At 35.5% G+C, this 57,671-nt stretch carries 52 protein-coding genes, 1 other RNA gene and 1 pseudogene (2 of these 54 cut by a window edge); 14 read left to right on the top strand and 40 right to left on the bottom strand.

Going from position 1 to position 57,671, the window contains the following annotated elements; genetic code table 11:
* From C7437_RS08085 to C7437_RS08075, 3 genes are all read right to left on the bottom strand, one after another.
* Window positions 1-793 carry the 5' portion of a SpoVR family protein gene (locus C7437_RS08085; RefSeq protein ID WP_146249618.1) on the bottom strand. It extends 605 nt beyond the left edge of the window, so 793 of the gene's 1,398 nt are visible here — the first part of the coding sequence; the start codon lies at window positions 791-793; its stop codon lies beyond the left edge, outside the window.
* A gap of 76 nt (window positions 794-869) precedes the next feature.
* The gene (gene yhbH, locus C7437_RS08080) at window positions 870-2,033 is read right to left on the bottom strand and encodes a sporulation protein YhbH (RefSeq protein WP_111439171.1); all 1,164 of its coding nucleotides are present in this window, start codon (window positions 2,031-2,033) and stop codon (window positions 870-872) included.
* Window positions 2,034-2,151: 118 nt separating this feature from the next.
* Complete coding sequence (locus C7437_RS08075; protein WP_111439170.1) at window positions 2,152-4,047, bottom strand: PrkA family serine protein kinase; 1,896 nt, start codon at window positions 4,045-4,047, stop codon at window positions 2,152-2,154.
* Between the two features lie 165 nt (window positions 4,048-4,212).
* Between C7437_RS08075 and C7437_RS08070 the strand changes: the two genes are divergently transcribed.
* Window positions 4,213-5,820: an ABC1 kinase family protein gene (locus C7437_RS08070; RefSeq protein ID WP_111439169.1), complete on the top strand. Its 1,608-nt coding sequence runs from the start codon at window positions 4,213-4,215 to the stop codon at window positions 5,818-5,820.
* Window positions 5,821-5,975: 155 nt separating this feature from the next.
* Here C7437_RS08070 and C7437_RS08065 read toward each other — a convergent pair whose 3' ends face one another.
* From C7437_RS08065 to C7437_RS08055, 3 genes are all read right to left on the bottom strand, one after another.
* Entirely contained in the window at window positions 5,976-6,902 is a 927-nt protein-coding gene (locus tag C7437_RS08065) for a dipeptidase (RefSeq protein ID WP_111439168.1), read from the bottom strand.
* Window positions 6,903-7,042: 140 nt separating this feature from the next.
* Entirely contained in the window at window positions 7,043-7,246 is a 204-nt protein-coding gene (locus tag C7437_RS08060) for an alpha/beta-type small acid-soluble spore protein (RefSeq protein ID WP_111439167.1), read from the bottom strand.
* A gap of 86 nt (window positions 7,247-7,332) precedes the next feature.
* Window positions 7,333-8,127: a VLRF1 family aeRF1-type release factor gene (locus C7437_RS08055; RefSeq protein WP_111439166.1), complete on the bottom strand. Its 795-nt coding sequence runs from the start codon at window positions 8,125-8,127 to the stop codon at window positions 7,333-7,335.
* A gap of 187 nt (window positions 8,128-8,314) precedes the next feature.
* Here C7437_RS08055 and C7437_RS08050 point away from each other — a divergent pair, with 187 nt between their 5' ends.
* Together C7437_RS08050 and C7437_RS08045 are read left to right on the top strand one after the other, a co-directional pair.
* A complete protein-coding gene (locus tag C7437_RS08050) occupies window positions 8,315-8,755 on the top strand; it encodes a hypothetical protein (protein WP_111439165.1) in 441 nt (146 codons plus the stop codon).
* Window positions 8,743-9,033 carry a DUF2653 family protein gene (locus C7437_RS08045; protein ID WP_111439164.1) on the top strand — a complete coding sequence of 97 codons (291 nt, stop codon included), beginning with the start codon at window positions 8,743-8,745 and terminating at the stop codon, window positions 9,031-9,033. Before C7437_RS08050 ends, C7437_RS08045 begins: the two co-directional genes overlap by 13 nt.
* 1,179 nt (window positions 9,034-10,212) lie before the next feature.
* Here the strand turns inward: C7437_RS08045 and C7437_RS08030 are convergent.
* The 3 genes from C7437_RS08030 to C7437_RS08020 all read right to left on the bottom strand — a co-directional run bounded on the left by C7437_RS08030 (window position 10,213) and on the right by C7437_RS08020 (window position 13,584).
* On the bottom strand, window positions 10,213-10,614 hold the full coding sequence (locus C7437_RS08030; RefSeq protein WP_170122343.1) for a nuclease-related domain-containing protein: 402 nt from the start codon (window positions 10,612-10,614) through the stop codon (window positions 10,213-10,215).
* 139 nt (window positions 10,615-10,753) lie between these two features.
* Window positions 10,754-11,131, bottom strand: a complete 378-nt coding sequence (locus C7437_RS08025; RefSeq protein WP_111439160.1) for a PH domain-containing protein — start codon at window positions 11,129-11,131, stop codon at window positions 10,754-10,756.
* Window positions 11,132-11,553: 422 nt separating this feature from the next.
* A complete protein-coding gene (locus C7437_RS08020) occupies window positions 11,554-13,584 on the bottom strand; it encodes a Na+/H+ antiporter (protein WP_111439159.1) in 2,031 nt (676 codons plus the stop codon).
* A gap of 264 nt (window positions 13,585-13,848) precedes the next feature.
* On the opposite strand from C7437_RS08020, the gene C7437_RS08015 reads away from it, so the two are divergent.
* Window positions 13,849-15,225, top strand: a complete 1,377-nt coding sequence (locus tag C7437_RS08015; RefSeq protein ID WP_111439158.1) for a C40 family peptidase — start codon at window positions 13,849-13,851, stop codon at window positions 15,223-15,225.
* A gap of 203 nt (window positions 15,226-15,428) precedes the next feature.
* On the opposite strand, the gene C7437_RS08010 is transcribed toward C7437_RS08015, so the two are convergent.
* From C7437_RS08010 to C7437_RS07995, 4 genes are all read right to left on the bottom strand, one after another.
* Entirely contained in the window at window positions 15,429-16,820 is a 1,392-nt protein-coding gene (locus tag C7437_RS08010; RefSeq protein WP_111439157.1) for a UDP-N-acetylmuramoyl-tripeptide--D-alanyl-D-alanine ligase, read from the bottom strand.
* Between the two features lie 85 nt (window positions 16,821-16,905).
* Window positions 16,906-18,195, bottom strand: a complete 1,290-nt coding sequence (locus tag C7437_RS08005; RefSeq protein WP_111439156.1) for a YheC/YheD family protein — start codon at window positions 18,193-18,195, stop codon at window positions 16,906-16,908.
* A gap of 69 nt (window positions 18,196-18,264) precedes the next feature.
* Window positions 18,265-18,705, bottom strand: a complete 441-nt coding sequence (locus C7437_RS08000) for a hypothetical protein (RefSeq protein ID WP_111439155.1) — start codon at window positions 18,703-18,705, stop codon at window positions 18,265-18,267.
* A 106-nt stretch (window positions 18,706-18,811) separates the two neighbouring features.
* Window positions 18,812-20,194, bottom strand: a complete 1,383-nt coding sequence (locus C7437_RS07995; RefSeq protein ID WP_111439154.1) for a Mur ligase family protein — start codon at window positions 20,192-20,194, stop codon at window positions 18,812-18,814.
* A 214-nt stretch (window positions 20,195-20,408) separates the two neighbouring features.
* On the opposite strand from C7437_RS07995, the gene C7437_RS07990 reads away from it, so the two are divergent.
* Window positions 20,409-21,629 carry an ATP-grasp domain-containing protein gene (locus tag C7437_RS07990; protein WP_111439153.1) on the top strand — a complete coding sequence of 407 codons (1,221 nt, stop codon included), beginning with the start codon at window positions 20,409-20,411 and terminating at the stop codon, window positions 21,627-21,629.
* 130 nt (window positions 21,630-21,759) lie between these two features.
* Here the strand turns inward: C7437_RS07990 and C7437_RS07985 are convergent, their stop codons facing one another.
* The 3 genes from C7437_RS07985 to C7437_RS07975 form a co-directional block, all read right to left on the bottom strand.
* Window positions 21,760-23,928 (bottom strand): YheC/YheD family protein, encoded by a 2,169-nt coding sequence (locus C7437_RS07985; RefSeq protein WP_111439152.1) that lies wholly within the window; start codon window positions 23,926-23,928, stop codon window positions 21,760-21,762.
* A 129-nt stretch (window positions 23,929-24,057) separates the two neighbouring features.
* The gene (locus C7437_RS17180; protein WP_245909246.1) at window positions 24,058-24,318 is read right to left on the bottom strand and encodes a hypothetical protein; all 261 of its coding nucleotides are present in this window, start codon (window positions 24,316-24,318) and stop codon (window positions 24,058-24,060) included.
* 188 nt (window positions 24,319-24,506) lie between these two features.
* Complete coding sequence (locus C7437_RS07975) at window positions 24,507-25,718, bottom strand: ATP-grasp domain-containing protein (RefSeq protein ID WP_170122342.1); 1,212 nt, start codon at window positions 25,716-25,718, stop codon at window positions 24,507-24,509.
* A gap of 437 nt (window positions 25,719-26,155) precedes the next feature.
* Here C7437_RS07975 and sda point away from each other — a divergent pair, with 437 nt between their 5' ends.
* From sda to C7437_RS07955, 4 genes are all read left to right on the top strand, one after another.
* On the top strand, window positions 26,156-26,284 hold the full coding sequence (gene sda, locus C7437_RS07970; RefSeq protein WP_111439149.1) for a sporulation histidine kinase inhibitor Sda: 129 nt from the start codon (window positions 26,156-26,158) through the stop codon (window positions 26,282-26,284).
* Window positions 26,285-26,814: 530 nt separating this feature from the next.
* On the top strand, window positions 26,815-27,477 hold the full coding sequence (locus C7437_RS07965; protein ID WP_111439148.1) for a hypothetical protein: 663 nt from the start codon (window positions 26,815-26,817) through the stop codon (window positions 27,475-27,477).
* Window positions 27,478-27,555: 78 nt separating this feature from the next.
* Window positions 27,556-27,858: a YunC family protein gene (locus C7437_RS07960; RefSeq protein WP_111439147.1), complete on the top strand. Its 303-nt coding sequence runs from the start codon at window positions 27,556-27,558 to the stop codon at window positions 27,856-27,858.
* Between the two features lie 126 nt (window positions 27,859-27,984).
* Window positions 27,985-28,791, top strand: coding sequence for a S1C family serine protease (locus C7437_RS07955; RefSeq protein ID WP_111439146.1), 807 nt, complete (start codon window positions 27,985-27,987; stop codon window positions 28,789-28,791).
* Between the two features lie 159 nt (window positions 28,792-28,950).
* Here the strand turns inward: C7437_RS07955 and C7437_RS07950 are convergent, their stop codons facing one another.
* The 8 genes from C7437_RS07950 to C7437_RS07915 form a co-directional block, all read right to left on the bottom strand.
* Window positions 28,951-29,532 carry a YitT family protein gene (locus tag C7437_RS07950; protein ID WP_111439145.1) on the bottom strand — a complete coding sequence of 194 codons (582 nt, stop codon included), beginning with the start codon at window positions 29,530-29,532 and terminating at the stop codon, window positions 28,951-28,953.
* A gap of 111 nt (window positions 29,533-29,643) precedes the next feature.
* Window positions 29,644-30,825, bottom strand: coding sequence for an amidohydrolase (locus C7437_RS07945; protein ID WP_111439144.1), 1,182 nt, complete (start codon window positions 30,823-30,825; stop codon window positions 29,644-29,646).
* A gap of 31 nt (window positions 30,826-30,856) precedes the next feature.
* A complete protein-coding gene (locus C7437_RS07940) occupies window positions 30,857-32,260 on the bottom strand; it encodes an MFS transporter (protein WP_111439143.1) in 1,404 nt (467 codons plus the stop codon).
* 18 nt (window positions 32,261-32,278) lie between these two features.
* On the bottom strand, window positions 32,279-33,466 hold the full coding sequence (locus C7437_RS07935) for a M20 family metallopeptidase (protein WP_111439142.1): 1,188 nt from the start codon (window positions 33,464-33,466) through the stop codon (window positions 32,279-32,281).
* 25 nt (window positions 33,467-33,491) lie between these two features.
* Window positions 33,492-34,874 carry an MFS transporter gene (locus C7437_RS07930; protein WP_111439141.1) on the bottom strand — a complete coding sequence of 461 codons (1,383 nt, stop codon included), beginning with the start codon at window positions 34,872-34,874 and terminating at the stop codon, window positions 33,492-33,494.
* A gap of 498 nt (window positions 34,875-35,372) precedes the next feature.
* Window positions 35,373-36,248 (bottom strand): DMT family transporter, encoded by an 876-nt coding sequence (locus C7437_RS07925; RefSeq protein ID WP_111439140.1) that lies wholly within the window; start codon window positions 36,246-36,248, stop codon window positions 35,373-35,375.
* Window positions 36,249-36,434: 186 nt separating this feature from the next.
* Window positions 36,435-37,190: a hypothetical protein gene (locus C7437_RS07920; RefSeq protein WP_111439139.1), complete on the bottom strand. Its 756-nt coding sequence runs from the start codon at window positions 37,188-37,190 to the stop codon at window positions 36,435-36,437.
* A 26-nt stretch (window positions 37,191-37,216) separates the two neighbouring features.
* Complete coding sequence (locus tag C7437_RS07915) at window positions 37,217-41,047, bottom strand: AAA domain-containing protein (protein ID WP_111439138.1); 3,831 nt, start codon at window positions 41,045-41,047, stop codon at window positions 37,217-37,219.
* Between the two features lie 201 nt (window positions 41,048-41,248).
* Here C7437_RS07915 and C7437_RS07910 point away from each other — a divergent pair, with 201 nt between their 5' ends.
* Window positions 41,249-41,617 carry a hypothetical protein gene (locus C7437_RS07910; RefSeq protein ID WP_111439137.1) on the top strand — a complete coding sequence of 123 codons (369 nt, stop codon included), beginning with the start codon at window positions 41,249-41,251 and terminating at the stop codon, window positions 41,615-41,617.
* Between the two features lie 12 nt (window positions 41,618-41,629).
* Here C7437_RS07910 and C7437_RS07905 read toward each other — a convergent pair whose 3' ends face one another.
* Genes C7437_RS07905 through C7437_RS07895 form a run of 3 tightly spaced genes read right to left on the bottom strand, consistent with a single transcriptional unit; the run spans window position 41,630 to window position 43,852 of the window.
* On the bottom strand, window positions 41,630-42,619 hold the full coding sequence (locus C7437_RS07905) for an LLM class flavin-dependent oxidoreductase (protein WP_111439136.1): 990 nt from the start codon (window positions 42,617-42,619) through the stop codon (window positions 41,630-41,632).
* Between the two features lies 1 nt (window position 42,620).
* Complete coding sequence (locus C7437_RS07900) at window positions 42,621-42,905, bottom strand: DUF3219 family protein (protein WP_111439135.1); 285 nt, start codon at window positions 42,903-42,905, stop codon at window positions 42,621-42,623.
* A gap of 5 nt (window positions 42,906-42,910) precedes the next feature.
* Window positions 42,911-43,852 carry an MBL fold metallo-hydrolase gene (locus C7437_RS07895; RefSeq protein ID WP_111439134.1) on the bottom strand — a complete coding sequence of 314 codons (942 nt, stop codon included), beginning with the start codon at window positions 43,850-43,852 and terminating at the stop codon, window positions 42,911-42,913.
* Window positions 43,853-44,175: 323 nt separating this feature from the next.
* Here C7437_RS07895 and C7437_RS17175 point away from each other — a divergent pair.
* Window positions 44,176-44,355, top strand: a pseudogene (locus C7437_RS17175) (sodium:solute symporter family transporter); the annotation flags it as partial.
* Window positions 44,356-44,526: 171 nt separating this feature from the next.
* Here the strand turns inward: C7437_RS17175 and C7437_RS07885 are convergent.
* Complete coding sequence (locus C7437_RS07885) at window positions 44,527-45,705, bottom strand: acetyl-CoA C-acetyltransferase (RefSeq protein WP_111439132.1); 1,179 nt, start codon at window positions 45,703-45,705, stop codon at window positions 44,527-44,529.
* 241 nt (window positions 45,706-45,946) lie between these two features.
* On the opposite strand from C7437_RS07885, the gene C7437_RS07880 reads away from it, so the two are divergent.
* The 3 genes from C7437_RS07880 (at window position 45,947) to C7437_RS07870 (ending at window position 47,868) form a co-directional block, all read left to right on the top strand.
* Window positions 45,947-46,552: a TetR/AcrR family transcriptional regulator gene (locus C7437_RS07880; protein ID WP_111439131.1), complete on the top strand. Its 606-nt coding sequence runs from the start codon at window positions 45,947-45,949 to the stop codon at window positions 46,550-46,552.
* Between the two features lie 201 nt (window positions 46,553-46,753).
* Window positions 46,754-47,317: a TetR/AcrR family transcriptional regulator gene (locus C7437_RS07875; RefSeq protein WP_111439404.1), complete on the top strand. Its 564-nt coding sequence runs from the start codon at window positions 46,754-46,756 to the stop codon at window positions 47,315-47,317.
* Window positions 47,318-47,364: 47 nt separating this feature from the next.
* The gene (locus tag C7437_RS07870; RefSeq protein WP_211309991.1) at window positions 47,365-47,868 is read left to right on the top strand and encodes a DUF2798 domain-containing protein; all 504 of its coding nucleotides are present in this window, start codon (window positions 47,365-47,367) and stop codon (window positions 47,866-47,868) included.
* A 132-nt stretch (window positions 47,869-48,000) separates the two neighbouring features.
* Here C7437_RS07870 and phoU read toward each other — a convergent pair whose 3' ends face one another.
* The 12 genes from phoU to C7437_RS07810 form a co-directional block, all read right to left on the bottom strand.
* Window positions 48,001-48,660, bottom strand: coding sequence for a phosphate signaling complex protein PhoU (phoU, locus tag C7437_RS07865; RefSeq protein WP_111439130.1), 660 nt, complete (start codon window positions 48,658-48,660; stop codon window positions 48,001-48,003).
* Between the two features lie 14 nt (window positions 48,661-48,674).
* Window positions 48,675-49,442, bottom strand: a complete 768-nt coding sequence (pstB, locus tag C7437_RS07860) for a phosphate ABC transporter ATP-binding protein PstB (protein ID WP_111439129.1) — start codon at window positions 49,440-49,442, stop codon at window positions 48,675-48,677.
* A 79-nt stretch (window positions 49,443-49,521) separates the two neighbouring features.
* On the bottom strand, window positions 49,522-50,349 hold the full coding sequence (pstA, locus tag C7437_RS07855) for a phosphate ABC transporter permease PstA (RefSeq protein ID WP_111439128.1): 828 nt from the start codon (window positions 50,347-50,349) through the stop codon (window positions 49,522-49,524).
* A gap of 1 nt (window position 50,350) precedes the next feature.
* On the bottom strand, window positions 50,351-51,265 hold the full coding sequence (gene pstC / locus C7437_RS07850; RefSeq protein WP_245909245.1) for a phosphate ABC transporter permease subunit PstC: 915 nt from the start codon (window positions 51,263-51,265) through the stop codon (window positions 50,351-50,353).
* A 59-nt stretch (window positions 51,266-51,324) separates the two neighbouring features.
* Window positions 51,325-52,164 carry a phosphate ABC transporter substrate-binding protein gene (locus C7437_RS07845; protein WP_111439127.1) on the bottom strand — a complete coding sequence of 280 codons (840 nt, stop codon included), beginning with the start codon at window positions 52,162-52,164 and terminating at the stop codon, window positions 51,325-51,327.
* Between the two features lie 329 nt (window positions 52,165-52,493).
* Window positions 52,494-52,687: non-coding RNA, 6S RNA (gene ssrS / locus C7437_RS07840), on the bottom strand.
* A 110-nt stretch (window positions 52,688-52,797) separates the two neighbouring features.
* On the bottom strand, window positions 52,798-53,310 hold the full coding sequence (locus C7437_RS07835; protein ID WP_111439126.1) for a YhcN/YlaJ family sporulation lipoprotein: 513 nt from the start codon (window positions 53,308-53,310) through the stop codon (window positions 52,798-52,800).
* A 144-nt stretch (window positions 53,311-53,454) separates the two neighbouring features.
* Complete coding sequence (locus tag C7437_RS17170; protein ID WP_245909244.1) at window positions 53,455-54,918, bottom strand: hypothetical protein; 1,464 nt, start codon at window positions 54,916-54,918, stop codon at window positions 53,455-53,457.
* 341 nt (window positions 54,919-55,259) lie between these two features.
* Window positions 55,260-56,429 carry a redoxin domain-containing protein gene (locus C7437_RS07825; RefSeq protein WP_170122341.1) on the bottom strand — a complete coding sequence of 390 codons (1,170 nt, stop codon included), beginning with the start codon at window positions 56,427-56,429 and terminating at the stop codon, window positions 55,260-55,262.
* A 77-nt stretch (window positions 56,430-56,506) separates the two neighbouring features.
* Window positions 56,507-57,283 (bottom strand): sulfite exporter TauE/SafE family protein, encoded by a 777-nt coding sequence (locus C7437_RS07820; protein WP_111439124.1) that lies wholly within the window; start codon window positions 57,281-57,283, stop codon window positions 56,507-56,509.
* A 110-nt stretch (window positions 57,284-57,393) separates the two neighbouring features.
* Window positions 57,394-57,621, bottom strand: a complete 228-nt coding sequence (locus C7437_RS07815; RefSeq protein ID WP_111439123.1) for a sulfurtransferase TusA family protein — start codon at window positions 57,619-57,621, stop codon at window positions 57,394-57,396.
* 28 nt (window positions 57,622-57,649) lie between these two features.
* Window positions 57,650-57,671, bottom strand: partial view of an MBL fold metallo-hydrolase gene (locus C7437_RS07810; protein WP_111439122.1) — the end only. 1,106 nt of this gene lie beyond the right edge of the window; 22 of the gene's 1,128 nt are visible here — the last part of the coding sequence; its start codon lies beyond the right edge, outside the window — the gene reads right to left on this strand; its stop codon occupies window positions 57,650-57,652.

Here is a 57,671-nt window from a genome sequence, read left to right as displayed (position 1 = left end):
GCTGATGCCAATAAGTTGCCCATCCTTCATTCATAATTTTCGTTTCTAGCTGTGGCCAAAAATAAAGCATTTCTTCACGCATCATTGTTAAAATGTCTCGCTGCCAATCTTCTAGATCTCTACTATATTCTTCAATAAATAGTAAAAGATCTTTTTCTGGACGTGGCGGAAATTTCTTTCTACTTGAAATGATTACTTTTTTCTCTTCAATTGGCTTATCTAAATGCCATAAATCATCGTATACTGTTTTTCTTACAATTTCTTCTTCCTCTTCTTCCAGTTCATAGTTAGGAAGCTTTGGTCTCACAATGGATGGGTCGATATGTTCTTGAATAGCCAAAACAGCGTCTAAAAAGCTTTCTACTTCATCTTTTCCATGAATTGTTTCATAAAAAGCTATACGTTCCGCTGTTGCAGTCATGCTTTCTACCATGTCCTGTCTAGTATTCGAAAAACGAACATTGTTTTTAAAGAAATCACAGTGAGCAAGCACATGAGCAATAATAAGTTTGTTTTGCGTTAAACTGTTGGTGTCTAGTAAAAATGCATAACAAGGATTGGAATTGATGACTAACTCGTAGATTTGACTCAATCCAAAATCATATTGCATTTTCATTTTTTGAAACTGTTTCCCAAAACTCCAGTGAGTAAAACGTGTTGGCATACCGTATGCACCAAACGTATAAATAATATCTGCCGGACAAATTTCATATCGCATGGGATAGAAATCAAGTCCAAATCCAGAAGCTATTTCCGTAATTTCTGCAATTGCACGATGAAGCTCTTTCTCCATCAATTGTCCTCCTTTCCTGATCAAATTCGCCTTGGCTTGTTTGATTCTGCTTCTCTTTGTTCAGCCTGCGCAGAAGTTAAACTTTCTCTCCATCTTTTAGGAAAATACTCTTCAACGCATCATACACATGTCGATTTTCTCTCAATACATAGTGCCGAAACTTTGGATTATCAATGGTTTTATACGTGTTCATTAAAGTGGAATATCTACTATGAGCATTTACTTCCCCATATCCAAACATACTGGAAACATCCATCAATTCGTTTACAAGCTTAATACACTTCTGATTATCACTCGTCATATTTTCACCGTCTGAAAAGTGAACCGGATAAATATTAAAGCGAGTCGGGTTATACTTTTGATCTATAAGCTCTAGCCCTTTTTGATAAGCGGATGAGCAAATCGTTCCTCCACTTTCTCCTTTTGAAAAAAATGCTTCTTCAGTTACAATTTTTGCTTCAGTATGATGGGCGATGAATTCTATTTCAACCGTTTCATACTTAGAGCGCAAAAATCTAGTCATCCAAAAGAAGAAGCTTCTTGCACAATACTTTTCAAATGCTCCCATCGATCCACTCGTATCCATCATTGCAAGCACTACCGCTTTTGATTCTGGTTTCACGACTTCATCCCATGTTTTAAAGCGCAAATCATCTTGATGAAAAGGTATGATAGAAGCTTCACCTTTCATAGCATTTCGTTTAATAGCAGTAATAATTGTTCGCTTTTTATCAATATTTCCCATTAATCCTTTTTTTCGAACGTCATTGAATTCAATATGATCGGTTATAATGTCTGCTTGTTCTTTTCGTTGTAGGTTTGGTAACTCCATTTCTTTAAAAAGTGCACTTTCAATTTCTGCTATCGTTACTTCTGCTTCATAAAAATCTTGCCCCGCTTGGTCTCCAGCTTGTTTCCCTTGCCCTGCTCCATCTTTTTCATCCCCTGAACCCTTAGCAACAACGTCGCCTACTTGACTATCTCCTTTTCCTTGACCTACATGCTTAGAAGTGTCGTAGTTGTAACGAATTTTATACTCATCGAGCGAACGAATGGGTATTTTAATCACATCTCGTCCATTTGACATAATAATATTTTCTTCACTAATTAAATCTGGTAAATTGTTTTTAATCGCTTCTTTTACTTTGTCCATATGGCGTTGCTGATCTTGATGCCCTTTTCGATGCAACGACCAATTTTCTTGTGAAATAACAAATTGTTTTTCTGGTTTATCATCCATTTCTATCAACACCTACCTATTGTTTATCATATGCTAGTGCCACAAAGTTATTGCAGAGTATATGAAAAAACAAGACTAATGAAAAATAATCAGTCTTGTTTTTCTAGCTATCTGATCTTTATCTGTTAAGGAGGCTACCAACATAACGTAATAGTTCATTTGCAGAATTTGAATTATACCCATGTTCATCGATCAACCTAGCAACAACTTCATTTATCTTTTTCAGATGTGCTTCATCTGGAGTTTTTGAAGAAGTTGTAATTTTAACTACATCTTTTAAATCTGCAAATAATTTCTTTTGAATAGCTTCTCGTAAACGTTCATGTGAATTGTATTCAAAACGTTTTCCTTTTCTTGCGTATGCAGATAATCGAATAAGAATTTCTTCTCGGAAGCCTTTTTTCGCATTTTCAGAAATGCCAATTTGTTCTTCAATAGAACGCATAAGCTTTTCGTCAGGGTTCATCTCTTCTCCGGTAAGCTGATCTCTCATTTTGTTTTTATTACAAAATGCTTCTACATTATCCAAATAATTATTCATAAGCGTAATTGCAGACTCTTCATACGAATAAACGAATGCTTTTTGAACTTCTTTCTTCGCAATTTCATCGTATTCTCTTCTAGCAATGGCAATATAGTTCATGTATTTATCACGATCTTCTTGTGAAATAGAAGCGTGCTGATCCAACCCTTCCTTCAGTGCTCGTAACACGTCCAATGCATTTATCGAAGGAATTTCCTTTCGAATAATCGCAGAAGAAATACGATTTATGACATAACGCGGGTCAATTCCATTCATACCTTCATTTTGAGATTCTTTTTGAAGTTCCTCTACATCTAACTGATTAAAACCTTCAACACTTTCCCCGTCATACAGTCGCATTTTTTTCACAATATCAATGCCTTGTTTTTTAGGAACATCTAGCCTTGTTAAGATAGAAAAAATAGCGGCTGCTCTTAATGCATGTGGAGCAATATGAACATGTGTCATATCACTATCCTTGATCATCTTTTGGTAAATACGTTCTTCCTGACTTACTTTAAGATTGTACGGAATCGGCATTACGATAATACGTGAGTGAAGTGCCTCATTCTTTTTATTGGATATAAAGGTGCGATACTCTGTTTCATTCGTATGAGCGACGATTAACTCGTCGGCACTGATTAAAGCAAATCGTCCTGCTTTAAAATTACCTTCTTGTGTTAGTGATAATAAATGCCATAGAAACTTTTCATCTAACTTAAGCATTTCTTGAAACTCCATCATTCCACGATTTGCTTTGTTCAACTCACCGTCAAAACGGTAAGCACGTGGATCGGATTCTGAACCAAATTCTGCGATAGTAGAAAAATCAATACTACCGGTTAAATCAGCAATATCCTGTGACTTAGGATCAGAAGGAGTAAATGTTCCAATTCCAACTCTTTTGTCCTCTGAGAAGAAAATACGTTCCACCAGTACATTTTCTAAACGACCATCGTATTCTGTTTCTAGTCGCATAGTGTTGAGTGGAGACAAACTCCCTTCAATTCGGATGCCGTACTCTTCAAAAAAATCTGCTCGCAAATGCTGTGGAATTAAATGAAGTGGGTCTTCGTGCATCGGACATCCTTTTATTGCGTAGACCGCGCCTTCATCTGTTTTTGAATACTTTTCAAAACCTCGTTTCAACAATGTGACAATAGTTGACTTCCCTCCACTGACTGGCCCCATTAACAATAAAATTCTTTTTCGAACATCTAGTCTTTTCGCAGCAGGATGAAAATACTCTTCTACAAGTCGTTCTAGAGCTGTTTCAAGACCAAATATTTCTTCACCAAAAAATTCATACAGTTTCTGACTGTCTCGCTCAGTAACTCCAGCGCCCTTGATCATACTATATACACGTGCATGCGCTGTTTGGGCAACAGATGGTCTTTCCTTCACAATACTCAAAAATTCTTCAAATGTGCCTTCCCACTTCAGCTTGTTTTCTTCTTCTCGATAACTTCTGACCTTGTTTAAGATATCCATGTTTCCCTCCATTCAGGGCTTAATTCTATATTGTATGAAACGAAAGGGACGATGATACATAAAAGTAGTTAGTAAGTTTAGGATTATTCCAAAGAAATGCACATTAGCTATTATTAGGAGGTTCCTTGACTCAACATTTATAATAGAGACAAGGAGGCGAATCACATGAAAAACTTTGCGATTTACCGCATATATCGAATCGTCTGGATGTCCATTAAATTTTTTGTGCAAGTGATGTTTTTTCAACGCAGATATAAAGGTCGCTTCACCCCTATCGTGAATTTAAAATGGGAGAAATTAGTTACTAAACAAGCGAAGGAGTATAAAAAGACGGCACTTCAATTGGGTGGGCTAATGATCAAAGTTGGGCAATTTCTATCTACACGTGCAGACATAATGCCTCCCTCATTTATCGAAGAGTTAGAAGGATTAACGGACCGAGTACCATCCGTTCCAAAAGAACAAGCAATGGATGTATTAAAAGAAGAGTGGAATGCCGAGTTAGATGATTTTGTAAGTAACTTATCTGAACAACCAGTAGCCTCTGCATCTATCGGGGAAGTATATAAAGGAACTTTGAAAAATGGAGAAACTGTTGCAATAAAAATTCAACGTCCGGGTATCGAACGTATTATTCGAATAGATTTTCGGGCGATGAAAATTGTTATTTGGCTAGTGAGACATTTTACAAAGTTCTCTAAACAACTAGATTTTAATTTATTATACAAAGAAATGGTCAATACAATTGCTCCTGAATTAAATTTTTTACAAGAACTACAAAATGGAAGAAACTTCTCAAATAGATATGGACACCTAAAAGGAATTCGTTTCCCAGTGTACTATGACGAGTTTTCCACTCGGCGTGTACTTGTAATGGAATGGATTGAAGGATCTCGTATTTCAGATATTGCATATTTAGAAACACATCAATTAGACAGATCGAGTATTACAAAACGACTTTTTTTACTATTTCTAGAACAAGTATTAGAAGGCGGCGAATTTCACGCAGATCCACATGCAGGTAATATTTTAATTCAAGCTGATGGCACAATAGTTCTAATTGATTTTGGAATGGTTGGATCTATTACGAAAGAACAATCTCAATCTATTGTGAAAGTGGTAGAAGGTATTATTTTCAGTCAATACGATCAAGTGCTTGATGGATTAGAAGAATTACAATTTTTATTGCCCGAAGCAAATCGGACTCTTCTAGCAGATGCCATCGCTCGATTAGTTTCTGCTTATGAATCGAATGAACTAAAAGAAATGGATAACTTTGTCGTGGAACGATTGTTAACTGACTTGAAAGAGATTGTTCGAACACAACCTGTTCAACTCCCTGCTGAATTTGCTTTTTTTGGACGGGCTATCTCTACGCTAGTAGGTGTTCTTTACATACTCGATCCTAATGTTGATTTACTTGCTCTCGGAAAACCACGTATATTAGAGTGGACAACCTCGAAAGCTATAGGAGGAGAAAAGGTTAATTTTTCTGCTGCGAATTTATTGAAATTAGGGAAAAAAGGATTGCTTCCTCTACGCAAGATTAGTACTTTTTTAGAAGAACCTACAAAAATGAGAGAATACATGCAAAAACGTGATGAACAAATCCTGACCCATCAGCTTAAGCTTCAATCTCGATTATTTTCTGGTATTTCTATGATGATAGGACTCACTACTTTTTTCGTTGGATTGGGTATTCATAATCAAACACTTATGATTTACGCCAGTTTAATATTTGTTGTTGCCGGTTGGATGTTTCGTAAGAAATAAATGAATTTAAAAACAGGATTTTTCGGGAATTTCAGTTTGGTTTCATTGTTGAAAGTTATAGTTATACTAATGATAGAGTGAAACAATCAGTGGGTTTTCCTCATCCACACTGATTGTTTCACTCTATCTCCACTTACACTTAATTTATAGTTAGATTACTTCGGAAGATGACGTACAAAATTCCCGTATACAAAATTTTCTACTTGCTCTTCGGAATATTTTTTTAACATTTCGTTTATTAAATTTGGAGACATAGAAGCATTCTCTAAAAGATTTACCTTATTATCGATTCCATCAAAATCAGAACCGAGACCAATATTTTTTTCGCCACCTATGGAACAAAAATGATCAATATGCAAAATAAGGTCCGCTATAGATACATGCTCGGATTTTTTTATGAACTTTGGATAATATATTACATGAATCATGGCTTCTTTTTCAAACATCGCTTTCGCTTGTTCATCCGATAAGTTTCTAACATGATTCAAGATAGATTTCGAATTCGAATGGCTAGCAATAGGGTATTTCGCAATTTCCATCACATCCCAGAATGCTTTTTCACTTAAATGGGATACATCCGTCAGCATCTTATGCTCATTATTAAATAAGACAATTTCCTCACCAAATAACGTAAGACCTGCCCCACGTTTTTCTAAAGCACCATCAGCTGCTAAATTCGCATTATTCCATGTTAAACCGACTGAACGTACTCCTAATTCATATAAAATGGTCATTTTTTTCAAATCATTTCCAATAGCATCTACACCTTCAAGCGTTAACAAAGCCCCTATTTCATGCTCTTGTAAATTTTCGATATCTGACCAATCCTTGATCATTTTCATATCCGGATTATTTCCTAGCACATCCGTGTAGAAATAATGTATTTGTTCAAGAGCTACTTGGAATTTTTGTTCTACGCTTATATTCGGATGAATAAATATCGCAAACGCTTGAACTTTTACTTCTCCTTTTTTTAATCTTTCTTTATTTGCATCTAATTCTTCTCCATCTTTGAATTTGATGCTCCCTTGTGACTCATAGAGCTTTAATAATACGTCACAGTGCATATCAATTATTTTCATAGTCTCCATACCTTTCTTTTTTTACTATTCTTTTAAAAAAGTCTATCTTAACTTTTTTTCGTTTACAATATGTTTTATAAGTTATTTTATGCTATGTAAAAAACCGGTAGCAAGTTCGCTACCGGTCAATTATTTAATTATTATTTTTGGTAACCATTCATTTGCGATTGGGCTTGAGCTACTAAGCGCTTAGTAATTTCTCCGCCGACGGAACCGTTAGCACGCGCTGAAGCTTCTCCACCAAGTTGTACACCAAACTCTTGTGCAATTTCATATTTCATTTGGTCAAGTGCTTGTTTCACACCTGGTACGAGAAGTTGATTTGAACTGTTGTTGTTTGTCATTTTCTTCACCTCCTTGTGAGATTAGATTGTCCCGATTCAACTCTTTTATGCAAAAATAATTTAATTCATCATTTTGTCCATCTTTCTTACTTTTCAAACACTTGATGAACAACATCTTGTGGCTTGCTATTGTTCAAGTTTTTGTGTATGCAGCTTGCTGGTACATCTCTTATACTTTCCGCAAATGCGTTAGCCATTTCAGCTTCTCCAGCAACATGGAACTCTCGCCAACCCCGCTTTTTCTTTAACTGATCAACATTCATACTCATTCCTTTAAAGAAGCTGTTCATGTTTCCTTTTAGATGTGATTCTAATACAGAAATTCTACTTTGTCCTATTACACTTTGATCTGCTTTATTCTTCTTTTTCTCTTCTTGCCAAACTTCTTGAACGGGATCGAATTTGTACGTCATATCACTTTTGACAACTCCCATTGCCGTATCTAATATACGAACTTCGCCCAGACTAGGCATGATTATACCTGCTTCTGGATAAGCTTTATACATGTACTCAAACGGTTCAACGACTGGATGATTTTCAAAGTGGAAGCTTGTCTTTACATGGACTTGCACATAATGCACAGACCATAATTCGTCGTCTGCAGATGCAAAAATAACAACACTCTTTCTTAACTCATGCTGATTTTCTTGAATTTCTTCGGTAACTTTTTTTGTTAATAAATCAAAATTTTTTATTTCATTTTCATCACCAGAAGCTTCTAAATATTCTCTAATACGTTTTAAACCACTTTTCAAATGAATTTTCCATGCACCTTTTAGATTATCCGGATCGGCTGGATTTGTATTCAAATACACACTCAATACACAGCGATCACCACAACTATAAGTTTTTAAGGACTCAATTTCATTGGCCAAAGACATAATCTGTCAAACCTCCTCACTTGTCATTACCTTCTTAGCATTTCCCTTTTGTCGAAAGATATGACGAATGAAAAATAAAAAACCAAATTTCTTAATATGACATGATTTTGACACAATAAAAGCGAAACTATTTACCTGTTATTCCGTATATACTATATAGAACTAAATTAATCGGAGGGTTTATAAATTGAAAAAATTAATAGCAGCTTTACTTACGGTAACTCTTGTATTTTCGACTGTTGGTAACTTTGTCTTCCAAAACGAAGAAACAACTGCTGAAGCGAAATCTTACAAATCAGGTAAAAAGAGTTTTAATAACAACACCGATACCAACTCAAATATTCAAAAGAAACAAGATGATTCAACTACTGCAACAAGTAAATCAACAACAAATACAACTAATAAAGGCGGATTCATGTCTGGTGGTCTAATGAAAGGCTTATTCGTAGGCGGAATTGCAGGATTATTATTTGGAAGCATGTTCGCGAACATGGGAATGTTAGGTTCAATTCTTGGCTTCGCTATAAACGCAGCAGCAATTATCTTGATCGTCGTAGTTATTAAGAAGATCTTTGATATTTTTAAAGCGAAAAAGAACAAAGAGGAAGCTAATCAATGGAGAAACTAATTATTCCTGAACAAAATATTATAAATGCTGTATGTGTTTATGTTTCACGTAAGAAACGAGTAGAACCAGAAGAAGTCGAAGTAGAGCTTTTATATGACGATGAAACTGGTTTTACTGCAGAAGCATATGTGAACGGACAAAAAGAAGAACTTTCTACACTTAACTTAATCGAAGCACTACGTATTACTTTAAAAGAATTTTTAAACATTGATCCTATTTCAGCTGGTATCAAATTGAAGCTAGACGATGAGCAAGGCATTATTGCGGAAGTTCAATAAATGAGATTTGGTATCCCAGTCGTTTAGACTGGGATATTTTTTTAGTCGTGGTTGATTTGGTCGGATGGAGATGATTTTCGGGCGGATACACTTTGGTTCCGGGCGTATGACGGTCTCTTTCGGGCGGATAGAGTACTTTTCCGGGTGTTAATCCATTTTTTGGTTATTTTTCATTCACAAAGCTATGTTCGGAGAGGATTATCTCTTCTGCAGTCCCCTTCCGCCGGCGGTTCGGGCGGATGGGGATGATTTCCGAGCGGATACACTTTGGTTCCGGGCGTATGACGGTCTCTTTCGGGCGGATAGAGTACTTTTCCGGGCGTTAAGCCATTTTTTGGTTATTTTTCACTCACAAAACTATGTTCGGAGAGGATTTTCTCTTCTTCAGTCTCCTTCCGCCGGCGGTTCAGGCGGATGGAGATGATTTTCGGGCGGATACACTTTGGTTCCGGGCGTATGGCGGTCTCTTTCGGGCGGATAGAGTACTTTTCCGAGCGTTAAGCCATTTTCTGGTTATTATTCACTCACAAAACTATGTGAATAAACGCTTATTTCCTTTAGAAGTGGTCTTTGCATCACTTATTAAAACGATCCATTATTTTACACAAAATGAAACCCATCAAATTAAGATTTGATGGGTTTCATTTTGTAGCGGGTTGTTTTACCTTCACCTATTTTTACCAATTCAGAACTAGAAAGTATTCTTTTTGCTTCATCTGAATTATTTAATAACAGGAATTCCCTACATTCTTTATTAGATATCGAATCTTTGTTTATTAAAAAATAAGAAGAAATGGTATGGCCAGAAGCGAGAGCATCATTTTTTCTACATTTTGGGCAAAACCATGTGCGCTTCATCTTTTGCATACCGATGAAACCACATTTTAGACATTTGACTCCACGTATAAGATCGTTTGGATTAAGGGAAAAATATTTAGTTAGCGGAAAATGCATGTAGGGATTATTTTTCTTTAGAAGAATTCCTTTTAATCTCTCTATTTCTTGATCGCCTAGTATTGGGGTATTATTTTGTAGATTTCGAAGGTAATGCCGAACTTCATTTCTATGGAGGATTGTTGCTTTTTTTGTAGAGTTTTTCACGAAACTATTTTGAAATGCAAATACAACTGCTCCATGGATTGGGATAGGTATATTTTGTTCAGTGAAGAATTGGTGTAGCTAATATTTGTACTCATTCAATTGAGTTGCTGGACAGGAATACTTGTTAATATCTCCATTATCTTTTGTTTGTACTAGTTGGGCTGGATTCTCAAAAAATTCTAGTTCACCTGTTATATTCTTAACTTCCAAAATGACTGCACCAAATGGAGTAAGTAAGAGAATATCCAGTTCAAAAGCATTTTCTGCATAGAGTAATAGTTTGTGAAATACTGCGTGATTATATGGCAATCGCACTTTTTCTAGTTCTCTAAAAACTATATCTTCCCCTAAATCTCTTGCAGTTGTTGTCCAGATTTCCTTGGAAACCTTTGCATACGTTGCATGTCTTACAGGTAATCGTTTCAAGAGAGTTTTCATCGCTTCAATATGAATAGATTTTTCATATGCTTTTACTATCAATCCCATTTCACCTCTCTATAAAATTAACGCTATTAGTAGTAAAAATGAAATACTAAAATAATTGCATCCAAAAATACATTCGGCCAACCCTCCACAATATACATTCTTATGGAGAGTTATCTATTACCACTTATTCCTGCTACTTCAGTACATACTCAGCCAAGACACTTTGTACTTTGTAGATGTTTAATGATTTGTTGAATTTTTTTTGCAATGGTACTGAATTTCCGGACAGCCAAATTTTTAGTTCTGCGTCCATGTCAAAAGTACCTGCTGTTTCAATCGAGAAATGTACAACACTTTTATAAGGAATCGAATGATATTCCATCTTCTTTCCTGTCATTCCTTGTTTATCAACTAACAATAATCGTTTATCTGTAAAAATAATTAAGTCTCGAATAAGTTTAAATGCATGTTCCACCTTTTCCGAAGCTGTTAGCAAATCCTTCAGTTCTTCTTTTACCTTGTCTAGTTCTAGCTCCGATGCATTTCCCATCAATCCATCTAATATACCCATCGTATTAGTCCCACTTCCTCTAATTTATTCTTCTTTTAGTGTAGTTTTACAATTTTTTCACAACAACATGAGTATAACTCAACATCGAACAAAAATCTAATTATTAAAAATATTCCGTTTTAAGAAATTTTACCCTATTCTAAAGACCATACTATTGACACGTTTATGTCAGTTTTAGCCAAGGGTACATACTAAATAGCAAATCGGCAAGATAAATACGACAAAAATGGTGGAAGGTTGGAGCTGCAGCATTTCTTTCTGTAGGTATACTTGCAGGATGTGGCGACGGTGAAAATGAATCTGATGTAGATGACCAAATGGAGGAAAATGTAGAACAAGAACTTGAAGAAGAAGATAAGGACGGAGAATAAACCGTGAAATATCAAAGGGAACTGAGATCATACTCAGTTCCCTTTTCTAATTTAATGAGTTTGCACACTGTTTTCTTCCATCCAGTAAGCTTCCCGAATATTAATTTGCCTACGAATTTTACGTGTGATATCCATAGAAATTTCGCCATTTTCGTACAAACTTTGAATTTCATTTCTTTCAGCCTGAAAAGCCTTGTCCCTTAGTTCTCTTTGAACTCGAGTGTAATTTGTAGTGTCGATACCTTTTTTGGCAAGCTTAAACTTTAAAATCATGTCATTGTATTCCCCAATAATTAATAGATAACTATCTTCATTTTCAGGAGTCATGTGATCTTTTAAATATTGTATTGCGACTTTTGCCATATCGACTTTTAATTGAATAATTATATTAATTTCTAGTTTACGATTTTTATATCGCATCTTTTTCTTAGGAGCAAAAATTTGATATAGACTTCTTTTTATAATGGACCAAATGAACAAGCTTCTATAAAGCAAACGATTTGTCACAGCAAGTCGCATTCGTTGAATATGTTCTTCCATTAAATAAGTTACTTTTATATTTACTTTTCCTTCTTTTTTCAACTTCTCCAAATAAATTTCTTCTGCATCTAATGCTTTCATGCGAGTTTCCGTTTCCAGCTGTTTCAGTTGAGTTGCATCTTCATCGCTAATAGTCTTTAGAAGACTTCGAAGTTGATTGTAATTAGAAATAATTGAAACTGCCACACTTCTATTTTCATCGGTCATTATTTCTCTAACTGAATTAATTGCCGCATCAATCGTACGAATCATAGCAGTTCGTTCCATTTCCTCTTTCAATTCTTCTACTTTTCCTTTTTCCGATTTTGCAAGGATTGGTAAGAAGATACTTGCCAGCACTAGCGTAACCAGTATAACTCCGGAAGCAATAAAGATGATTAATGACCTTTCAGGAAATACACTTCCATCCGCTATTACATATGGAATGGTAAATGCCCCGGCCAATGTAACAGCCCCTCGTACACCTGAAACTGTCGTAATACTTATATATCTTAGTGTCGGCTTTGGTAGTTGTGTTTTCTTTAGCAACCAGCCTCCCCACCATGCTCCATAAATCCATACGAAACGTAGAAGCAATAATGCAACAGTAATAATTAAAATATATTTGCTTACCTCTACATTATTAAACATCGGATTTTTAAAAATCTCATTCATAACACTTGGGATTTGTAAGCCTAAGATTACAAATACTAAGCCATTTAAAATAAAAATTAGTATTGTCCACGTACTTTTTGAAACAACTTGCAATTGCATAGAAGGTGATTGATCACGATCTCGGTATATCGCATGAACAATTCCTGCTGCTACTACAGATAAAATACCCGAAAGATGAAAATGCTCCACTATGTAGAAAATGACGAATGGTGTTAATAGTTGAATTAACATATGAAGCGTTACATCCTCCATACCTAGTCGGCGAATTAACATTTTCATCTGAATGATTAGATAAGCAAGAATGGCTCCTCCTACAATTCCTCCAAGTGCAATGGCTAAAAAGCTCCAGCTCGCTTCTGCCAATGAAAAGACACCAGTAACAGTTGCTGCTACAGCAAATTTAAATGCCACTAAACCAGAGGCATCATTCATCAACCCTTCCCCTTCAAGTATATGCATAATTGTCTTAGGCATCTTAACTCGACTTGATATAGATCCTACCGCAACTACATCCGTTGGAGATAAAATTGCAGCTAATGCAAATGCAGCGGATAATGGAATTGAAGGTATAAGCCAGTGAATTAAGTAACCAATTAGAAATACTGTGATAAATACAAGTCCTAGTGCTAGTAATAATATAGGCTTTCGTAATTTCCAAAGTTCTTGCCTTGAAACGTTTTTTCCATCATAAAATAGTAGCGGGGCGATGAATAAAACGAAAAATAACTCTGGCTCCATTGGTACATGAAACCCTAATGGTAAAGCAGCTAACAAAACACCAAGAGCAATTTGAATTAGCGGTACCGGAATATATGGCAAGAAATGATTGATGAAATTAGAGAGTCCTATACTGGTAAGTAATAATAATATAACCAAAAATAACTCCATCGTTTTCCTTCTCTCTATGTATACTGTCTCTTATTAGTTTAGTTTTATTTTTTTCTAATTACAAATAATATAGAACATTCTATAAGATTTTTGTAATTCGCATTGAAACATTTGTAATCAAACTGTAAAGACCCTCTCAAAACCCAATCGTAGCAAGCCTTCAACTAGCCTAACCCTAACTAGTGTAAAAAATTCCCACATAATATATCTACTTTTGCATGCTAGAATCGGTGCAGGACAAAAACAACTATCTGGAGGTACACGATGAAAAAAAAATTCTTAACAACAACACTAGTATTTACATTAGGTTTTAGTGCTATCAGTGCAATTCCTGCCGCTGTTCAGCCAATAAATGTATCAGCAGCTACAACTAATTCGTACAATAACCAACAAGCAGTTGAAACAAAAGCTAATCAACTAATCCAAACTGCTAAGAGTTTAATAGGAAAGGCGACATATAGCAATACAGTGTATAAATCTACATACCCATACAAGTTCTCATGCGCAACATTTCTTATGTACATATTCGAACAAAATGGCGTAGATATTGGTACTTACAATGAAGATTATATGATGAAACAAGGTACATATGTTGCAAGAGACCAATTACAAAAAGGTGACTTACTTTTCTTTGATAGCAGAGGTGGGAGTGTTCCAAACCACGTTGCGATGTATATGGGAGATAATAAAGTAATTCATATGGCAGACCCTAAACAAGACATTGTTATTTCAGATTTAGATAGCAAACCTTACTATAAAGACAATTACATTACAGCAAGAAGAGTATTACCAACATTACTATCCGCTAACCCAGCAACGCCAGGCGATAAAATTGTTGAAAAGGCTTTTAGTTTGAAAAGTAAAGTGAAAATGGGAAATACAAATAATGAGAGTTCATTAACTTTTACAGGTCCGGGATTTGTTAACTATGTATATAAACAAAATAGCGTCACTCTAGGAACAACAAATGTGAAAGACATGATGAAAAAAGGGACTACCGTTTCTCGCTCTAACTTGAAGAAAGGTGATTTGGTTTTCTTTAATAGTGTGAAAGGTTCTAGTACACCTTCTATCGTAGCAATTTATGCAGGCGATCATCGAATCATTATTCCTAATTCTGATGGTATTTTAACAAGAGTTCTAATGGTAGATTATTATGATCAGCATTATATTACAGCGAAACGTGTTATTTCTGGGAGTAGTACGCAAGTAACAACAGTAACAAAAGCACCGGTAACTAGCCCGCAAGTATCTACCACATCTGCAGATACGATTGTGAATTTGGCTTCAAGCTTAATTGGAAAAGCGAAGTTCGGATATGGTTACAATGAAGGCACATTAACGTTTACTAGTGCTGGATTTACTTACTATGTATACAAAAATCAAGGAATTGATTTAAAAGAAAAATTAGCAAGTAGACAAGCAGAAATGGGTACTACTGTTCAGAAAGCTAATTTACAAAAAGGTGACCTGCTATTCTTCTCTACTAATAATGGTGGGACTAGTATTAAAGAAACAGGCATTTACATGGGAAATAACCAATATATCCGTTTGAAAACTAATGGTGGTGTCGTAAAAGAAAGCCTAACTTCTACTTGGGCTAACCAAAATTACGTATCTGCTAAACGTGTAATTAAATAAATACATTGAGAAAAGCGCAAGTGCCTATTACTGCCCCGACAGGCAAATGGGGAATCGCGAGGAGGCAGCTCTTCAGCCACCGCAGTGATTACCCATTTGACCCCGAGGGGCAAGGCGCTGTAGCTAGACATACTATGCAGAAGTTTTATATACTTTCTTATCTTTTCAAAAAGCATTCGCACATTGCAGCGAATGCTTTTTTCTTACGCATCTTTTTGTTTGAGACTATTTGCAAAGTCAATCATAGAGCGACTGGACATAGGGCCCTTGATGAGCAAAATTGCTTGGCTATCAAGCTTTGGTTTTAGAACTTCTAACACACCCTGAACGTCTTGAAACACATGGACATCCGCTTTTGTGCCGTCTTCTTTTGCTTTCCTAGCAATTTCTTCTGCCTTACTTCCAATTGTAATTAATGTGTGAATATTTCTTTTAGCAATGAGACTTCCAATTTCTGCGTGATACTTCTTTTCAAAATTTCCTAATCGGTTAATATCTCCAAGAACAAGAATAACATTTTTTCCTGCTCCAACCGAATCCAATACTTTTAATGCCGCTTCAACTGAAGTTGGATTATTCGTCCACGTATCGTCAATAATCGTACTTCCACCAGGACCATTTGAAAATTCTAGATGCCTCGTCATGTTTTTAAAAGTAGCTAGTCGAGAGATTGCAATAACTAAATCCATTTCCATCTCATGAACTGCCGCTAGAGCTGCAAGGGCATTATATACTTGATGTTCGCCGTATCCTGGGATAAAAGCTTCATATGTTTTATTGGCATGATGTACTAAAAAATCCATTCCATTCGCTGCAAACTTTATATCGGAAGCTCTGAAATTTGCACGGTTGCTAATTCCGAAATAAATAATCTTCCCTTTAAAGTTACGCAAAGAAACTTTTTTTGTGTTTTGATCATCTGCATTTATGATTAATGTACCATCTCTTGCTATTCCGCTTACTATTTCTGACTTTGCTTTTATATAACCATTTAGATTGACACAACCATCTAAATGATGAACACCAATATTAGTAATGATTCCAATTGTAGGCTGATAAATCATACATTGATGTGCGATATTACCAGAGTTTCCAAGGCCTAGTTCAAATACAGCAGCATCCGTATTTTTGTCTATACCAGCCAAGTAAGGGAGGGATTGACGGGGCTCATTCTTACTACTAATGGAGGCTTGAACATTACGATCTTTACTCAATATATGCTTAATTATTTCTTTCGTTGTTGTTTTTCCACATGTTCCTGTTATCGCCACTACCGGTAGTTGAAAAAGATTTCGATAGTACTTGATAAATTTCCAATATGCTTGCACCAAACTCCTTACTTTAATAACGGTTGTATTCGCTAAAGCATTGCTTAGTTCATCTATTGGCTTATCTGAAATGACGAGAGCAGGTCCCTTTTTATCAATTTCAGCCCAGTTAATCGAATCACTTCTACTAGCGAACATAAGTGTATTTAGCTTGGTAAGTTCATGTCTTTTATAGTAAATGGCATCTTTCACAAACCAATTCTCTGAACCACTTATTAATTCACCTTGTAACAAAATTCGTATATCTTTCACATATAGGGGTTCCAATTTAACTCCTCCTTCCACCTGTATAGTATGAAAAAAAGTTTTATGATGAGTGGGTATTTAATGCACACTTGAAATTGTGTAATCATTACAGTTTTTTTGCGTTGCCTATATCCTTATACATCTGTTCAAATTCTCCCTTATTGAACATAGTAAGATCCGGAACGTAATTACCTTCAATGATCCATATATCTCCTTGTTCTGTTAATCCGATATCGAATCCAATAATATCTATTTTTTTATTGCCTTTCTCCAATTGATTTGCTGCAAGCAAGCATATTTCCTCAATATCCTTTTCAAGCGTTTTTATATTTATTCGCGATATTCCCAATTCTCCCCATGCATTTTCTAGCGTTAATAGCTTTTGGGCGGCATTCGTTACGAAAAAATCTTTCCCTGCGACTTTAACAAGTTTTCCCGTTACTTTCCAATTTGAATCTATCTTTTGCGTAATGACTCGAACGTCTATTGGACAGTCATTTATCAAGGCTAAAGGGATCCTTTGCTGAACAAGATAATCTTTATTAATAAGGAAATTTTCCTGAATAAATTGATACGTTTCTTCGAGTGTTCGCTTTTTAATCGTCCTTATTCCATAGCGAATTTCATAAGTAGTTGAATTTTCATTTCTTATTTGAACAATTCCTTTACCATGTTGTCCAAGATGTGGCTTAATAATGACTTCTCTATATTTAGTTAAATAATTGGTGAGCGTCATTTTGGTAAGTAAATCTGTTTTAGGTACAAAAGAAATGAGGGCACGATTATTTGTAAGGACCTGATATTGATCCCATTTGCTAATTGGCAGATGTAAAATTGTATCCTCAATCCATACATTACCTTTTACATCACATATAATTTTAATGACGACCGTATGACACTCATCAAAATGCTCCCCCAATATATGGGCAGCCAGGAGAGAAATTCGTTTCATTTTATGAAAAAAAATGTGTTTATAAAGATCCCCCAAAAATGTGTACTCAAAACTTGTATTGGAAGTAAAACGCCACTTTGCAATGAGAGATTTCCGATGAACGGTTAGGAAGTATTGATAGAGTTTTTTTGAAGTTAGTTTTTGAGGGAGGATAATATAAAATTTCTGTTTCAGTTCATTGTGGATAAGATGTTGATACATTTCTTCTCGATCGATTATTATTAGTACACTTTTGTCAGTTCTGATTTTATATTCCTTATTTTCAAATGAAATAATCAGTTCTCCAATACCAAAAGTAGGCTTAACAACTACCTCGTGATACTTTTCAAGAAACTTATAAAGTGATTCCTTTGAAAATAGTGCTGTCTCTACTAGATAATTATTTAATTTTTTTTCAGTAAGTAGTAGATTATATTGACTTAGTCTCCCCCTACTAATCTTCAATTTTTACACCCCAATTTTTTATTAATTTGAAACTCTCAGCATTTATTAGTGCCGAGAGTTTCGCGGTTGTTACAGTTCCTGACAGCCTAAAGCTATGATTGAACCTTGTGCAACTGGAGCAGCACCATTTTGATCAAAGAAACCAGTTATCTCGAAGCTTTGTACAATATCAACCGCAGCTTGAGCAACTTGATCTCGAAACACTGCTTCGAAAGTATATTCATCCGAGTCAATTGTTCCAGTACCAGTAACCGTCACTTCACAGTTTTGACCTTGTCTGTTACACACAACCGAAGTAATTTCGTTTGCAGTAAAAGTGAAGTTGTTTAGATTTGGAGTTTCTGTGTCTTCAAATTGTAAGGAAAGCGTAGAAGCATTAAGTGTAGTAATACACACATTTGCCAAGTACGTTAAGTTTCCTTCAATCGTTCCCATTTGACCTTCAAATCTAACATTATTATTTTCGGAGCAAGCGTCAACCCTTACTCCGCATGGACATATAATTCCCATTTGTATTCCCTCCTTTCTAGTAGAATACTGTAAGATATTAAATAGATTAGTAATGTGGCACAGTTGTTTGTCCAATTTACTAATATATTTTTACTAATATGTCCATTTACTGTGGTTTCTTCCTCAATTTTGCCGCTAATTCAATAATAGGTTTACTATACATATCTCCCTTTATTAGAATAATCGTATTTGAATCCACCATTTTCGCTAATAATTCATAAGCAAGCGTATCATTATTAAATGTATATACAGGGGAGCTAAAACCTAATTTCACTGCACAATCTGCAATTATTTTTGCATGGAAACCTATAGTAATCAGCACATCTGCTCCTATTCGATGCACTAACTCTCCTGCTTCTTCATGGATTACATATCCCCATGAACCTAAATCTGTAATCGTACCAATAATCGCTATCTTCTTTTTCCCTTTTCCCAACTCATTCAATACTTTTAAGGCCGCTTCCAATGAAGTCGTTGTAATACTCCAAGTATCGTCTATAATTGTTGCGTCATTCATACCAGTAACTATTTGCAGCTGCTTATTATATTTTTGAAACGATTTCAAGCGTTCTATCGCTTCTGAAATATTTATTCCGAGTTCACAAGCGGCAGCGATCGCACAAAGCGCATTATAAACTTGATGCTCTCCTAATCCTGGAACATACGCTTGATAATTTCGAGTCTTATATTGAACATTAAATTGCATACCATCAGGACCGTATTTTATGTTATCTGCTTTGAAATGACAGGACCAATGACATCCAATCTTGATCACTTTTCCTGGAAAACTTTTTAAGTCAATTTTCCTCGTATTGTTATCTTCTGGATTGATAATCAGTACACCTGAAGGATCGATGATTTGAAGCATTTCACCTTTCGCCTGTATATATCCTTCCAGGGTTTTGCAATAATCTAAGTGATGCGCTCCTATATTAGTAATAATTCCGATTGTCGGCTTGAAATATTCACCTGCGTTTAGTACATCTCCTGGTGAACCAACTGCAGTTTCAAAAACAGCAGCTTTTGTTTCTTCATCAATATTTAATAAATATTGCAGGTATGCCGTGCGAGAATTACTCGTTAAATTTGTAGCAGTCACTTTGCGATCTACCGACAAAATATGTCGAATCATTTCTTTTGTCGTCGTTTTTCCAGAAGTTCCTGTAATCGCAACTATCGGAATTTGAAACAAGCTTCGGTAGTAACGAACAAATTTCCAATAAGCTTCATCTAAATTGATTACTTTAATAACCGTTACATCTTCAGGCGTTTCAAACCTACTATAATTGTAGTCAGTCGCTACTACTAAGGGAAAGAGATCCTTTAAACTTTTCCAATTCACGATTCTTCCACTGGTAAAAAGGATCGTATATTGATTCTTCACTTGCTTCAATCGATATGCTCCGTATTGAACCATCACCTCATCAGAACCATGAACCAATTCACCAGATATGATCGCTCTTATACTTTTCACTGAGAGTGGCTTCATTTTTTTCACACTCCTTTCACATATATAATATGTATTTTTACTAATATTGTTTGGATAAGAAAAGCGGAAGCGCCTATCACTGCGTAAGGCAGCAAATGGGGAAATTCTCTGAATTATGTTATATGAACGGGCTACATAACCATTCCAAATCGATTTTACATCATACAAATAGTAAGAATGATTATTTAAGAAACAATTGGAAGGAGGGAAAAAATTGAAAACAATTATCTTTATAGGTACCAATAAGTCCGGATCTAGCAGGGAAGCTATAAAAGCTGCAGAAAAACTAGGTTATTTTACAGTACTTTTTACAAATAATGAAAAACAAATACAGCAGAGGAAAGAATATAAAGACGTTCATAAAATGGTTTTTGTAGACACACATAATTTAGAAGACATGAAAAAAGAAATTAAATTATTACGAACTACATGGATGGATATTAAACTTATTATTAGTTTTACTGATCCTTTTGTACACATTGCATCATTACTATGTGATGAATTTTGCCATAATTACACTAATTCAAAAGCGATAGAAATTATGGAAAATAAAGAACAAACGAGATTGTTTCTAAAAGATCAACCATATACCCCTAAGTGTTTGTTCATCCAGCCAGGGGAAGCAGTTTCTTCAGATGTATTTAATAGTCAGTTGGAATTTCCAGTAATCGTGAAATCTCCAAAATCAACCGGTTCCAAAGACGTGCTATTAGCAGGAGGAAAAGAACAATTAATGAAACAAATTGCTGGGTTTCGCAATAAAAAACCGGATGAAGCAATCATCATTGAAGAATATCTAGATGGAGATCAATATTTGGTGGAAGCACTCATCATTAACCACGAGCCGCATATTATCGGTGTTTTAGAACAAGAAATTACACAAGGTAAGCGTTTTATCATTACAGGATATGGTGTGCTAGCGAACGTTCCAAATAGTATAAAAATCGGATTAGAAAAAGTTCTTCAATCCATTGTTTCATCGTTCAAACTTGAAAATGGTGCCTTGCATTTAGAAATTAGACTCACTAAAACCGGTTGGAAGCTCATCGAAATCAATCCACGAGTTTCTGGTGGGGCTATGAATAATATGATTGAAGCTGCATATGGGTTTAATTTAGTAGAAGAAACGCTTAAATTATTTTTAGGGGAAACTCCTAATATCTCACCAAAACATAGGAAATATGTGTATACGCAATATGTTGTAATAAACGAAAAAGGAATATTAACAAAGGTGACTGGGAAAAATAAAGCGAAAAAATTACCCGGAATTTTAGAAGTATATATAAAGCCTAAAAAAGGAACGCTTTTAGTCCCTCCGCTTTCAATGGGACATCGCTATGCTTATGTGATTGCAACCGGGACGAGTATGGAAGAAGCTAAAGCCCGCTCCAAAAGTGCAGCCGATGAAATCACATTTCACTTAGAAGAGGAATGAGAAAAGCGAAAGCGCCCTTTTCTATATGGGCTTTCATGGTTCGCTTTGGACGAAACTTATGGCAAAAAGATAAACCGATAATAAAAATAGATGAGCTACGTGACTGCGTCACGTAGCTCATCTATTTTTATCACTCACTAAATGTTTCGTCTAAAAACTTAACAATATCAAACATATTTGTTTTACTGGCACCTTTAACTAAAATCGTATCATCCTTTTTTACAATTGTTTTCAACAATGCATTTAACTTATCTTTATCCGTAAAATGAAAACTGTTTTTGGCGGAGAAACCTTTCATTATCGCCTGCTGACCGATTTCTTCTGTCCGAAAACCATAGGTGACTAACACATCAATTTCTTTTTCCTGAATATAATCGCCAACTTTTCTATATTCCTCTTCTCTTAACTCCCCTAGCTCCCTCATTTGTCCGATAATAGCTATTTTCCGATTCTTTCCGATGTTAGAAAGTACATCAATCGCTGCGCGTACTCCTTGTGGATGTGAGTGTACTGTATCATCAATTACTGTTATGTTTTCACGGCAATTATAAATCGTTAATCTTCTTGGTGGTTTCTTGAAGATAAGTCCGGCTTTAATCTCCATAGGAGAAAATCCTAGATAATCTGCCACAGCAATGGCATTTAACGCATTGTATACATGATGTTCTCCAAAAATGGGGATAAAAAGCGAAATTTCCGTTCCTTGTAGCTTCATTTTAAAGCTCATACCATTATCATCATATTGAACGTTATACGCTCGGTAATCAGCAGAAGATTTTATGCCGACCGTTATTATTTTCCCTTTAAACTGCTTTGTCTCAAGGAACTTTGAATTATCGTCATCCTTATTGAGTATGAGGACACCATTTTGATCCATCCCATGAATAAGCTCCGATTTAGCTTGGGCGACTTTTTCTACGCTATTATTGAAGTTTCCTACATGGGCAAGTCCGATATTCGTTACAATACTAATTGTAGGTTGAATGATGCTACAATGTTCCGTTATAACCCCTGGATAGGCCATCCCATACTCCAATACAACCGCTTCATGAGAGTCATTGATTTCAGCTACATGTTTTTTCGTATGCTCTGTTGTGTTCCAATAATCCTTCGATTCGAAGACCGTCCATTTTTTAGATAAAATAGATCCAAGAAATGCCTTAGAGGTTGTTTTACCTGCACTTCCTGTAATTGCAATGACTGGTACTTGCTCTTTTTCGGCCATCTTTTTCTTCTTTGCTTCCATTATTTCTTTATTAATTTTACTTTGGTTCTCCGCTATATATTTAGCATATTGAATGCTATTAATAACAACATCCAATTCCAAATAAAAAGTTGGAGGGCAGCCTGGACGCCAGTTTACTTCATACATCCAAATTTTCAAATTTTCATCCAACCCAACATCTATTCCAATTTCATCTATCACTTCTCCGTGTTGTACCATCTGAAGTTCATCTAAATGACTAGCCAATGCTAACGAAAAATGCTCTAGCATTCTTCTAATATTAAATGCTTCGTCTTCAAACTCCTGTTGTAAAAACGGATCTAAATAATTGGTGTACCCTCCACTATTTATATTGGCTATAATTGATCCCTTAGGTGCAATTCGTGGATAAATAGTAGTAATCGTCCACTTGCCTTCCCCATTTTTTTGGACATGAAGCCTGAAATCATATACCAAACCAGATTTAGTAACTGATTTTATATATGGCTGAAGAATATAAGTTCCCACTGCAAGTTTCTCGTTTAGTAGTGCATTCAATTGTTGTTTCGTATAAATTGCACTTTCTGCACCCGCTCTTACTTCATAACGATTTTCTATCTTAGAAATGAACAAAATCCCCTGACCTTTTCTTCCATCAATTGGCTTAAAAACAACTCTTTGAAAAGAAGCAATAAATTTATGGAATGTGTCCACTCTCTTTACAATTTCAGAAGGAATGAGATAATTCGAGAATTCTTTTGCTTCTAAAAGACGTTCATTCGTATTCCACTTATTCCCAATAGAATGCGTAGTAAATGGAATTTCACTTTTTAATTTATCCACAATTCCTTTCGATTTCGCCAGTTTCTCTGGGCTTCCTGCATTATAAATAACATCTGGAAATGGCATTATTCTTTCTTGCCATCTCCCATTTTCATAAACCTGCCCTCTTATAGAGCGATTCACAAAGTTTACTGTTCCTGGAGAAAAGTAAAATAATCTAACTCCCTCTGCTTTTGCAACTGCTGCATAAGAATAAGCTTTTATAACAGTTTTCGGATCTCTCCGATGGTGTAACATTCCTATTATGGTCATTTGATAATCTCCTTTTATTTTTATACAACTATATCTATTACATTCATCTAAAGTTCTTTGAATACGGACAGACGTTCAGTTTTTAAAAATAAAAGACACTCTAATATAATTAGAGCGTCGATACTCGGGTTACCATTTAGGTTCGATAATAATATTCCTTTTTAACAATTCAATAGTCAAAGGCTGAACAGCAGAAATAAGAGATACATCTATTGTTTTTATTTTGTCTGTTTTCTCTAATCTAAAAAGATGCCCTCTTGAATTTGTTATATTTCCTTCCAGATCAAGTGGACGTAATAAGGAAATAACTACATGGCCCTTTGTTCGATCAACGGATTCTATTCGAAAATAACTGGTCTCAAAATCTTCCTCCATATCAAATTGACTCATGTGACCCCCACTCATTGTTATTAAAGAGAAAGGAATTGTGTTTATATCTATTATTTTTGATAGCAAGTTCCCAAAGTATTTGTTTGGATAATCTGTTAATATGTCCTGAAATATCTTCAATTCGTGGAGTGCTTCACATATGCTATTCTTCATAGCGTTCAACTTTTTCAACTCCTTCCTTCTGCACTTTATAACGGGATAAGAAAAAATTTAATCTCTTTTGCAGCTACTAATGCATTTTTTTTTGCTTGCTCAGCTGTTTCGGATGTCGCTACCACACATGCATAGCGGTTCCCCATCGAATATGGACTTGATAGAATATCTCCTTTAACAGGTTTTATATGAACGTATTTTACGCCCTCGTGCAACCAAGCCTGATCATAACCTAGAACTTTAACCAGTCTTCCTTGGGACCCAACTGTTACATATCTAGCGTAAACAAACTGTTTTCGTGTTTCTTTCAATATAGGTTCTTCCCCCAAATAGAGTTTTATAATTTCTTTTACAAGATTAATACCAGTTCCTTCTTCTAAAATTCGATTCATCGCACCACCTGACATTCTAGGGTTCACTTCGATCAGCTTCCATTGACTTTGAACTAATTTCATCTCAAGATGACAAGATCCACTTATCAGACCTATTTCTTCGACAATACTTGAAACACTTTCGGTCAACTTCTTAGAAACAGTCTCATCTAACAAAGCTGGAAACTTATACCCAGTAACGATAAATTTCCTATCATACGCGACCTCTTGCTCGATTACTCCAACAATCGAACACATGGTTTTATACACTAATACTTCAACTATATACTGGGCACCTGGCAAATATTCTTCTATTAGTAGAGGCGAATTGGGTAATTTCCTATTTAAAATGGATACTGCATTTTCAAAACGCTTTAAAGTATCGATATAAAATACATCCTTCGAACCGTTTGAAATAGGTAATTTAATAATGAAAGGAAATATTATATGATTCTTTTTTATAAAACCTTCCTGACAGTCATCACTTTGAAATACTGCATATAACGGGGTTATTGGAAGGTTATTTAACTTTTCTCTAATCTTGATTTTATTTTCCATTATATTTAATGCTTCTACAGAAATCTCCGCCAACCCAAAATACATGGCTATTTTCGCTGCAAAAGAAACATATGGATCTACAAAACTAATACAAGCACAAATTTGCTTACCATTCTCTATTAGATTTGTTATTTCCTCTTTGATATGTTCTTCATCCACTAAATTTTCTAAATAAACAATTTGATCTACTTCTAGAAATTCTTTATGAAGCATTCTGTTGGTCAATAACACGACAAAGTAGCCCATATCTTTTGCAATTGTTAACCCTTCTTTACTTGTCCCAAACTTGTTGCTTCCTATGAAGACGATTGTTTTCAATTCGTAAACCATCCATTCCAAGCATTCTTATTTATAAAATATGCAAAAAAAAATAAATGGACAATAATAATTGCCTAAGGAAGAAAGAATTTTTTTGAGAGATACATATATTACCCTCTTACTTATACTTAATTTACCTTTCTTAGAACCTGAAAATTGTTAATAAGGTCTCTTTTATAAGAAAATGTTTCGACAAATTCTGCAATTTTACATAACTGTGGATAAAGTTATGCACATAATATCGTCTGGTATGTATATGATTTCTAGTGTTGTGCACAAATTAATAACAGGTTATCCACCATACCCTGTGGATAAGAGAACGGTTGTTCTTAATGGAATTATTTGATAAATTTAAATTACATCAAAGGCATCTAGTCTGAAAATTTATATGTTTTAACTTTATGGTAAACATAATCGTTTAGGAGGTGAGGTCACTTATGGCTAAAATGTCTAATGAATTATTAATTGAGTCATATATTTCAGCAGTTTCTCTAAAACTAAGTCCCGACTTTATAAGCCTACTTGAATATGAAATGCTCCGTCGTTTTATCACACTTCATAATTAATAATAAAAGCTGAAGCGCCTATTTCTGCCCCGACAGGCAAATGGGGAATCGCGAGGAGGCAGCTCCTCAGCCACCGCAGTGATTACCCATTTGACCCCGAGGGGCAAGGCGCTGGAGCTAGACAGATCTCGCAGAATTTTTTTATACTTTCTTATCTTTAAGAAAACCTCAAGTGCCCTTTTCTAAATGGACGTTTTCGGTTCGCTTTGGACGAAACTTATTGTATTAGAATAAACGAGAAAAAGATCGGGGGCTACGTGACTGCGTCACGTAGCCCCTCGATCTTTTCGGTCATCCTATTACATTTGTTTGTTTGTCTGTGACTCTCCTAAAACATCTAAAAGAAAAGGGCAAATGCCAAGTACTGATTTGTAATCAGTACTTGGCTATTTTTAAATGTCCTCCAATTACAAACCCCCATTTTACAATTAGAATTTTAAAACGGCACCACTTTTAGAATTGCAGAGTATCCTAGCATACGAACCTTTTTAGAAAACGGTTTATGTGATATTAAAAGGAGAGAATGAGAAATGAATCCTTACATGAATGAATTTGGCCCTAATTATAGCTCACCCTATTCTATGTATACAGCACCAGGTAGACTCTTTTTGAATCCCCGAGTACCATTTGGCTATGAAACTCCCCGTTGCATAAGTCAGACTGAGGCTGATTTTAAAAGTATGAGCAGGCAAATTTGGTCAGAGCATGTTAACTGGACGAGGATGACAATTACTAGCATTGTATTCAATTTACCCGATTTGCCTTTTGTTCAAGAGCGTCTATTAAGAAATGCAACTGATCTTGCAAATTCTATCCGACCATTTTACGGTGATCAAATTGCACATCGATACGGAGCACTTATAAAGGAGCATCTAGTGCTTGCGGCAGAATTAGTAACCGCTGCTGTAAAAGGTGATTCACAAAAAGCTGAACAAATGGAAAGAGAATGGTATAGAAATGCAGACGAAATTTCGATTTTTTGGAGCAGAATTAATCCATATTTAAGTAAAGAAAACGTACAGAAAATGTTTTATTTACATCTATCTCTAACGAAAAATGAAGCTGTTTACATGATTCAAAAAAATTACAACGCAAGTATCGAAGTATTCGATAAAATAGCTAAGCAAGCATCAGAAATGGCAGACATGTTTTCAAATGCAATCATTATGCAATTTCCACATACTTTTCAATAAAATCAAAAACTAATTACTCACCCTTTTCTCTAGCTAAACATAATGTATAAATGTGCAGAAAAGGAGTGATTATTCAACATGATTCATTTGGAACCAATTGAAATCAGTGGTCATACGTTTTTAAGTGTTTCCGTAAAATTACCAAAAACAAACTTACTCGCAGTTACAAATGACAAAGGGTATATTATGTGTGGTGCGCTGGATGTAGCACTGTTAAATGAGAAATTAAGGGACCGTAAAGTAATAGCAGGCAGAGCCGTTGGAGTAAAGACAATCGAGGAATTGCTAAATGCTCCTCTTGAGTCGATTACTTATGAAGCAGAAGAATTAGGTATTACAGAAGGAATGATTGGTAGAGAAGCTTTGTTAAAAATGATTTAACCTCTTATTAATTACCAGGATCTACGCATATTAGATCCTGGTGATCTTCAAATTTAGATAATACATCCAGTTAAGGTATATTAGATATAGAATAGGTTTTGTACAAGTTGAGGGGGCTGTGAATTGATGGACTCAAACGAAAAAAAAGAAGATATGGAAGAAGAATTGGATGATGAAGCCCTCCAAGAACTTGTGTTAGAAGCACAACGAGAAGCTTTGACTAAAGATTCTCTCGAAAAAGCAAGTAAAAAAACAAAACGTCCTTTTCCTAAATGGGTATTTTGGGTTTTAGCGTCTGTCTTATTTGTGAATTCATTTGCAGTCTTTTTTCAAATATATTCTATACCAGCAATTGAGTTTTTAAAAACATCTGCGAAGCTATCATTACAAGAAGATATTGCTAGCTATAAAAAAGCTATTGTCGTCATATCTACTGAAGACAGTAAAGGAACAGGTTTTTCTATATCAAACGATGGAACTATCATTACAAATAATCATGTCGTCGAAGGAAATGAAACAGTGACGGTCAATTTCCCAGAAGACGGAATGTTTCAAGCTAATGTTGTGCATACATATCCATCTGTTGATCTTGCTGTCTTAAAAATAGAAGGAAAAGACCTACCATATTTGCAACTTGCAGAGCAAACAACTTTTGAAGATGATGAGCATATTTACTTTATCGGTAATCCACTGAGTTTTTCTGGTATTGCTAATGAAGGCAAGATCATCGATTTTATTCAGTTAAGCGATTGGGACACACCAGTCGTTATGATCAAAGCACCTGTATACCGTGGAAATAGTGGAAGTCCCATATTAAATGAAGAAGGACAAGTGATTGGTGTTATTTTCGCTACATTAGATCATGATACGTATGGAAAAGTGGGCTTATTTGTACCTATTGATGATTATTATAGACAGGATGTAGCTGAATAAGAAAAGTGTGGAGCGCCCTTTTTCATTATAGACTTTTACAGTTCGCTTTGGACAAAAATTATGGTAATAGAATAAACGATAAAGAAATTGAGCAACAGTGTAAGCTAATAAACTGTCCAAAGTAATCTAGAAAAAGCGTACATTATCTGTTAAAACACATTAATAATGCCTTTTCATAATAATAGAAGTCGTGATACCAACTGAAATTACCGTTAAACAAGAACGAAATAATGAAACAGTATCAACAACAACACTCCCCACTACAACAACCATAAAATCGAATGTCAATATACATAACCCCGGGTTAACGCGTAAAAACTTGGAAATCATTTGCGCTAATAAGTCGGTTCCACCAATAGATGTTTCAACTCGAAGCATTAAACCAACACCTAAACCTACAAAAACACCCCCACATATAGCTCCAATTATCCCATTAGCTACAAATTTCTCCCCCGCAATATGTAAAGGATACAAAAAGTCAATGACAACAGAGGAAAACAATAATCCATGAATACCATTGTAAAAAAACGCCCGATAATGTATCCAAGCAATTAGAAAAATCGGTAAACTAATACACATAATTGCAATGCCTACTTTAATGTTCCAAAGATAATGCATAATTAAACCTATTCCAATTCCTCCACCATCTAATAAATGAAAAGGAACTAAAAAAAAGTTAATCCCGATACCAACTAATACACTTCCGACTAATATAATAAGAGTTTTATGGAAAAAATACATTTTCCCCACCTTTCCACTTATTCATGTATATGTTTGGCCAAAGAAAAAAACACAGAAAATGTAAACCTGTGTTTTTAGAATTGTTCTCATATATTTGGTTACCTAATTTGATTACTTATTATAGCTACATACGATCTCTGCAACTGCTTTTGCCGCTACTAATAATGCATCTTCATCCACATCCCATTTTGGATGGTGATTAAAGTATGCATTTTCTACTCCTTTTGGTGCACTCCCTACATAGATGAATGTTCCGGGGAATCTTTTTACATAGTAAGCAAAATCTTCAGAACCAGAGAACTTTTGAAATTCTACTACTTCTTTGATTTCCTTTTCCTCTGATTGTCGTAATATTTCTACTACTTCCGCCACAATTTCCGGATTATTATAAAGTGGTGGATAGTCTGCAACATAATCTAGCTCACAATTAACCCCAAACTCTTCCCCGAGTCCTTTTACGATACGGCGGACTTCCTTTTCAATAAGCTCTTGTGTTTCATCCGTCATGTACCGGACATCACCTTCAAGCTCTACACTGTCTTTGATTACATTAAAAGCTCCTTTTCCATCAAATGAACCAATAGTGATTACACCTACATCAAACGGGTTTAGGCGACGACTAATAATTGTTTGAATAGCCGTAACAAAGTGAGCCCCTGCCACAATTGGATCATTAGCCATATGCGGGGAAGAACCATGCCCACCTTTACCATTAATCACTAGTTTAAAATAAGTACGACCCGCCATAGCAAACCCACTTCTGTACCCTACAACACCTGCAGGATGAGTTGGGAATAAGTGAACCCCGTACACTGCATCTAAATCGTCTAATAGTCCAGACTCAACAATACTTTTTGCACCACCAGGAGGTGATTCTTCTGCATGTTGATGAATAATTTTAATCGTTCCAGAAAGTTCATCCTTCAATTGGATCAAACAGTCCGCTAAAACTAATAAGTAAGCAGTATGTCCATCATGTCCACATGCATGCATTACACCGGGGTTTTTAGATTTAAAAGGCACATCTGTTTCTTCAACTATTGGTAGTGCGTCAAAATCTGCACGTAAACCAATTGTTTTCCCTGGTTTCGATCCTTTAATTGTGACAATTATCCCATAACCATTACCGACATTTGTTTGAATCTCAACATCTTTTCCAGCGTAGAAATCGATAATATACTGAGCAGTCTTTTCTTCTTGAAATGATAACTCTGGATTTTCATGGAGGTAACGTCGGATATCAACCATTTCAGCACTGCGATTTTCTAGCATTTTCATTAAGCGTTTTTTCATGATAGAATACACTCCTTATCTATTTTTAAATTTATGCTACTTTTTTACCTGTATTATTAGGTACTAAGATAACGATAGATATTAATGCAATTACCGCAAAAATTACATTTGTAACAATGCCCGCTGTTGCAGCTACGTCAATTCCGCTCTGAGTTAATATTATGCTGTAAACAGTTGCAGAAATAGCAACCCCAAAAGCTCCACCTAGGGAACTAGCCATTTTATAAATACCAGATGCTACTCCAATTTTATCATCTGGTGCATTTGATACTGCAGTATCCGTCGAAGGTGTCGCATAAATCCCTAAACCTAAACCGAACATAGCAAATCCGATGAATACAACTACCGTGTACATTACACCAGGTAAGAATGTTAAAGCCATTAACGCTACTCCAATACCTGTGATGATCGTGCCCCACACCATTGGTTTTTTTGCGCCAATTTTTTGAAGTATTTTCTCACCGACACGAATCATTCCTAATACCGCAACTAAATAACCGATTGATAGCATTCCCGATTGAAAGGCCGTAAATCCTCGACCAACTTGTACATATGTGTTCGCAACTACTAAAGTACCTGCTACTGCGTTTAATAAGAAGTTAGAAATAGTGGCACCTGTATATGCTTTATTTTTAAATAATTCAAAATCAATAAGTGGTCCTGTTTTCCCAAGTTCATATTTCACAAAAACAACTATTCCGATAATGGTAATAGCTAATAGCAACAATGAAGTAATACTTGTCCAACCAAGTTTTGATCCTTGTGTAATAAAAATATTTAATGCAAGCATTGTAATGACAAAAATAGTTAAACCCGTATAGTCAAACTTGAAGGGACCTGTTTGTTCTGTTTTACTTTCAGGTGTATCTTTAATTAGTATCATAGCTAGTAGTGCGAAAACGATTGAAAAGATGAAAATCCATTTCCATCCCATATACGTTGCAATTGCTCCACCTGCGAACGAACAAATCCCTGAACCACCCCAAGAACCGATTGACCAGTAACTCAGTGCACGTTGACGATCTTCTCCTTCATAATATGCTTTGACTAATGCAATAGTCGCAGGCATAATACATGCCGCCGATAAACCTTGGATTACTCTTCCGATAATGAGTAATCCTGCTCCATTTGCAAAAACCAAACATAACGAACCTACTATACTTAATATAAGCCCAATATACGTTAATTTTTTTCTCCCCAGGACATCAGCTAAACCACCAGCCGCTACGATGAAAATTCCGGAAAAAAGTGCAGATAAACTAATCGCGATATTTAATGTTCCTAGTTCAATACCCAAATCTTCTTGCACTGCTGGTACAACATTCACCATTGCCTGTGCAAATAACCAAAAAGTAATAACCCCAAAAACAATACCAATTATTAATTTTTTTGTTCCTTTGTATTCCGGCGCTTTTGATGAATTAACTGTTGTCATGATAATCCTCCCCTTTTTTTATACTTGATATTTATCTAAATAATCTAGTACAATTGCTCCCATTGATTTGGCTGCTATTAGCAAAGAGTTTTCACTTACATCAAATTTCGGATGGTGATGAGGATATCCTGGCCCGTTTTCTGGTTTTGCTCCAACATAGAAGAATGTACTTGGACGCTCTACGGCATAATAAGCGAAATCTTCGGAAGGTGGCTGTGGTTCACAACGAACAATCTCCGCGACCCCTTCGATACCTGCTTCTTTCAAACTGTTCGCTACAAAATCAGTCAGATGAACATCATTTACAAGTACCGGATAATCATTCACATAATTCAATTCATATGTGATCCCGAACATACCTGCCAACCCTTCTAGTAAAGTGCGAACTTCTCTTTCTATTATTGTCCGAACTTCCTCCGTCATCGCACGAACGTCCCCTTCGATTTCTATGGAATCTTTAATCACATTGAATGATCCTTTTCCATCGAATGACCCAATCGTAATACTACCTACGTCAAACGGATTCAACCTTCTACTAACAACTGTTTGTAAAGCGGTCACAAAATGAGCACCTGCTACGATTGAATCATTTGCCATATGCGGGGAGGATCCATGGCCGCCTTTCCCTCGAATAATTACTTTAAAATAAGCACGACCAGTTTGTATAGGTCCTTCACGGTAATACACATTTCCAGTTTCCATCGTAGACATAACATGTATACCGAAAACATTATCTACTCCATCTAGTACCCCGTCTTTAATCATCGCAATTGCTCCGCCCGGTGGTTGTTCTTCCGCTGGTTGATGGATTACAATAATTTTCCCTGTTAACTGTTCTTTCATATCTATTAAAGACTCTGCTAAGACGAGCATATATGCATTATGCGCATCATGTCCGCATGCATGCATAACCCCATCTACTTTAGATGCGAAAGGTAAATTGGTTTCCTCATGAATTGGCAAAGCATCAAAATCAGCACGAATCGCTAATGTTTTGCCTGGTTTCCCACTATCTATTGTCACTTTCACACCGTATCCACCAATGTTAGTTTCCACTTGAACATCTTTGTTTTTGTAAAAATCTGCAATATAGGTTGAAGTTTTTTCCTCTTTAAATGAAAGTTCTGGGTTTTCATGAAGATAACGTCGAATTTCAATCATTTTTGGCTCTTTTTCTTTTAGCACGGTGAATAATTGTTCTTTCATTTTGAATCACTCCTCTATAATTTTTTTAAACAGTTTTCACATCTTTTGGCGTAGTGATAAATACAGACAATAACGCCAGCAAACAACTAACTATACTAACTGAAAGGCCTATCATTGCAGCAAAGTCGATATTTCCCTGCACATTTAAAGCATTGAAAACACTGGAAGAAATAGCGATTCCTAAAGAACCTCCAAGTGCACTCGACATTTTATAAATCCCTGTTGCTACGCCCGCTTTGCCTTCGGGAGAATTAGAAACTGCTGTATCTGTGGATGGTGTTGCATAAAACCCTAGTCCAGTACCAAATAATATAAAACCAATGATGACAAAAACAATATAAAGAGAGTTACTTAAAAACGTTAAAGCCATTAGGGTTATGCCCAAAGCACTAATAAATGCACCAAGCATCATAGGTTTTCTTGCACCTATTTTTTGTAATGCTTTTTCGCCCACCCTAATCATGATCAAAATACAGACCAAGTACCCGATAGAAAGTAATCCGGTCTCAAAGGCTGAAAAACCCCTAGATAATTGAATATACGTGTTAATAACGATTAAAGTACCCGCTGCAGAATTCAATAAAAAATTCGACAATGTGGCACCTGAATATGCTTTATTTTTAAAGATTGAAAAATCAATAAAACTTTTATCTTTTTTCTTCAATTCGAATTGAAAGAAAAGTATAGCCGAGACGATGCAAAGTATCCCAAGTATTATAGTACTAATGCTTGTCCAACCTAGCTTGGAGCCTTGTGTAATAATAATATTCAAGCTGACCATTGAGATAATAAATACCATCAATCCGGCAAAATCAAACTTTTTAGTAGAGGATGAAGCGATTACTTTTGTCTCCGGCGTGCCTTTTATTAGGAATATTGAAAATAGTGCGAAAACAATGGAAAATACAAAAATCCAACGCCAGCCAATAGAAGAAGCTATTGCCCCACCTACTAAAGAACAAAGTCCTGTACCTCCCCAGGAACCAATTGCCCAAAAACTGAGCGCTCTTTGCCGCTGTTCATCCTTATAGTAAGATTTTATAAGACTTAAAGTTGATGGCATTATACACGCTGCAGATAACCCTTGAATTATTCGACCCGAAATAAACATAATAGATCCAGTTGAAATAACTAGCAGTATAGAACCAATGACACTCAAGACTAAACCGATCATCGTAATCCTTACTGCCCCATACCTGTCCACAAAACCACCTGCAACTACTACGAATATACCAAAAAATAAAGATGTAGCACTTATGCCGATTCCGATAATATTGGTATTAATAGCTAAATCCTGTTGCACATCTGGTACAGTATTTAATAATGCTTGGGAGAATAGCCAATATGTTAAAATTCCTACTCCAATACCAAAGATTAACCTGTCATTTCCCTTATAAGTTTCTTCCAATTCTTTCACTCCTTCACGCCGAACAGTTTATATTTTAATGAATACATGAAAGTATTGATGATTTTCGACAATTTTCAAAAGTTTATGACAAAAAACGCAAGAAGAAAAATCAATTTCTTTCATATTCTATCCAATTCAAATCAATTTACGACAATTCAAACTTAAAATCATGTATTTGTCATACCTATTTCGACAAACTTCAAAGAATTCCTTCTTTTCAAAGTAAACTGCTTACGTAATTATAAAATTGTTTCTCGAGAACAGAGGAAAGTCTTAACTACACGATAACTAAAAAAAGGAGTGGCTGAGAAAGTAACGCAGTAGCTTTCTCAGCCATTCCTCTGTTCTTTTAAGTTAAATGTAGTGCAAGCGCCTATTACTGCGTAGGGCAGCAAATGGGGATGGGGTAGTACCCATTTGACCCCGAGGCGACGAGCTTCGCACAGGAGCACAGGCTGCTTGCGCTAGATATATTATGCAGAAATTTAATATACGATCTTATCGTCTAAGTTGTTGTAGTAAGAAGAAAAAGACTCCTACCAATACCAGTACTCCACCAAAAATTTGCCAACCGGCCAGTCGTTCTCCGAGTAAAACGACCGCTAATATAGTTGCTCCAACCGGCTCTCCTAAAATACTCATGGAAATAGTCGTTGCAGTAACATAATTCATTAACCAATTATTAATCATATGCGATATGGTCGGTACAATCGCTAATAATAGAAAAATGCCCCACTCTTTTGATTCATATCCACTAAACTGAACTCCAGCAAGTAAGTTATACACAACTAACGCAATTCCAGCAAAGAAAAATACGCAAAAACTATAAATCCAATGCGATACTTTCTTTACAGCATTTTGCCCAATTAACAAATAACCAACTACTGCAATAACGCTCAGAAAAGAAAGCACATCTCCGAGAATAGCAGATTTACTTAGGCCAAAGTCTCCCCAGCCGATTAATACAGCACCGACCACTGCAACTCCCATTGTCAGCAGCGCAGAAGTAGTCGTCCGTTCCTTGAAAAATATAAAACCCCCAATAAGTGCGACAATTGGTTGTAACCCAAGAATAATTGTAGAACTAGCTACCGTCGTTAACTTTAAAGAACCAAACCACAAAGCAAAATGTAATGCTAAAAATAACCCTGAAATTACTAATAGAACCCAATCTTTTTTTTCTATGTTTTTAAACTCATTACGTTTTATCCATATGATTGGTAATAGAAACAAACTCGCAAGCAGCATTCGGTACATACTCAATACTGTTGCCGGTGCATCCGACCATTTCACAAAAATCGCAGAAAAAGAAATAGCGATAATTGAAATAATGAGTGGCACCACAATCCTTTTTGAACCATTTGTTTGATTCACTTTAGTCACTCCAAATCATTTAACTTCGATAGAAATTTTTATCCCGCATTAACGGGCAGTATGACTCCACTTCAACGCTTGGCCAAGCGCATAAGCGTAAGTTGGAGATCAACTGCCCGTAAACGCCCGAATGGTTCAACTAACAATCAGTGGGGATGAAGACCCCCCACTGATTGAAGTTTCACTTTACAAAAGTTCTCGCCACTTCATACGCTCTTTTTCATTCAACTGATTTTCTAACTTTTCATCCCATTGTGAAAGTAGCGTGTTCCAAACTCGAGCATATACGATATCTTTTTCACTGTTATATAGGATGTATTCCAAGCATGGGACATCATCAATCGTAAGTTCGGATGTTGAAATGATTTCAGAAACAACTGTTTGGGTATCCCCTTCATCTGATTCAGTGTCACTCTTTTGAAGTGCTTCGATCAGCATATCATCATCAAAATGGAGCTCTTCATCCAAATAACCATCTTTCACATAGCGATAGATTTCCAGTAATTCTTCATCAGGTGAAGCTGGTTTAATATAACCACTCAAAAATGCTTCATGGCTTGTACTATATAATTCTGTTTTCGACTCTATATCTTGTTCTTCCTCAAATATGCCATTTTCCAATTGCTTCATGCCACGATCTGTTAGTTTGAATAAACCATCACGCTTTTCAATGAGTCCTGTTCTACTCATGATGGAGATTAAGTCTTCAATAAATAGCTGCTCGACCAGTAATAAATCACTTAGCTCTTCTGCTTTAGACACGCTTGCCTTCTGAAAAGTAATGAGCATCATCTTCATGAGTACATCCATTTTGGTACGCTTAACTGGTTTAAATTCCACTTCTATGGAATGGACTGGTATGCTCCAAGTAGCAGAATGTATAATTTTTACTTTCATGCTTTGTTGTAATTCTTTGGTTAAACGTTTTTGAAGCTCCTGCATATACGTATACCCCTAAACTGACTACCTTATTTTTTGATGTTTCCTTTTGGATCTCGTAAAGCCTTTTTATCTTTTACGATGCCAAGTAAGCGACTATACATTTTTCTTGATTCTACTTTTTTGGCTCTCTCTGTAAACATTTGTGTACTGCCTACAATAATTAATAATTCCCTCGCTCTAGACAACGCTACATTTAATCGTCTATAGTCATTTGCAAACCCTATATCTCCGCTTTTATCTCGATTATTTCGAACCATACTTAACACTATGACGTCCATTTCCATTCCTTGGAATTTATCGACAGTACCAGTTCTAAACGTGATGTGTTTAAGATTCAATTCTTGCTGTATTAAACGATCAATTTTCTTCACTTGCTCCCCGTAAAAACTAATAACCCCGATACTTTTCCGTTCATCTTGCTTCATTCTCCCTTCATTTTTAGCATTTTCTGTTGCTTGATCTAAATCAATTAAAACCTCGCGAATAGTGGTCAATTCAGCTTGGTTAAAGCGACTTTTCCCATCTTTCATCTGCTCTTCAAAATAGGCTTTTTCATTCGGCATATCTAGCCAAAGAAGATGGTCATTTCGATTCACATATTGAGATTCAAGTAAGTGGTCACGCATCGTATCCGAATCGCTTAAACCACATTGAAGTCGATAGTTTTCTTCTTCATAAAACGGTGTGATTGTTTCCATAATGCTTTCATGCATTCGGTACTGAATAGCTAACATTGTTTTGTTACTCTTAGGTAAGTTTTTAAATAAACGTTCGAATAAAGATTCTTTCAACAGTTTCTTTAGTTCCCCTTTTTCTTCCAAGCTATCGCTTTCTTCTAAAATTGCTTGAAGGGACTCATCAATCGTATCTTCCCCAACGAGTGGAGGCAGCTGATGATGGTCTCCAACCAATATTATTTTTTTCCCTTTTAACATGGGTAAAAGTAATTCAGGTGGAGTCGCTTTCGATACTTCATCTATTATTACTACATCGAACGTTGGATAATTCTCCATAAATTCTTTTCGAGCAGATGCTACACAAGTTGTCCCGATAACATTGGCATGTCGAACATATAACTTTCTAATCTCATCTAAGTCATAATCACTAGCTTCTTTCAGTAACGAAAACCATTCGTTTTGTAGCGCTTGGGTAATTGGCAAACGTTTTTTCTCAAGGGTAATTTTCTCTACTTTTTCAGATAAAGTAGAGATTTCTACTAAGGTTTTTTCATGTTCTATTTCCGGATGTTGATTTATTAATTCTTCTATAGCTTTTAATTGTTTTTCCTGCTCCAAGCCCTGAGAATTAACCTTTTTACTGTCCTGCTCTTTTTCCTCTAGATCCGCTTCATACATTTCTATTTGTTCCAAAGTATATTTTGCATCATTCTTTTTAATCTCTAGTTGCTGTACATATTGCTTGAGGGTTTCTTGTGATTTCTGCAAGTCTTTATATGTATGTTCTTTCAGCAATAGCTCCGATTTTAAGTCGTTTAATTCGGGGATGCTTTCTACTGGTCCAATTTGGCTTAAGTGACTTTCCCTTCTATCTTGCAACTGAGCCAGTTGGTTGTTTTGGATAATACCTGTGTTCTTCAGTTCACTTCTATATTGATCAATTTCAGTAATTGATTTGCTTATTTGTTCGATTAATTCATTTTTGATTTCCTCAAATAATGTTACGGACTCTGCTTTATCTTTTTGAATCTGCTGTAGTGACCTTCCTTGCTGCCAAACATAATCTCTACGTACGTATAATCCTTCTAAAAACACTGATAATCTTTCAATTTGATTTGCAGGTTTATCTGAAGTTAGTAGCTGTTTCATTCGATCCATAAATTGATGAATTTCTTTTGCAGAATAGGATGAATGAAATACGACACCACTTTGTTTTACATTATTACGAATTGTTTCAATCTGAACACCATTTTCTTTTAATAAGCTTTCCATATAGTCAATCGCGGATAATAACCGCTTATTTAACTCGGCCCATTCATTAAAAGAATTTAGATTATCACTTATTTGATTTAATTTAGTAATTCTTTGTTCTAAATTAGCATGGGGTGTCACTTCATAGTGAAGCATACGGGTTTTCAATTCTCCCCGTTTTTTAATAGGAGGAATTTCATAGATAAATTCTTCTAAGTGGCGTTTTTTCACCTGTGCTTGTTGATATTCACTTCGAATAGTTGTTAAGGAATCCTCTAAATTTCTTATTTCTAATTTCGCCTGTTGAAACCCTATGGACTGACGAGTTCTGTCCATTTTCGTCCCTATTTGACCCATTTTTTCTATCAATTCTTGACTCGTTAAGTTCGTTTGGATAAATTGTTCTATAGAATTGATTTCATTCATTAACTTACTTGATGCATTTTTTAAAGTCAGTATATTACCTTCTAATTTTTCTCGTTCTTTCTTTAGTTGAACTAAACTTTTCTTGAGGTTTTTAATCTCATCTATTTTTACTACTCTTTCTTTCTTCGCGGCTTCTTTTAATTCAATCTTTTCTTCTAATGAAACAAGTTGTTGTTGAAGAAGTAGAGATTGTTCTTCACAACTAACTACTTCTTGTTCAATCTGACTTTTCCTTTCAGAATGACCTTCTATTACTTTCTGTAAAACACTCAATGTCTGATCTTTCCAGTATTGACCTACATTTTCTTCGATGAATTTTTTGCCTTCTTCTTCAATACTTTCTGTTCGACCAAAACGTAATATGCGAATATCTTTATTCGAAAGCAATCGACTAAGTGCATTATCCACAGCTAGATTGGACTGGGAAGCAACAAGTGTTCGAAGTCCAGCCTTTGCATTTTGTTGACATATTTCCGAGATGACCGTGGTTTTACCTGTTCCAGGTGGGCCTTGGATAACGTATAGATCTTCGGCAGACATCGCACCAACAACGGCTTCTTGTTGAAATTCGTTTAACTGATTATGAAATTCCAATTTTGCACGTTTACTCGGTATACGTATAGTTGGTCTGTCTTCAAACAGAATTTTTTCCAGATTAGCATTTGCTGCAAGCCCATTTTGAAGATCTTCGAATCCTTTTCGGAGTCTTCTTATCTGACTAAGCGTAGCAAAATTGCTAAACACTGCATCCTTCGATTTTGGATGCCACTGGTTTCGTCTTGCCATCTCTCTAAACTTTGGCTTCAGTTCAATCTCTACTGTTTTAGTACCTCGATTCACTTTCAACACATCGCCAACATCATTTTGAAATCCTCTCAATGTTACACTGAGGCCTTTCACTTTATTCCACTCATTTCCATTCAAATTACAATCTATTAACGTTAAGCGACTAAAATCTTCGTTTAAAGCTAATCTCGAATAAGATGCAGAAATGTCATCGATGGTTGCATTGCGTTCCTGAACTTTTAAATAGCCTTCCCAGCTAGAAATTCGTTTCTTTACGTACTCCGAACGTTCTTCTGCAACTGGTAATTCGCGAATTTTTGTGTGCAATTGGATAGGCATTCCTGCACCATTATTACGCGCAGTGACAAATTTCAAATTGGCTGGAAGACGTCTATTTGTCTTTACTGGAACTCTAGAACCTCTTACATGAAAACCAGTAGCTAGTAGGCCGTCGTTTTGAAGGATACATTCCATCACGGCAACTTTGCCATCTAACTTTTGTGCCATGACTTCATTCGTACCATTGTCAAAATAGAGAGTTAGGGATGTATTTCCATGTGCATTAATCGGTCGCTTTTCAATATGTACATCGAAAGAATCTTGTATTTTAAAGAAAGCATGTTCATCATTTGACCATTCCTGAATACCTTTGCGCGCTTTATTGGTAATCATAAGGTTGCATCGGAACGTCTCTACTCGGGTTGCCTCTTGTTTCATAAACATGCCTACTTTCTGTACCTAAAATAGAAGAGAAGAGTACCCGTCTCGACTTTACAAGAAAATCGGGTACTCTTCATATTTAATTCTATTATACATCTTAACGGTATTTAAAGTATGAAATTACTAAGCATAATCTTTCCTTTATATGTATATACTTTATTAGACTTGTAAATATCATTTTAATAGGAGGGAAACTATTTGAATAAAGTAGAGTTTAAAAAGAATTTTGAGATTGGGTATAAAAAAATGGAGTTTATAGCGAACAAATCGAAAACCATTATATGCATAGAAAATGACTATTCTGTTCCTTCTTCTACGGTTTCTTCATCTATTACTCACATAGAAGGTTCATTATATGAAAAATATAGATGGGGCTGGGTATTTACCGACATTGAAGAAGTTGAATCGGATATATTTGCAGATGTGACAATATCACTAGGTCGATTTGAAATTGATCCGGAGAATTTTGATGAAGAATCATTTATCGAACATTTAATAGAAGAAGCTTCTGAGAAAATAAAGGAAACAGATTATAGTACTGTGCTACAAAAAATGGAGGTCATATAATGACTATGACCTCTATTCTATCATTAGTAATCTATATGAATTAATACGATCATATGGAGCATATGTAATCGTATTTATCATCATTTCATCTGCTTTATATACAGCTTGTAATTCTCTTAATCTTTGTTTTACTTCGTGAGGATTTCCAATTAGCATTTGCTGTCTCATTTCTTCGATTATTTCCTTTTCTTTATGTGTTAATGGATAAGTTTTTGCTACCTCTATGGAAGGAATACCTTGGTTCCCTTCACTTTTATCCCTTTGTACTTTCCAAATAAGGGAACTTAATGCTATTTCTTCGGCTTTTTCTGTGGTTTCTGCACAAATGGCATTAACGGTTACGATTACTTTTGGCTTTTCTCCTTGTTTTCTTGGAGTAAATGCTTCCAAGTATTCTTGAACAACTGCCGCTCCATCCTTGTCGCTCATGAATTGACCAAATGTATAAGAAAGACCATTTTCCGCAGCAAGTAAGGCACTTTTCTTACTTGTTCCTAATAGCCATGGTTGCGGGGGTATGTCCGGCAATGGTGATGCAGAAACTTTCGAATACTCGGTTTCAGCTGGAAAATCATCTTCTAAAAAATGGAGTAATTCTTTCAATAATTGAGGCATTTTATATACATTCTGTAAAAAATTATCGGATAACGCATTCGTTGCTTCCGCAGAACCACCTGGAGCTCTCCCCAATCCAAGATCAATTCTATCTGGAAATAAAGTGGCTAATGTATTAAATACCTCAGCTACTTTATATGGTTTGTAATGTGGCAACAACACGGCGCCTGCTCCAATGCGAATCGTACTTGTATTTGCTCCGATATAACTTAACATCACTTCTGGTGCCGCGCTCGCGAGTCCAACTAAATCATGATGTTCAGTAATCCAGTAACGCGTATACCCTAGCGCTTCCCCAGCTTGAGCCAATTTCATCGAAGCATCCAAAGCTTCCTTAGGAGTTTGATTAGCAGAGATAGGCGATTGATCTAATATACTTAACTTCATCTCACTGCTCCACTTCAAGCAACGTTACGTTATATTGTCCAACTTGATCTTTTTCATATAAATTGGTTACAGAAGTAAAGTAATTGGTAATGGTGCCCTTAAAAGACAACTCATTTTCTGGTACTTGTACGTCAAAAGTTCCTCTATATAACAATGTAGCTATGTCATGATACTGCTCACTTGTCACATTAAAAACTATTGAAATTTGATGTAAATCATTCACTTTTTTTGCATCAAAACTTTGTATTTGAATAGATGTATCATCTAACCTAATTTCACTTACCAAAAATTTCACTCCTTTGACAAATAATCTATTAATCCCATAGCACTAACTTCCATGTCTAGTTTTATTAAACCATACACTTCATGATTGTCAGGTACACCTTGCTCACTAAGGTGATTTCTTACATGTGTCTGTAGTCGCTTCGCTAGTTCTTCATATCCTCTTTCCTCTGCATAGACTGCTTTTGCTTCTTCTACAAAAACAACTAGCCACTTAGACACTTGTCTAAAAACCTCTTTTGGTTTATCCGTCATACCAAAATGTCCAAAATAAATGAACTCGACATTCATATCTTGTATTCGATCAATTGCTTGTACCATAGCAGTGGGATCAAATTGATTGGGAGAAGTGGAAGGTAAAAACAAATCAATTCCATCAGCTACAAGTTGCTTATACCTTACGCCAATAGTATCTCCAGTAAAAATACCGTTGCTCACTGGATCATAAATACTAAAATGATGCTTGGCATGTCCGGGAGTATCTAAAAATTGAAGTGTACATGCTGGACCTATTTTTAGAACGTCTCCTTCTCCTTTAATGAGTAATCTATCTTCAGCAATTGGAAGGATTGGATCAAAAAGTGACTCAAACTTATCTCCGTATACCGCTTTCGCTCCAGCGATCAACCTCTCAGGATTTGCGATATGCCTTGCTCCTTTTGGATGAACAACTACAGTTGCATTCGGACATTCTTGTAATAGCAACCCTGTCCCTCCAGCATGATCTAAATGTATATGTGTCACAATAATATATTTCACTTGATCGAGTGTAAAACCCAATGTTTCTAGTCCCTGTTTTATATGTTTAATAGAAGGACTTGGCCCCGTTTCTACAATAGTCAGTTCCTCTTCATCAATCACATAAATCCCCGTTCTTTCAGCTACACCTAAATCATAGCCATCTATCAAATACATACGATCATTTAACTTAACTGGATATTCTTTTTCCACTATAAATCCCCCCGCGAATTATTTTATTTGAATATTCTATGTAATCAATCATACCATCAAACTCTTTTATTACCAATTTGATTACAATATTTTAATAACAAGAAAACCGCTGGAGCTAGACAGATTATGCAGAAATTTTATATACCATCTTATATTTCGAGAAAAACAGTAAGTAAGCAAAATTGAGATACGACATAATTTAAAATAAGTACAAAAACAGGAGAAAAGTCTTTTTTTTGCACTTATTTTCGGATAAGTCGTATATTCATTTTGTTCTTTTTTAAAAATGAGAAAAATTGCTACATCACTCTATTTTAATGGGGACGCTACCGATTCGCTTTGGTGCAACTGCATTCGTTGGTGCAGATATAATTATTGCCGCGAACCCGGCTGAAAACATGGCCGCTCCACTGCTTTCACAAGCTTTAAGTGGAGACCTATTAATGTCCTTCGTGTCAGTTGCTACATTTGCTACAATTCTTGCAGTAGCAGCTGGCTTTATCGGCGGATGGATTGGTACTCTAGTCGGAGCTCGTGCCGATCAAAGAAAATATTGGATTGAAATAAATATAGTAATTACCACCAGAAAAAGCAGAAGGTATGAGTTAGTGACTTTGTCACTAACTCATACCTTCTGTCTTTTTGTTAAAGTATTAGTTCCATAAACTGTTATTCTAGTTTACATTTTCTAAAATAATAGCGATGCCTTGACCCCCACCAATGCAAAGCGAAGCTAACCCATAACGTACATTTCTTTTCTTCATCTCAACAGCTAACGAATACGTAATTCTCGTACCACTTGCACCAACTGGGTGACCTAAAGCAACAGCTCCACCATTGACGTTTACTTTTTCCATATCAACACCCAACTCTTTGACAACCGCCAATGACTGCGCTGCAAATGCCTCATTTAATTCGAACAAACCGATATCATCTAAAGTCAAACCAGCTTTCTCTAATGCTTTTTTACTTGCAGGAACTGGTCCAATCCCCATAATAGAAGGGTCAACACCAGCTACACCCCAAGAAACAATTTTAGCTAATGGTTTTAAATTATGCTCATTTACATAAGCTTCTGATGCAAGCAAAACTGCGGCTGCTCCATCGTTAATCCCACTAGCATTTCCTGGTGTTACCGTACCATCTTTCTTAAATGCAGGTTTTAGTTTAGCCAGCCCTTCAACCGTTGCACCTTCTCGAATATGCTCATCTGTATCAAAAATAACTTCGCCTTTTCTACCTTTAATCGTAACGGGTACAATTTCCTCAGCAAATCTACCACTATCTCTAGCTTGAATAGCTTTTTCTTGTGATTTCACTGCAAATGCATCTTGCTCTTCTCGTGAAATATCATATTTTACCGCTAGATTTTCTGCTGTCATTCCCATACCACAACCAACATATTCATCCGTTAAAGTACTCCAAAGCATATCTTCAACTAATGGTGCTTTGTTAGGAGAACCAAAGCGAGTTCCTCTTAATACATGAGGAGCTAAACTCATATTTTCCGTACCCCCAGCAACAATGACATTTGCATCCCCAACTGCGATTGCTTGTGCTCCTGAAACGATAGATTGCATACTAGATCCACAAAGTCGATTAAGTGTCAGAGCACTTGATGACTCTAACATTCCACTTTTCAGTCCAATATGTCTCGCAAGATATGCGGAACTAACACTAGTATGAATAATATTACCGATAATAATTTCGTCGATATCAGCAACAGGAATTCCACTTCTTTTAATAGCTTCTTTTGTCGCTATCACACCTAGATCAATATCACTCACATCTTTCAAAGCTCCACCGAAAGTTCCGAAAGCTGTTCTTGCCCCATCAATAATATAAGTTGTCATGTGTCATTTCCCCCTATTTTTTATTACATTCCACCCATTAGACTTAGATGTTCCCCTTTTTAAAGCAAGTTTCAGAAAGCGCTTTCCTTTTTGTACAAAGTAAAATAGAATAGCAATAAGTTGAACTTGTACGAAAATATGATTCGATTATTTTAAATATACGGCTAATTATCCAAAATTAGACTACAGTCTGATATTATATTCTTTAGAGTATTCTGTCAATAACTAATGGAGGAGTTTTATGAATGAATTAGTAAAAAAACAACAAAGAGGAGAAGTGACTAAAAAGAAAATTTTAGAAGTAGCTTTGAAACTTTTTTCCGAAAAAGGATTTAACAAGGTAACTGTTGATGAAATTGTCAAAAAAAGCGATTCTTCAAAAGGCTCCTTTTATCAACATTTCCGTTCAAAATCCGACATCTTTCTAGTGCGATTTACGGAAATGGATCATTATTATTTAGAAGTTTATAAATCATTTCCTGAGAATATGGACCCCATGGAAAAACTGTCTATTTTCTCTCAAAAGTTAATGCATTTCCTAGAGAATGAAATGGGCAAAGACTTAATGAAAGTTATTTATAGCGCAGCATTGGAATCTAGAGAACACACATACTTTTTAGATTCTAATCGCTCGCTTTTTAAAATTACTCGCACATTACTTGAAGAAGCAATAGAAAAAGAAAAAATTAATCCAGAGCTTTCTCTAGATGATGTTTCCACAATGGTTACCCAGTCCTATATGGGATCAATTTATCACTGGGGACTACGAATTACAGATAGAAGTCTTGATTCTTTTTCTACCCCTTTTATAAATGCGCTTCTAATAGGAATATCAAAGAAGTTATAGGAGACATAAACTGTTCATGTACTTTGAACAGTTTTTTTACAGACTATTTTTCAATATTTCAGAGACTGAACCCTTACAATAAAACTATTTTCTAGTATCCAAACTCAATTTTTATTGAAAAAACAAAAAACTTAGATAACGTTCGAAAATCTGCTATAATAGAAACAGACCAGTTGGTATGTTAGGAGAAATACATTGAATATGGATACAAAATCGCTATTGATTGATACCTCTACAATCCTTTTTCAACAAAAAGGCTACAAAAGTGTAGGACTGAATGAAATTTTAAAAGCCTGTAATGTTACAAAAGGAGCACTCTATCATCATTTTCCAAATGGCAAAGAAGAACTATTAATTACTTGTCTACATTCCTTAAACGAAGTCATTATTACAGATATCGAAGCAATTTTCAGTAGGCATTTATCAACTAAGGAAGCCACAATATCAATGATTGATACGTTGATTCATCAGTTTGAAAAAGATGGCACTATTACTGGCTATACATTTAGCAGCATTGTTAGTGAAATGGCCACGATGAGTGAACCTGTCCGCAACGCATGTGGTGCACTATATGAAAACATTCAAAACATTTATTGTAAGAAACTTCAAGCTGATGGATTCTCGAATGAATCGGCTACTTCAATTGCATTGTTTATGACTGCTTCAATTGAAGGTGCGATGATGCTTTGTTTAACACAAAAGTCAGCAGATCCTTTAAAAACAATCGCAAGCCTATTGCCAAATTTATTAAATTCGCTTCAATAATTTAACACAAAACAGAGCAGTTTTTTGAAAGGAAGAAAAAAATAACAATGCATGCAGAAAAAAGATTACCAAGAAACGGTAAAGAAGGTCTCTTATACGGAACAATTATATCTACACTAACGGTTATATTTATGACTTCATTTAGTATCATTCTTATCGAAGGGGAATTTAACGGAAGTGTTGCTTTAACAATTTTAAAAACTTTACCTATTATTTGGATTATTGTTATGGTCATTGAACCAACTATTTTCGGTCGTATTGCAGAAGCTTTAGTTGCAAAATTCACTAAACCGACGGATAGTTTTAATGCCAAAATTTTATTCCGTATTATTTTCACCGTACTAGGAATGTCAGCTGCTATGACGTTTATTGGCGATATTGTTGGAAATGGTTTTAGCACTGAAATCTTCAGCAACTGGATACAAAATTGGCCACGTAACTTCGTAGTCGTTCTTATTGCAGAAAGTTTAATAATTCAACCTATTGCTCGTTTTGTAATGGTGAAATTACATGAATCTCAAGATGGAAAAGTTCAAGCAAAGACTAGTTAAGATACAATTGAATCACAAATACTATAATGAAAAAAGCGCTCAGACGAATATTTGTCTGCGCGCTTTTATCTATTTTATTTCACAAATATTTTCAAATGAGGTTTTGATTCATGTTCACAAATCAATTTAGTTTTATGAATTGAAATCATATATTTGACCTTTAATCAAATATGCTGTACTTTCAGCAATATTTGTTATGTGGTCAGCCGTTCTTTCAAGAAAACGATTTACAAATAATAATTGTACAAGCTGATTTGTTTCTTCTGGATGATCACTTAGATAAGTAGTAAGTTTTTTATATGTTTCACTGCTATATTCATCCACTTCATCCTCTAAGTCACCAACTTCTATAGCAAGTAGGATATTTTCATCTAAAAAAGATTGTAGTGCTTTTCGGAGCATTTCAATCGATAATTCTTTCATCTTTTCTAGATGTGTAATCTCCAGTAAAGATTTTGTATTACCGATCTTGATAGTTGCTTTTGCAATATTTACAGCAAAATCCGCGACTCGTTCAATTTCAGTTGAAATTTTAAGTACACTAATAATTTCGCGTAAATCTCTTGAAATAGGTGCTTCTTTTGCCACAAGCCATATTGCAAACTCATTAATATCTTTTTCAAGATTATCAATAGCTGTATCTCCCTCAATAACTTTTAAAGCAATCTCAACATCTTGTGTTTTTAAGGCCTTAAAAGCTCTTTCTAGGGCAACAATTGTTTGTTCACCCATTTCGGTGATTTTTCTATTTACTTCCTCTAAATTATTCTCAAAGTTCTCACGAATGGACATTTGTTACCCCCCTATTATCCGAATCGACCTGTTATATAATCTTCTGTTCTTTTATCCTGTGGCGTTGAGAAAATGTTATCTGTATCATCGTATTCAACTACTTCTCCATTTAAAAAGAACGCTGTTTTATCCGAAATTCGAGCAGCCTGCTGCATGTTATGTGTAACAATTACAATCGTATAATCTTCTTTCATGTTTGTGATTAGTTCTTCTACTTTTAACGTAGATATTGGGTCTAATGCGGAAGTAGGCTCGTCCATTAAAATAATATCAGGTTTCATCGCTATAGCACGAGCAATACACACACGCTGTTGCTGACCGCCTGACAAACCAAGTGCTGATGTTTTAAGACGGTCTTTTACTTCATCCCAAATCGCTGCACCGCGCAAACTTTCTTCTACAATTATATTTAAATCTTTTTTATTTTTAATGCCTTGCATTCTTGGTCCATAGGCAACATTGTCATAAATGCTCATCGGAAATAGATTTGGCTTTTGAAAAACCATTCCTACTTTTGTTCGTAGTTTAATCACATCGTTTGATTTATAAATGTTTTCGTGATCAATGACAATATCTCCTGTAATTTTCACACCATCAATTAAATCATTCATACGATTTAGTGTTCTCAAAAAAGTAGATTTCCCACAGCCTGAAGGACCAATTAAAGCAGTAACCTCTTTTTCTTGAATAACAAGATCGACTCCGAATAATGCTTGTTTATCCCCATAATATAAATTTAAATCCCTTACATTAATTATCGTTTCTTTTTTACGTTGTTCCATATGCTAAATACCTTCCCTACTTAATTTATTTGGTCATCAGCTCAGCATGTTATATTTCTATGGACTCTTTAACATACGCTTATTTATTTGTTGACTTGTTAAATTTTTTCGATATATATGTTGCCGAAAGATTGATTACTAAAATAAGTACTATTAAGACAATACCTACTGCTGCTGCAAGTTCAATATCTCCGGATTCTTGTGTGACTAAATAAGAATGCACAGTCAAAGTTCTAGCGGATGATAGAATGCTATCTGGCATAGCTGCTACAGTTCCAGCAGTTAAGAATATTGCAGCTGATTCCCCAACAATTCGTCCAACCGAAAGAATAATACCAGACAAAATCCCTGGCATTGAACTTGGTAAAATGACTTTATATAATGTTTGTAATTTTGTTGTTCCAAGTGCTAAAGAGCCTTCTCGATACGATCCTGGCACTGTTTTTAATGCTTCTTCAGTTGTTCGAATGATTACAGGTAACACGATTATCGTTAAGGTTAAGGAAGCAGCTAGAATGGACATACCTAATTTTAATGTTGTGACAAAGAATACTGCTCCAAACAAACCATAAATAATGGAGGGAATTCCTGTTAAGCTTTCTGTTGCAAAGCGTATAAGTCTAACTAATCGCCCTTGTTTAGCATATTCTTGTAAATAAACAGCAGCTAATATTCCAATAGGTGTTGCAATGACTAACGAAATAAGGACTGTGTATATAGTTGTTACGATCATTGGCCAAATGCCACCATCTCCAGTTGGTGAATAATCACCAAAGATGAAATCGAAGCTGATCAAACCAATCCCTTTATAAAAAATAAATCCAACTATCATAACAAGGACAGCAACTGATAAGAAAGCTGATAACCACAATAGTCCGCGTAGTAAGTTATCTTTAAAGTGTCTCATCTTAGTTGCCTCCCTTGGCACTTATTTTTGCTAATACAAAATTTAGTATTAATATAAATGAGAATAGAACAATTCCCGTAGCAAATAACATTTCTTGATGTGTACCGAATGCATAGCCCATTTCTAATGCAATATTTGTCGTTAATGGACGAACACTATCCGTTAAGCTAGTTGGCACGATCAAACTATTCCCTGCTACTAAGATGACTGCCATCGTTTCCCCTATTGCACGGCCTAAACCTAATACAATTGCGGTCATGATTCCTGATTTTGCTGCAGGAACAACGACTTTAAAAATTGTCCCAATTTGTGATACCCCAAGGGCTAATGATCCCTCTCGATACGTTTGTGGAACAGCACGAATAGCCGTTTCAGCTACAGTTACAATTGTTGGCAACATCATGATTGCTAACACAAGAATAACAGCTATTAAGCTTTGCCCTTTCACTAAACCGAAAGTATCTTGTAAAAACGGAACAATGATCGCAAGTCCGAATACACCATATAATACAGATGGGATACCTGCTAGCAACTGTACTGCTGGCGAAATAATCTTAGCTAATCTCTCAGAGGCAATTTCAGCTAAGAAAATAGCTGTAAATAAACCAATAGGAACTCCAATAATTAATGCTCCGACTGTTGCATATATGGATGCTACAATCATCGGGAAGATACCGAATTTATCTTCACTCGGTACCCAATCACTACCAAAAATAAAGTCTATAAAGCTATAGCCCTCCGCTACAAATGGGTGAGCTCCTTTATAAAATACAAATCCAATGATTAATAATAAAGTGATTACGGAGAGAAGTGCACAAAATAAGAATACTCTTTGTGATACCCTCTCTAACATATACTTTCTTTTATTTGCTTTACCTATTTCTACGGCCTGCTTGTTAGTTGTTGGGATAGACACTCTTATTCCTCCAAAATTAAGTCAAAAATTATGTTGTTGTCTTCCTTTTAAGTTCTCATCTACTTTACTGGAATAGCTCCTGCTTCTGCTGCAATGAGTTGTCCATCTTCACTTAAAATAAAATCTATAAATCGTTGTCCAGCATCTGTTAATTGTCCTTCTTTATATACAAACAAGAATGGTCTAGCCAAACTGTATTTTTCTTGTAAAACATTTTCTGCTGTTGCTTCTACCCCATTAATATCGATTGTTGAAATGGAATCATCTATATATTCAAATGAGATAAAGCCAACTGCATGTTTATTGTTCGCAACCGTAGTTTTAATATTTCCATTACCGCTTGCGATGATAGAATTTCTTATTAACTCACCAGAGCTGTATTCTACTATTTCTTGAAATGCATCGCGTGAACCAGATCCATCCTCACGAGAAACAACTACGATTTCCAAGTCATCTCCGCCAAGTTCATTCCAGTTAGTCACTTCTCCAGTAAAAATTTGTTTTATTTGCTCCATCGTAAGATCTTTTACTTTGTTACTTGGATGAGTTACTACTACAATTCCATCATAAGCGATCACGACTTCATTCAATCCATTTGCTCTTTCTTCTTCCTTTAAATCACGTGAAGACATCCCTATCTCTGATACTCCACTTATAGCGTTGGTAATTCCTGCAGAAGAACCAATTTGATTTATCTCTATATTCGTGTTTTCTTCTTCTGTATATTTTGCAGCTAATTTCTCTGCAAGAGGTCCTACAGATGTAGATCCTGAGATAGATACTGTAGCACTACTACCATCTGATGTTTGTTTATCATTACTATTGCTTGTACATGCTGATAGTACAGCAAGTATAGATAGCATTAATAATCCCATTTTCGCTTTTTTCAAACTTATCATTTCTTACCTCCAAGAAATATGTTAGGGTTCTTTGTCGTATTTTGTCTAATAATAGAATAAAGTCATAATGTTAATTTTCAATACGACTTTTGTAAAGGTTTTGTAAATTTTATTAAACACAAGGTGTATAGTGTTAATTTTTGGTGAAATTTCGCATGAGGTGATTGCTTAGGATGAGTTTAAATGAAAAGTATTATACTTTTAATTTTTTTCATAATCATACTAAATCTACCCTTACTAACAATCTATGTGAAAAACCAAAACACAACAAAAAAACACCCTCCATTTAAGGAAGATGTTATGCTTTGAAGCTTATTTTATTAATTGTAAGGTAAGCCGCGTTTGCCGTACTTTATAAGAAAGTTTTAAACCACCACTCCTCAAAGTGGGTGTTCGCAGAAACTATCTTGCGTGTCCTTATTGTCCGAAGAGAATAAGGCATGTCATTCCAGCTTCTATATAAAACTCCCTATTACAGCATAAAGGTTAAAACTTAATAATCATACGAACAATGCAGCCTATATACATATAGTAAACCCTTTTCAATTATTTATCAACGGAAATTGCTTCCAAACTTACTAAATCCATTTACCGCTTAGTATCTGGGAATGGATCTGCATTATCTTCATTCCATTATTTAGCATCTGGGAATACTCTTTGAACTGAATCTGTAAACTCTTCGAATAATCCTTCTACGGGTTTGTTAGCTCTGATTTTTTCTCCGTACTCCGTAAATTGTTTGGCAAAATCAGGATTAGTCGATACATACACATTGTTGAAATCCCTATTTGTTGTTCTTGCTTCATCTGCAATCTTATTCTCTAGCTCTTCGTTTCCGTCAACGGCTTCTTTTAACACGACACCTACATACGCGTTATTATCCGTTACAATAACGTTGGCACTTTCTACTTCTTCTAATTCGGTAATTTTTTCCGCAACATCATCCGCAACCTCTAGCTTATGGTCACCAGTATCATTTACATCTGTATCCGCTGTTTTGTCAGTAGTTGTGTCTGTTGTGTCTGTTGTATTAGTCGTTTCCGTTGCACTGTTATTATCCGCAACATCATCCTCATCATTTGCCCCACAACCTATCAACGAACCCGCAAGCAATAACGTCATAGATATTCTTAATAATTTACTCACTTTAAAACTCCTCCTCTAACTATCTCAGTGATGTTAGCATGAGCAATCCTACATAAATTATTCGTTGGTTAATCACAAAAAGACCGTTGAATATAAAAATATCAAACGGTCAAAAAAGTTATTATATTCAGTTTACACATAAACTTAATTAGAATTTAAATTAGCCCCGAAAATAGAAACGTTTTGTCTATCTGAAATAAATTCATGGCCGTTCCATTTTAACACGTTATTCACATACCCTAATGCATCGGCATGATACCTTCCTGCAATTTCTTGAATTGCCATCAGTTCATAAGTAACGTCTCTTTCAAAATCAATTGGGTACAGACCACCAAGTGGATCTACCCATCCTTCAATTGGTGCCTTCAGCGTTCCACTTTCATCATAAATTTCTGATAAATATTCCTTACCTTTATACATTAAGTCCAGTGTATACTCCTTTTTAGAATCGAAACTGGTCACATTTACTTTAAACTGATCTTGATAGTTAACTGCATATTTAGATCGTTCATTATATTCATCCGCATCGAACACTTGACGCATTTTCCCATCTAAAAATGAGTATACATAAGCGTAAATTGTCCCACCGCTTCCACCCGTATCTATGACGATGAGTATGTCATCTATATGATTCCCAGTAAAATCTCCAAGAAACAAAGTTGGATGATAGCCCGCATTTTCTTTTAACGCAATCCTCTCATACATATTGGTTTTTCCATCGCGAATAACTAGCGTAATATTTTGCCAAAAAGGACTTCCCTCAATCTTATCTGCAGCAAGAGAAACGATGTCAAAGAAACCATCCCCAGTCACATCTCCTCTCTTCTGATCTACAACAACTTGGCTGTTTGGATTATTATGCCCTAATTGATTTACAATTTGTTTTCTTTTTTCTAATAATATTTCTTCGGAAGGATATGGAAACCCATGTGACAATGCCCTATCAATAGATAGTAGCGCCTGCTCCAAGTCACCAGTCTTTTCTTGGGCATCCGATAGATAATACCAATAAAAAGAACAATCATTTGTTTTCAATAATTCCTGGTAATATGCAGCTACTTTATTAAAATAATACGGATAAACATCCTTTGCAGGAACAAGGCCACTTCCGTTAAAGCGATATACCTCCACTTTATAAGCCTCTCCGGTATCATATGTCCAAACAGCTAGCTCATACTTTCCGTCCTGCCCCTGATTACTTGGCATATCTTCCACTTCTAATTTACTATAAACAACATTTTCCGCCAGTAAAGGAACAAGTTTATTATCAATCCATTGGAATAAGTTGAATTCAGACCAAACAGTTCCTACTTGCCATCCTACGATTAACGTATTCCTCTTACTATCTGCAATCGGTACTGCCAATAAATCAGAAATACCATATCCACTTCCGTTAATCAGTAATAACGGTTGCCACTCATTATTTACTTTTTTCAGAATCAAAATATAATTTTTTTCTTGATACCGGAAAGCTCCGATTAATTCTTCGACTTGGTCACCATCTATATCAGCAAGTAATATCGCTTCTTTTGGAAGTGGTTTTTGTAAAGTCAACACCACTGCCGTTTGCGGTAAAAAACGCTTAAACATATTCACATAATCGTTCATTTGGCACCCCATTATAATTCTTTCTAAACTATCATATGCAATCTGCCTATGGGTGGCACTTAAGTAACTACCTATTTTTTAATGTAAGAACAATTTGGAATGCGCCCTACTTGATAGTGATTGGTGTTGGTTTGAGATAAAGATTGATTATTTCGGAAGCGAATCTTCAACTAAAACAATGTTACTCGAATAAGATTTTATTTAGTATAACTAGTTCATCAAGAAATAGAAGAAATTATCATGCCATTATCGTTCACTATGAGTTCTACCTCTTTGCTTTAATATAGATAAAATGAATTTTCTGTTCTAAAATTCAGCACACCTAGTTTATTTTTTATGGATCAATCCATTTGAGCTAACAATGAAATTAACATTTCTTCTGATACTGGTCCTGAAATTTTTTGTTCAATATTTCCTTCTTCATCTAAGATAAATGTTGTTGGAATTGTAATAATGCCATATTGATTTGATATTTCCCCATCTACGTCTAATACTACTGGGAAAGTTAACTCATAATCCGAAATAAACTGTTGAATCTTTTGTAAGCCATTATCTTGATCAGTTAAATTAACTGCGAGAATAGTAGTATTTTGTTCTTCTGCATGCTCTTCAAAATAATTTTGCATATGTGGCACTTCAGCTTTACACGGAGGACACCAAGTTGCCCAAAAATTTAAAATTACTCGCTGTCCCTTTAGATCTGCTAAAGACATTTCTTCTCCTGAAATTGTATCTAATACAAAATTAGGTGCTAGATTCCCTGCTCCACTACTATTTACACTAGACTCATCTTGTAATAAATTCTCCTGTTTTTGTTTATCTATGGCTTCATCTGTTGTCCATAATATTGCGCTAAACAAAATCGCTAGTATACTCAAGTTTAAAGTGCTCTTACTCATAAATACTCGCCCTACTCTTCCACGCAACAAGAGAATAATACCAAATACAATTGCCGTAATCATTGATGTACTAACAATGCTCTCCATTAATATCACATGTAATGCTCCATAAATAAGTAAAAATGCAGGAATCCAGTTAATCATTTCTTTATATTTTTTCATGAACCAGCCAATAAAAATAACAACAATAAGTGTTTGCACAATTACTAAAACAGTAGATTGATTGAACAAAACAACTCCCACTGCAAAAATCATATAAAAACTTATAAAAGAATAAATCAGCGCATCATTTGATAGAAATGGCTTGTGTCGCACTTGGAGATACAGCAAATAGAATATGATCGAGATTATTCCAATATGAACTCCAGCTTTTTCTCCTGAAAAGTACAGAATCATCAACGGATGCTTAATAACAGTAGTAAAATCAGTTAATACTACACTTAGTTTCCATACAATAATAAAAACAAAAACCAAATCACCAAATTGACTAGAAGCCTCTTTACCAAGTTTCACATATAAAGTAATCCCAGTTATGACAGCTGCTAAAACAAAAGCTATCCATGTTGAAGGAACTGTCAACGAGAATATTTTGTACCATTCTGTTGCAACCAAGTGCATCATCTCCCTATATATTCTATTCTACAAAAAAATAAGCAACTTGAAGCATTTACTGCTTCAAGTTGCTTCTATTAAAGAATATCCATCCAAATTTTAATGGCAGTTGCTAAGATAAGTATCGCTAAAATCAGTTGAAGTGCTTTCGTATTCATCGTTTTTCCTGCTTTTGCACCAAGTGGAGCTGCGATCAAACTTGCAACAATCATAATGGCAGCTGGATAATATTCAACTTGGCCTGTTGATACTTTACCAATGGTCGCCCCGATAGAAGAAATAAACGTTATCGCAAGACTTGTTGCTATCGTCATACGTGTAGGAATCCTTAATACGACAAGCATAATCGGTACTAACAAGAAACCTCCTGCCGCGCCGACAATTCCCGAGCCAATACCTACAACAAATGCTAATATAGCTGCTAATGGTTTATTGAATGTTACTTCGTCAAGTGGAATATCATCCACTTTCTTTTTAGGGATGAACATCATGATAGCTGCGATTAATGCAAGTACACCATAAACAATGTTAACGCCATCCTCTGATAATGATTTCGAACCAAAACTACCGACAATGCTTCCTATTAAAATAGCACCACCCATATAAATAATAAGTGATTTATTCAAATACCCACCTTTGCGATATGCCCATACACCTGCAATCGATGCAAACAATACTTGAACCGCACTGATACCAGAAACTTCATGAGCAGAAAAAGCAGCAAACCCTAACATTGGTGGTATATATAAAAGCATTGGGTATTTAATAATCGAGCCACCAATACCGAGCATTCCTGAAACATATGAACCAACAAAACCGATCAAAAAGATCGTAATAATCCACGGAATATCCATTTCCCTACATTCTCCTTCCTAAGAAAAGCGCAAGCGCAAAGCTGCTCTTGCGCTAGAAAAATTTTTCTTATCTAGTAAAAAAGGAGCCCTTTCTTAGCCTCCCTCTATATTTATGCTTTTTGAATCCAGAATTTTAAAACGTCATCTTCTTCTGTATGCTCTAAAATTGTGTGACCACCTGAAGCTGCCCACGCGGGAATGTCCGCAATAGCCCCTTTGTCCGTTACATGTACTTCTAATACTTGACCTGATTCAATCGCATCTACCGCTTTTTTCGTGCGAACGATTGGCATTGGACAAGCTAAACCTTTTGCATCTAATACTGTTGTTACATTCATATGTTAGTTCTCCTCTTATTGTTTATTATTAACGAACTGCACAACGGTTT

The sequence above is a fragment of the Psychrobacillus insolitus genome (assembly GCF_003254155.1).
GTDB classification, from domain to species: Bacteria; Bacillota; Bacilli; order Bacillales_A; family Planococcaceae; genus Psychrobacillus; species Psychrobacillus insolitus.
The sequence above is the reverse complement of the archived record's forward strand: the minus strand, read 5'-3'. Positions and strand labels throughout refer to the sequence as shown.

What these genes read in the sequence shown, in the direction of transcription:
- yhbH (WP_111439171.1), bottom strand. Translation starts at nt 2,033, where the DNA reads ATGGATGATAAACCAGAAAAACAATTTGTTATTTCACAAGAAAATTGG.
- C7437_RS08075 (WP_111439170.1), bottom strand. Translation starts at nt 4,047, where the DNA reads ATGGATATCTTAAACAAGGTCAGAAGTTATCGAGAAGAAGAAAACAAG.
- C7437_RS08070 (WP_111439169.1), top strand. Translation starts at nt 4,213, where the DNA reads ATGAAAAACTTTGCGATTTACCGCATATATCGAATCGTCTGGATGTCC.
- C7437_RS08065 (WP_111439168.1), bottom strand. Translation starts at nt 6,902, where the DNA reads ATGAAAATAATTGATATGCACTGTGACGTATTATTAAAGCTCTATGAG.
- C7437_RS08060 (WP_111439167.1), bottom strand. Translation starts at nt 7,246, where the DNA reads ATGACAAACAACAACAGTTCAAATCAACTTCTCGTACCAGGTGTGAAA.
- C7437_RS08055 (WP_111439166.1), bottom strand. Translation starts at nt 8,127, where the DNA reads ATGTCTTTGGCCAATGAAATTGAGTCCTTAAAAACTTATAGTTGTGGT.
- C7437_RS08045 (WP_111439164.1), top strand. Translation starts at nt 8,743, where the DNA reads ATGGAGAAACTAATTATTCCTGAACAAAATATTATAAATGCTGTATGT.
- C7437_RS08025 (WP_111439160.1), bottom strand. Translation starts at nt 11,131, where the DNA reads ATGGGTATATTAGATGGATTGATGGGAAATGCATCGGAGCTAGAACTA.
- C7437_RS08020 (WP_111439159.1), bottom strand. Translation starts at nt 13,584, where the DNA reads ATGGAGTTATTTTTGGTTATATTATTATTACTTACCAGTATAGGACTC.
- C7437_RS08015 (WP_111439158.1), top strand. Translation starts at nt 13,849, where the DNA reads ATGAAAAAAAAATTCTTAACAACAACACTAGTATTTACATTAGGTTTT.
- C7437_RS08000 (WP_111439155.1), bottom strand. Translation starts at nt 18,705, where the DNA reads ATGGGAATTATATGTCCATGCGGAGTAAGGGTTGACGCTTGCTCCGAA.
- C7437_RS07995 (WP_111439154.1), bottom strand. Translation starts at nt 20,194, where the DNA reads ATGAAGCCACTCTCAGTGAAAAGTATAAGAGCGATCATATCTGGTGAA.
- C7437_RS07985 (WP_111439152.1), bottom strand. Translation starts at nt 23,928, where the DNA reads ATGACCATAATAGGAATGTTACACCATCGGAGAGATCCGAAAACTGTT.
- C7437_RS17180 (WP_245909246.1), bottom strand. Translation starts at nt 24,318, where the DNA reads ATGAGTCAATTTGATATGGAGGAAGATTTTGAGACCAGTTATTTTCGA.
- sda (WP_111439149.1), top strand. Translation starts at nt 26,156, where the DNA reads ATGGCTAAAATGTCTAATGAATTATTAATTGAGTCATATATTTCAGCA.
- C7437_RS07965 (WP_111439148.1), top strand. Translation starts at nt 26,815, where the DNA reads ATGAATCCTTACATGAATGAATTTGGCCCTAATTATAGCTCACCCTAT.
- C7437_RS07960 (WP_111439147.1), top strand. Translation starts at nt 27,556, where the DNA reads ATGATTCATTTGGAACCAATTGAAATCAGTGGTCATACGTTTTTAAGT.
- C7437_RS07955 (WP_111439146.1), top strand. Translation starts at nt 27,985, where the DNA reads ATGGACTCAAACGAAAAAAAAGAAGATATGGAAGAAGAATTGGATGAT.
- C7437_RS07950 (WP_111439145.1), bottom strand. Translation starts at nt 29,532, where the DNA reads ATGTATTTTTTCCATAAAACTCTTATTATATTAGTCGGAAGTGTATTA.
- C7437_RS07945 (WP_111439144.1), bottom strand. Translation starts at nt 30,825, where the DNA reads ATGAAAAAACGCTTAATGAAAATGCTAGAAAATCGCAGTGCTGAAATG.
- C7437_RS07940 (WP_111439143.1), bottom strand. Translation starts at nt 32,260, where the DNA reads ATGACAACAGTTAATTCATCAAAAGCGCCGGAATACAAAGGAACAAAA.
- C7437_RS07935 (WP_111439142.1), bottom strand. Translation starts at nt 33,466, where the DNA reads ATGAAAGAACAATTATTCACCGTGCTAAAAGAAAAAGAGCCAAAAATG.
- C7437_RS07920 (WP_111439139.1), bottom strand. Translation starts at nt 37,190, where the DNA reads ATGCAGGAGCTTCAAAAACGTTTAACCAAAGAATTACAACAAAGCATG.
- C7437_RS07915 (WP_111439138.1), bottom strand. Translation starts at nt 41,047, where the DNA reads ATGAAACAAGAGGCAACCCGAGTAGAGACGTTCCGATGCAACCTTATG.
- C7437_RS07905 (WP_111439136.1), bottom strand. Translation starts at nt 42,619, where the DNA reads ATGAAGTTAAGTATATTAGATCAATCGCCTATCTCTGCTAATCAAACT.
- C7437_RS07885 (WP_111439132.1), bottom strand. Translation starts at nt 45,705, where the DNA reads ATGACAACTTATATTATTGATGGGGCAAGAACAGCTTTCGGAACTTTC.
- C7437_RS07880 (WP_111439131.1), top strand. Translation starts at nt 45,947, where the DNA reads ATGAATGAATTAGTAAAAAAACAACAAAGAGGAGAAGTGACTAAAAAG.
- C7437_RS07875 (WP_111439404.1), top strand. Translation starts at nt 46,754, where the DNA reads ATGGATACAAAATCGCTATTGATTGATACCTCTACAATCCTTTTTCAA.
- C7437_RS07870 (WP_211309991.1), top strand. Translation starts at nt 47,365, where the DNA reads ATGCATGCAGAAAAAAGATTACCAAGAAACGGTAAAGAAGGTCTCTTA.
- phoU (WP_111439130.1), bottom strand. Translation starts at nt 48,660, where the DNA reads ATGTCCATTCGTGAGAACTTTGAGAATAATTTAGAGGAAGTAAATAGA.
- pstB (WP_111439129.1), bottom strand. Translation starts at nt 49,442, where the DNA reads ATGGAACAACGTAAAAAAGAAACGATAATTAATGTAAGGGATTTAAAT.
- pstA (WP_111439128.1), bottom strand. Translation starts at nt 50,349, where the DNA reads ATGAGACACTTTAAAGATAACTTACTACGCGGACTATTGTGGTTATCA.
- C7437_RS07845 (WP_111439127.1), bottom strand. Translation starts at nt 52,164, where the DNA reads ATGATAAGTTTGAAAAAAGCGAAAATGGGATTATTAATGCTATCTATA.
- C7437_RS17170 (WP_245909244.1), bottom strand. Translation starts at nt 54,918, where the DNA reads ATGAACGATTATGTGAATATGTTTAAGCGTTTTTTACCGCAAACGGCA.
- C7437_RS07820 (WP_111439124.1), bottom strand. Translation starts at nt 57,283, where the DNA reads ATGGATATTCCGTGGATTATTACGATCTTTTTGATCGGTTTTGTTGGT.
- C7437_RS07815 (WP_111439123.1), bottom strand. Translation starts at nt 57,621, where the DNA reads ATGAATGTAACAACAGTATTAGATGCAAAAGGTTTAGCTTGTCCAATG.